A 57,671-nucleotide genomic window follows, 5' to 3' on the forward strand; every position below is an offset into this window, starting at 1 on the left:
CCACGCCGAACGGCCCCCTCTCCCTCCGGGAGAGGGCTGGGGTGAGGGAGCGGAGTCAACCAGGCACACAGCAGCCACCCGTAAGCACCGTTCGCGAGCAAGCTCGCTCCTACGAAGAGCATCTCGGCGCAGCCGGCAAGACAACTGCCTAGGAACCTGGCCTTGGCCGCTCCGTCACACCGCCAATTCCCAATGCGGCATCACCGTCACCCGCACTTCCGGATCGTGGCTGCCGCCGCCGAGGATCACCCCGCGCAGCGGCGAGACGTCGGCGAAGTCGCGGCCCCAGGCCAGGGTGATGTGTTCCAGGGCCGGGAGGATGTTGTTGGTGGGGTCGAAGTCCACCCAACCGTTGGCCGGGCAGTACAGCGAGACCCAGGCGTGGGAGGCGTCGGCGCCGATCAGGCGGGGCTGGCCGGGTGGCGGGCGGGTCAGCAGGTAGCCGCTGACGTAGCGTGCCGCCAGGCCGCGCGAGCGCAGGCAGGCGAGCATCAGGTGAGCGAAGTCCTGGCACACGCCGCGGCGGCGTTCCAGCACTTCGGTCAGCGGCGTCGCCACCTGGGTGGCTTCGGCGTCGAAGGCGAATTCGTCGAAGATCTTCTGCATCAGCGCCGCGGCGCCTTCCAGCAGCGGCCGGCCGGCGGGGAAGCAGTCGGCGGCGAATTCGGCGAACTGGCGCTTGATGCGCACGTAGGGCGATTCCATGCGGAAGCGGCAGGCCTCCAGTTCCTGCGCCGACAAGGCGCGGCCGCTGAAGGCCAGGTCGGCGGCCACTTGTTCCCAGGCCGGCGAGGCGTGCAGCGGCAGGCGCGGCAGCACTTCGATCTGCAGGCGGGCGTTCACCTGCAGTTCGTCGTGGGGCCGTTCGAAGGCCAGGCGCGTCAGCGGGTTGCCGAACACGTCGAAGCCGTCGCTGCGCTGGGTGGGCACAGGCTCGATCTGCAGTTCGCGGCCCAGGCAGCGCTGCCGCGGGCAGTCGCGCGGCCACAGGTGCAGCAGTTGCTGCGACAGCGACACCGGCGCGGCATAGCGGTAGCGGGTGTCGTGGAACACCTGGTAGCGCGCCACCGGCGCGGACGTTGGGGAAAGCTGGGCTTCGGCCATCAGGTGGATACCGTGCGCTGGCTGATGTCGTCGACGTGGGCGAAGTAGCGCAGGCCGAGGCGGTCGGATGCCTGGCCGGCGCCCTGCGCCAGTTCGCGCAGCAGGCGCGCCAGGCCGGCGAGCACTTCGTCCTGCCCGGCGCTGCCGAACAGCGGGTTCTCCAGGGTGGCGAAGTCGAAGGCCAGCAGGCGCGCGGTGAGCAGCGCCAGTTCCTGCTCGCGGGGCATGCCGAATTCCTGGTGCAGGCGCTCCAGGGAACGTTCCAGGGCCTGCAGCTGGAAGTACAGGGCGTGGGGGTTCTGCTCGTGCAGCAACAGCAGGTCGAGCACCGGGATCAGCTGCGGCCCGGCGAGGTAGCGCGAGCGGTAGGTGATGGTGCTGTTGCCCAGTTCCAGCAGCCATTCCAGGGCGCCTGGGTCCCAGGCCGCGCCGCCGTCGAGGAAGCCGGCGATGGCGTCGGCGAAGAACTGGATGCGCTCGATGCGCCGGCCGATCATCAGGAAGCGCCAGCCGTCGTCGCGGGTCATGTCGTCGAGGGCGAAGCCGGACAGCGCGGCCAGGGACATCAGCAGGCGGTTGAGGAAGTCCAGGGCGTCGCCCAGCTCGGTGTCGCGCGCGTCCAGCGCCTGCAGGTCGCGCTGCAGCTCCATCAGCGCCAGCCAGTTCTCCCGCGACAGGCGCCCGCGCACCTGGGCGGCGGCCCAGTGCAGGCGGCGCAGGTTGGCGCAGAGGCTGTTGCTCCAGTGCTCGTCCAGCAGGGCCGCCAGCAGGCGCTGTTCCAGCGGCGCTTCGCCCTGGGGGATCAGGCCCATGGCGCCGGCCAGGTCCAGCGCGCTGCGCAGGGCCTGCTCGTCGCCGTCGGCATCGACGTAGCGCGACAACACCACGCGCAGCAGCCGGGCGTTGTCGTCGCAGCGCTCGGCGTAGCGGCCGAACCAGTAGAGGTTCTCCACTACCCGCGAGGGTAGGTACGGGTCCTGCCGGATCAGGTCGCGCGCACCTATGTTGCGCGGCCGCAGCGGCTCGCCGTGGACCGGGCGGTCGGCCAGCACCCAGGTGTCCTTGCTGGCCCCGCCGCGCTGCATGGAGACCACTTCAGCGTCCGCCGCCGAGGCCACCCGCGTCAGGCCGCCGGGCATCACCCAGTAGCGGCCGTCGCTGGCGGCCACGGCGAACACGCGCATGCCGATGGCGCGCGATTGCAGTTCGCCGCGCGCGCCGGCCTGCTGCCAGACCGGCGCCTGGGACAGCTGCGCCTGGCGCTGCGCCACGTAGGCGTGGGGCTGCGCGCGCAGGCGCTGGCACAGCTCGGTGCGGGCCGCCGGGCCCAGGGTGTGGCCGAACAGCGGCTCGAAGCTCTGCGAGGGGAAGGCCGGCTTGATGACCAGGCGCTCCAGCTCGCCCAGCGCCATGTCCAGGGCGCCCGGTTCGCCGCACCAGCGGGTCTGCACCGCCGGCAGCAGCAGCTCCTCGCCGAACAGCCGGCGACTGGCCGCCGGCAGGAAGCCCAGCAGCCCCGGCGATTCCAGCACGCCACTGCCCAGGGCGTTGGCCACCAGCACGCGGCCGCGGCGCACGGCGTCGAGCAGGCCGGGCACGCCGAGGGCGGAGTCGGTGCGCAGTTCCAGCGGGTCGCAGAAGTCGTCGTCCAGGCGCCGCAGCACCGCGTGGACACGCTTCAGGCCACCGAGGGTCTTGAGGTAGAGGGTCGCGTCGCGCACCGTCAGGTCGTGGCCTTCCACCAGCGGGAAGCCCAGTTGGCGCGCCAGGTACAGGTGCTCGAAGTAGGTTTCGTTGAAGCGCCCCGGGGTCAGCAGCACCACCAGCGGCGTCTCGCCGTCGGCCGGGGCGCAGTGGGCGAGGGTTTCCTGCAGGGTGCGGAAATAGCCGGCCAGGTACTGCACGCGCAGTTCGCGGTACAGCTCCGGCAGGGCGCGGGAGATGATCTGCCGGTTCTCCAGGGCGTAGCCGGCGCCGGAGGGCGCCTGGGTGCGGTCGGCGAGCACGTGCCAGCGGCCGTCGGCGTCGCGCGCCAGGTCCACGGCATAGCTGTGCAGGTAGATGCCGCCGGGCACCGGCAAACCGCCGCAGGGCCAGAGGAAGTTGGGGTGGCCGTAGACCAGTTCGGTCGGCAGCACGCCCTCGGCGAGCAGGCGCTGCTCGCCGTAGAGGTCGGCCAGCACCGCGTTGAGCAGCCGCCCGCGCTGCGCCACGCCGGCGGCGATGCCGGCCCATTCCTCGGCGGACAGCAGGTTGGGCAGCAGGTCCAGCTCCCAGGGGCGGTCGGCGCCCTTGGGGTCGGCGTAGACGTTGTAGGTCACGCCGTTTTCCTGGATCTGCCGCGCCAGCAGGGCCTGGCGCTGCTCCAGCTGCGCAGCGCTGGCGCGCTCCAGGCGCTGGACCAGGCGTTGCCAGTGCGGGCGCACGCCGCCCGCGGCGTCCAGCAGTTCGTGGTACGCCGTGGCGGACAGCGGGTAGTGGGCGAGCAACTCGGACATCAGGGACTCGGCGTGCAAGGCGGCCTGTTCACTTTAGCGGGCGGCGGCGCTCATGTCCGCCGCAGGTCGAGGGTCATCGGCAATTCGGCGTCGGCGCGCGGCGCCTCCACGTTCAGCTTGCCGGGTGTGTGGCCGTGGCGGAAGAAGCGCGCCAGGCGCCGGCTCTCGGCTTCGTAGGCGTTCACCGGGAAGCTGTCGTAGCTGCGCCCGCCGGGGTGGCTGACGTGGTACTGGCAACCGCCGAGGGAGCGCTGCATCCAGGTGTCGACGATGTCGAAGACCAGCGGCGCCTGTACGCCGATGGTCGGCTGCAGGCAGGACGCCGGCTGCCAGGCGCGGTAGCGCACCGCGGCGACGTATTCGCCGACCTGGCCGGTGGGCCGCAGCGGCACCGGGCGGCCGTTGCAGGTGACCACGTAGCGGTCCGGGGCCATGCCGCTCAGCTTCAGCTGCACGCGCTCCAGGGACGAGTCCACGTAGCGCACGGCGCCGCCGGGGGCGCCCTCCTCGCCCAGCACGTGCCAGGGCTCCAGGGCCTGGCGCAGTTCCAGGTCGATGCCCTTCACCGCGTAGTCGCCGTATTTCGGGAAGCGGAATTCGAAATGCGGGGCGAACCAGTCGCTGCGCAGCGGGTAGCCGAAGGCGTTGAGTTCGTGGACCACGTCGGCGAAGTCCTGCTCGACGAAGTGCGGCAGCAGGAAGCGGTCGTGCAGCTCGGTGCCCCAGCGCACCAGCTTCGGCGGCGTGTAGGGTTCGGCCCAGAAACGCGCCACCAGGGCCCGCAGCAGCAGTTGCTGGGCCAGGCTCATGCGCGCGTGGGGCGGCATTTCGAAGGCGCGCAGTTCCAGCAGGCCGAGGCGGCCGCTGGCGCTGTCCGGCGAGTACAGCTTGTCGATGCAGAATTCGGCGCGGTGGGTGTTGCCGGTGATGTCCACCAGCAGGTTGCGCAGCAGGCGGTCGACCAGCCACGGCGGGCAGTCGGCGCCCGGCTCGGGCATCTGCGCGAAGGCGATCTCCAGTTCGTAGAGCGCGTCGTTGCGCGCCTCGTCCACCCGCGGCGCCTGGGAGGTCGGGCCGATGAACAGGCCGGAGAACAGGTAGGACAGCGAGGGGTGGTTGTGCCAGTAGCTGACCAGGCTGCGCAGCAGGTCCGGGCGGCGCAGGAAGGGCGAGTCCGCCGGGGTGGCGCCGCCGAGGACGAAGTGATTGCCGCCGCCGGTGCCGACGTGGCGGCCGTCGACCATGAACTTCTCGCTGGACAGCCGCGACTGGCGCGCCGCCTCGTAGAGGAATTCGGTGCGCTCGACCAGTTCGCCCCAGTTCGCCGAGGGGTGGATGTTCACTTCGATCACGCCCGGGTCGGGGGTGACGCGGAAGTTGGTCAGGCGCGGGTCGGCCGGCGGCTCGTAGCCTTCCAGCAGCACCGGGCAGCCCAGTTCGCCGGCGGTGGCCTCGATGGCGGCGACCAGCTCCAGGTAGGCCTCCAGCTCCGCCAGCGGCGGCATGAACAGGTACAGCCGGCCTTCGCGCGGCTCGGCGCACAGCGCGGTGCGGGTGATCCAGCCGGCGGACTGGTGCATCAGCGGCTGGCGCGTGGCGTCCGGGCCGCCGGGCATGCGCTCGCGTACCTGCTGCAGTTGCGCGGCGCGGCGCAGCGGTGGGCGCGGCTGGCTGGGGTCGGCGGGGTTGACGTAGGGGTAGTCGGCCTCGCTGGCCCAGGGCTGCGAGTCCAGCGGCAGGCGGTAGCCCAGCGCCGAGTCGCCGGGGATCAGCCGGCAGTGCTCGTCGCGCAGGAACCAGCGGCCGCTTTCCCAGGTGTCGCCGGCGGCACTGCGGGCCAGCGGCAGCACGTGGCCGACCACTTCGCCCAGGCCGCGCTCGAACACCTTGCGCAGGCGATCGCGTTCCAGCGGGTCGTCCAGGCGCGCGTCTTCCGGGGTGACGTTGGCCGGCAGGCGACGTTCGCGCCAGAGGTAGTAGAACCAGTCTTCGTAGGCGGCGAACAGGGTGTCGCCGGTCAGCCCCAGGCGCCCGGCCAGGCGGCGCAGGAAGCGCGCGGCCAGGGCGGTGTCGGCGCCATAGCTGCGGCCTTCCTCGGCGTAGAGCATGGGGTTGTTCCACAGCGGCTCGCCGTCGCGCCGCCAGAAGCAGTTCAGCGACCAGCGCGGCAGCTGCTCGCCCGGGTACCACTTGCCCTGGCCGAAGTGCACCAGGCCCTTGGGCGCGTAGTGGCGGCGCAGGCGGTGGAACAGGTCGGCGGCCAGGCGGCGCTTGTTCGGGCCCAGGGCGGCGGTGTTCCACTCGGGGTCGTCGGGGTAGTCGATGGCGATGAAGGTCGGCTCGCCGCCCATGGTCAGGCGCACGTCCTGTTCGGCGAGGTCGGCGTCGATGCGCGAACCCAGCTCGCGGATCGCCTGCCACTGTTCCTCGCTGTAGGGCTTGGTCACCCGCGGCGCTTCCCAGACGCGCTCCACGCGCATCTGGTGGCTGAACTGCACCTCGCATTCCTCCAGCGCGCCGGTGATCGGCGCCGCCGAGGACGGCTCGGGGCTGCAGGCCAGGGGGATGTGGCCCTCGCCGGCGAACAGCCCGGAGGTCGGGTCCAGCCCCACCCAGCCGGCGCCGGGCAGGTAGACCTCGGCCCAGGCGTGCAGGTCGGTGAAGTCCACTTCGGTGCCGCTGGGGCCGTCCAGGGATTTCTGGTCGGCGGTGAGCTGGATCAGGTAGCCGGAGACGAAGCGCGCCGCCAGGCCCAGGTGGCGCGCCAGCTGGACCAACAGCCAGGCCGAATCGCGGCAGGAGCCGGAGGCCAGCTCCAGGGTCTGCTCGGGCGTCTGCACGCCGGGCTCCATGCGGATGAGGTAGCGCACGTCGCCGGCCAGGCGCTGGTTCAGCGCGACCAGGAAGTCCACGGTGGGGCTGGCGTCGCGTGGCACCGCGGCGAGGTATTCGGCGAACCGCGGGCTGGCCGGCTGGCGCGCGAGGTAGGGCGCCAGTTCGCGCTGCTCGTCGGCGCCGTAGGCGAAGGGGAACTGCTCGGCGTAGGGCTCGAGGAAGAAGTCGAAGGGGTTGAACACCGCCATCTCGGCGACCAGGTCCACCTCCACCCGCAGTTCCTCGGTCTTCTCCGGGAACACCAGGCGCGCCAGGTAGTTGCCCTGCGGGTCCTGCTGCCAGTTGATGAAGTGCTTGCCCGGGGCGACCTTCAGCGAATAGCCGAGGATGCGCGTGCGGCTGTGCGGCGCCGGGCGCAGGCGCACCAGTTGCGGGCCGAGGTTCACGGCGCGGTCGTAGCGGTAGTGGGTGACGTGCTGCAAGGCGACATGGATCGACACGGCGGGCCTCCTGCGGGCCTGGGCGACACAGCTTCCGCGCAAGTCCCGTGCCAGCCGCCAGGGGCCGTGGAACGGGCTGCGCACGGGCGCCGGGCACCATCGCGGGGCCCGGGGGTGCATGCCGGGCATGGGGGTGCACGGAAATGGGGCGCCGGCTGGGGATAGCCTAGACGGTGGGGTGTGACAGGGGGGGAGAAGGTTGGGTGGTCTTTCGTTGGGGCGAGGTTGCTCGCGAACGGGGGTTGCCTGGGGTGTGGTGGTCAAATAATTTCGGGGGGGGTTTGGTGTTGGGCTGTAGAGCGCCCTCTCCCTAACCCTCTCCCTGAAGGGAGAGGGGACCGTTCGGCAGAAACACAGACCATGGCGTTAGCCGGAACCGAAGTCGCAGATTGAAACCCTATTTATCCGCAGGCACGGACAAGCCCCCTCTCCCTTCAGGGAGAGGGCTGGGGAGAGGGAACGGAGCCCCTCCCCCACGCACCGAAGTCGAAGGAAAACTCCAGCCTCAAATACACCCCCCCGCCAACCCCGCAATCCACCGCTCCAGCACCTCCAACCCCTCCTTGTGCACCAATGCCCGCCCCAGCTCCGGCATCATCTCCCCAGGCTTGTCACTGCCGACACGGTAGGTCAGCACCGACAGCTCCGGATGCCCCGGATGAATGTCCTCGCGACGCCCGCCGGTACCATTGCCCGCCGCCACCGGCTGCTTGCAGAACCCGTAGTTCACCCCCAACTCGGCACTGGCATCGATATACAGCCCCGACGTGCGCGCCGCCCCCTTCGGGTTGTGGCAATGACCACAGTTGGCGTCCAGATAGCTGCGCGCCTGCTTCTCCAGGCTCTCTCCTTCGCGCGGGTGGCCCCAGAGGGCGTTCTGCGGCACCTGCGCCAGTTCCGGCAAGCCCTGCAGGAAGCCACGCACCTGCCAGTGGCGCAGCTGGTTGTCGCTGCCTTCGGTGTAGGCGAAGTCCTTGTTCAGGTGGCGGGCCTTGGGGCCCAGCGGGGCGATGCCGGCGCCCTTGGTCTCGGCGTGGCACTCGGAGCACTGGTTGGCGTCCGGCACCATGTAGGTGAAGGCCACCTTCTGCCCGATCGCATCCTGCAGTTCCAGGGCCTGGCTGTCGCCGGCCAGTTCCAGGTGCGCTTCCTTCTGCTCGGCGTCCCACACGTAGGGCAGCGCCGTCCAGCCGTCCTTCTGCTTCACCAGCACGCGGGTCTCGACCAGGCGCACCCTGGCCAGGTCCAGGCCCTGCTGCGGGTCGCGGTCATCCTGCGAGTTCTCCAGCAGTTGGCCCTTGCCGTCGGTGGGGTAGTAGAAGGTCTTGGTCAGCACCGTGCCCAGCGGGTAGTCGAAGTGGTCCTCGGCGTACTTCGCCGCCTGCCCTTCAGGCATCCACACCGTGCGCAGCTTGTGCGCGTAGTCGGTGAACAGCGGCGTGTTGAGATCGTAGGGCAGCACCTCGGGCGCGGGCTTCAGGTGGCCGTCGCCCAGGTGCAGCATGCCCCAGCCGCTCAAGGTCTGCGGGTAGTCGTCGCCCTCGGGCTGGTAGCGCGGCTTCGCCTGCTGCCCGCACCCGGCCAGCGCCACGGCCAGGGCGAGCGACAACCAGGCGCAGGCGGCTCGCGTCATGCCTTGCCTCCCTTCTCGCCCAGGCCGGCCTGTTCGATCTTCGGCAGCGGCTTGAGCTTGCAGCGGTGGCCGCTCATGTCGGTGCTGATGTTCTTGTAGCCATTGGGGCCGTCGACGTTGACGATGCCGGCCTCGCCGTTGTCGATGCAGATGGCCAACTCCTCCGGCAGTTTGCCGTCGACCAGTTTCTTCTGGTTCACGTAGCCGTCCCAGAGGATGTCCGGCAGGCGCCCGTTGAGGCCGAACTTGGCGATCTTCAGCGCCTTCAACTCCAGGTGGTCGGGGCTGTCGCCGCCGGGGCCGAAGGTGTTGCCGTGGATGTAGATGCCCTCGGGGTAGGGGTCGAAGTTCGGCTGTGTCGCCTTGTCCGAGTAGTTGGTGCTGTAGTAGCTGCTGATGATGACGTTGGCGGTCTTGTGGTCGCCGATCCTGTTGTCGAAGATTTCCACGTCGTCGTTGGAGTTGACCACCACCCCGGAACCGGCCGGGACGCTGGCCACCGGCGTGCCCTTGTGGCCGAAGTTGTCGTGGTTGTTGCCCTGCACCTCGTTGTTGTAGACGCGGGTGCCGCGCCCCGGCTGCTGCAGGTTGGGCATGTTGAAGACGAGGATGCCGCCGGTGTTGCCGGTGGCCACGTTGTCGTACACGTCGGCGCCGATGGTGTTCTCGATCTCGATGCCGGCGACGTTGCGCTCGGCACGGTTGTTGCGCACCACCACGTTGCGCGACTGGCCGACGTAGATGCCCGCGTCCGAGGCGCCGATGGCCACGTTGCCCTCCAGCAGCACGTTCTCGGTCTGCACCGGGTACAGGCCGTAGGCGCCGTTCTCGGTGGCCGGGCCGTTGGTCCATTCGGTGCGCACGTTGCGGATCACGATGTTCTTGCCGCCCAGCACCTTGAGCGCGTCGCCCTTGCTGTCCTCGATGGCCAGGTTCTCGATGGTGAAGTCCGAGGCGTCCACCAGCAGCCCTTCGGCGCCGGCCTTCTGGTTGCGGAAGCTGAGGATGGTCTTGTCCATGCCGTCGCCGCGGAGGGTCACGCCATCGACCTTGAGGCTGAGGCCGCGGTCGAGGTGGTAGGTGCCGGCGGGGATCGCGATGACGTCACCGGGCTTGGCCTTGATCAGCCGTGCCTGCAGGTCTTTCTGGAAATCCGCGCTGACCGCGGCGGTGGGTTTGTCCTGCTCGCCGCAGGCGGCCAGGAGCACGGCGAGGCTGAGAAGGGACAGGGCGGCGCGGCGCATGGCGGGGTCTCCGGTCTTGTTTTTATGATTTTGGAACTATAGTACCAAAATGTTTCTGTGGATAGACCAGATGCGGTTCCCTTCCTGTAGGAGCGAGCTTGCTCGCGAACAGAGTTTCCCGGATACGCCGGCATCAGACCGACCTCCGCACCCTCTCCCCAGCCCTCGGCTGCGCGCCCCGCCCTGAAGGGAGAGGGGGCTTGTCCGTGCCGAGAGAGGAAATGGTTTCAGCTGGAAACCGCCGGAACCGCCGGCTAACGCCAAAACATCAGCGCACTCCGAACGGTCCCCTCTGGGTTAGGGAGAGGGAGTGGAGTTGAACCAGTGCACAGGTACCACCGGCGGGTTCGCGAGCAAGCTCGCTCCTACGAAAGCAGGCCCGAAAACGAAAACGGGGCCTTGCGGCCCCGTCATCGGTCATACAGCTCAGCGCGGTATGTTCGGCTGGCGCTTGGTGGTGCGCTTCTTGCCCTTGGCGTAGGCCGCGGCCTTGCCCTCCTCGCCCTTGTTCCACGGGCGCGAGCCGTCGCTGGCGCGGGGCGGCAGGCCGGTGTGCTGGGTCAGCAGCGGCTTGCCGGCCTTCTTGCTGCCCACCGGGGTGGAGTTCTTGCGCCGGGCGCTCTGGTAGCTGCCGTCGGCGTCGGGCTGGTGGGTGGGGATCAACTGGTGCTTGCCGTTGCCGATCAGGTCGGCGCGGCCCATGTCCTTGAGCGCCTCGCGCAGCATCGGCCAGTTGTTCGGGTCGTGCCAGCGCAGGAAGGCCTTGTGCAGGCGGCGGTGGCGCTCGCCCTTGACGATGGTCACCGCGTCGCTCTTGTAGGTGACCTTGCGCAGCGGGTTCTTGCCCGAGTGGTACATGGCCGTGGCGGTGGCCATCGGCGAGGGGTAGAAGGCCTGCACCTGGTCGGCGCGGAAACCGTTGCGCTTGAGCCACAGGGCGAGGTTCATCATGTCCTCGTCGGTGGTGCCCGGGTGCGCGGCGATGAAGTACGGGATCAGGTACTGTTCCTTGCCCGCCTCCTTGGTGAACTTCTCGAACATCTGCTTGAAGCGGTCGTAGCTGCCGATGCCCGGCTTCATCATCTTCGACAGCGGGCCCTGCTCGGTGTGCTCCGGGGCGATCTTCAGGTAGCCGCCGACGTGGTGCGTCACCAGCTCGCGCACATACTCCGGCGACTCCACCGCCAGGTCGTAGCGCAGGCCCGAGGCGATGAGGATCTTCTTCACCCCCGGCAGGTCGCGGGCGCGGCGGTACAGCTGGATCAGCGAGGAGTGGTCGGTGTTGAGGTTCTCGCAGATACCGGGGAACACGCACGACGGCTTGCGGCAGTGCTTCTCGATCTCCGGGTCCTTGCAGGCGATGCGGTACATGTTGGCGGTCGGCCCGCCGAGGTCGGAGATCACCCCGGTGAAGCCCGGCACCTTGTCGCGGATTTCCTCGATCTCGCGGATGATCGAGTCTTCCGAACGGTTCTGGATGATCCGCCCTTCGTGCTCGGTGATCGAGCAGAAGGTGCAACCGCCGAAGCAGCCACGCATGATGTTCACCGAGAAGCGGATCATCTCGTAGGCCGGGATCTTCTCGCCGCCGTAGACCGGGTGCGGCACGCGGGCGTACTGCAGGCCGAAGACGTAGTCCATCTCCTCGGTGCTCAGCGGGATGGGCGGCGGGTTGAACCACACGTCGGTCTCGCCGTGGCGCTGGACCATGGCCCGGGCGTTGCCGGGGTTGGTCTCCAGGTGCAACACGCGGTTGGCGTGGGCGTACAGCACCGGGTCGTTCTTCACCTTCTCGAAGGACGGCAGGCGGATGACGGTGCGCTCGCGGGTCAGCTTCGGGCTGGGCAGCAGCTGCACCACCTTGGCTTCGTTGGGGTCTTCCTGCGGGCCCTTGTCCTGCTCGATGGCGCAGGCGGCGGTGTCCTGGGTGTTGACGTAGGGGTTGATGATCTTGTCGATCCTGCCCGGGCGGTCGATGCGCGTGGAGTCCAGCTCGAACCAGCCCTCGGGGGTGTCGCGACGGACGAAGGCGGTGCCGCGCACGTCGGTGATCGACTCGATCGGCTCGCCGGCGGACAGGCGCTGGGCCACTTCCACCACGGCGCGCTCGGCGTTGCCGAACAGCAGGAGGTCGGCCTTGGCGTCCATCAGGATCGAGTGGCGGACCTTGTCCTGCCAGTAGTCGTAGTGGGCGATGCGGCGCAACGAGGCCTCGATGCCGCCTAGCACGATCGGCACGCCCTTGTACGCCTCGCGGCAGCGCTGGCTGTAGACCATGCTGGCGCGGTCCGGGCGCTTGCCGGCGTTGCCGCCGGGGGTGTAGGCGTCGTCGGAGCGGATCTTCCGGTCGGCGGTGTAGCGGTTGATCATCGAGTCCATGTTGCCGGCGGCCACGCCGAAGAACAGGTTCGGCTTGCCCAGCTTCATGAAGTCGTCTTTCGACTGCCAGTCCGGCTGGGCGATGATGCCCACGCGGAAGCCCTGGGCTTCCAGCAGGCGGCCGATGATGGCCATGCCGAAGGACGGATGGTCGACGTAGGCATCGCCGGTGACGATGATGATGTCGCAGGAATCCCAGCCCAGTTGATCCATCTCTTCCCGGCTCATCGGCAGGAACGGCGCCGGGCCGAAACACTCGGCCCAGAACTTGGGATAGTCGAACAGCGGCTTGGCGGCTTGCATCACGGGCACCGGGGGCATCTCTAGGAATAGGGTCGCGAAATCGCGGGCGCGGAATATAGCACAAAAAGTGAACAATTCCGACCGGGACGCTGGGGTTTTTCCCGGCGCGGGGCGACCGCCGGACGGGGACGATTGGCGGCGCCGCCGCAGTGGCAACTGGCTATACTCGCTCCACCGTCTCAACAGGCTTGGCCACAGCGGCCGGGAACAGGGAGTGTCAACCGTGCGTCATCTGTGGTGTCTGTTGTTCCTCCTGCTCGGTTGCGCCAGCGCCGTGGCCCAGCCCCTGGTGCTCGACGAACGGGCCAGCGGACGCTGGCTGAACGACGGCCTGATGCTGCTGGAAGACCCGGGCGCACGCCTGGACCTGCAACAGGCACGCGAGCAGGACGCCGCCTTCGTGCCCGCCAAGGGCCGCACCAGCGTCGGCCAGAGCCCCAACCCCTGGTGGCTGCGCCTGGACCTCGAGCGCCAGGCCACCCCGCCCGGCGGCTGGTGGCTGGAGGTGGACGCAGTGAACCTGCTCGACCTGCGCCTGTACCTGCCCGACGGCCAGGGCGGCTACCGCGAGCTGCGTTCGGGCGAGGCGGTGCCCTTCGCCGAGGGCCGCGACCGCAGCTACCGCCGCCCGGTGTTCCACCTGCCCGCCGGCGAGGGCCCGCTGCGCCTGTACCTGCGCAGCCTGGACCCGGCCGGCAACTCCTTCCCGCTGCGCATCTGGTCGCAGGACGACCTGCAGGACCATCGCGCCGAGACCAACCTGTTCCTCGGCGGCGTCTACGGGCTGATCGCCGCGCTGCTGCTGTACAACCTGTTCATCCTGGTCAGCCTGCGCGACCGCGCCTACTTCTGGTACGTGCTCACCACCGGCTTCGCCCTGCTGTTCAGCATGGGCATGACCGGCCACGCCTTCGAACTGCTCTGGCCCGGCGACGCGGTGCCCTGGTGGCTGAACCGCATCACCCTGCCCTCGCTGTGGGGCCTGTGCGTCACCCGCTTCACCCAGACGCTGCTGCAGACCCGCCGCAACGTGCCCTGGGCACACCACATGCTGACACTGAACTGCCTGCTGTACGTCGCCTCGGTGCTGCTCAACGTCTTCGTCGGCCGCTCCGAGGCCGGCTGGGTACTGGCCACCACCACCTTCGTCGGCATCCCGGCGGCACTCGGCGCGGCCATCACCCGCTCGCTGCAGGGCTCGCTGCCGGCGCGCCTGTACCTGGTGGGCTTCGGCCTGGTGCTGTCCAGCGTGAGCATCTCGGTGATGCGCGCCCTGGGCGTGGTGCAGCCGTCGCCGACCACCGCCTACCTGTTCCCGGTATCGGTGGCCATGGAGTCCATCCTGTTCTCCTTCGCCCTGACCTCGCGCATCCAGGAACTCAAGCGCGAGAAGGCCCAGGCCCTGGAGCAGGCCAACCGCGAGAAGAGCGCGCGCATGACCCTGCTGCAGAGCGCGCAGAACGACCTGGCGCAGGCCGTGGCGGCGCGCACCGCCGAGCTGACGCAGAGCAACCGCCTGCTGCTCGAACGCGAGGCCCAGCTGCGCCATGCCGCGCACAACGATCCCCTCACCGGGCTGCCCAACCGCCGCTACCTGGTGGAGCACGCCGAGCAGGCGTTGCAGCAGGCCCAGCAGAACAGCGAGAGCCTGGCGCTGATGCTGATCGACCTCGACCACTTCAAGCCGATCAACGACACCCACGGCCACGACGCCGGCGACTTCATGCTCCAGCACGTCGGCCACCGCCTGCGCCAGTGCGTACGCTCCAGCGACTGCGTGGCGCGCCTGGGCGGCGACGAATTCGCCGCGCTGGTATCCGGCCCCGACGCCGAAGGCCACGCCCGGGAGATCGCCGTGCGCCTGCTCAGCGAGCTGTCGCGGCCGGTGCAGTTCGACCGCCTGGAACTGAGCATCACCCCAAGCATCGGCGTAGCCATCTACCCGCGCCACGCGCTGCAGTTCGCCAAGCTGTACAAGGCCGCCGACCAGGCGCTGTACCAGGTCAAGGGCAGCGGCAGGGCCAGCTATGCGCTGGCCGGGGAGGACGGCAACGGTGACTTCTGGCTGGAAACGCTGAAGACTTCGGACCGGCTGGTCTAGGCGCTGTACTTGCGCGGCACCCGCGCGGTGACCTTGGTCAGCAGCTCGTAGCCGATGGTGCCGGCGTGGGCGGCCACTTCGTCCACCGCCAGCTGCGTGCCCCAGAGTTCCACCGGGGCGCCAACGGTGGCTTCGGGCAGGTCGGTGAGGTCCACCGCCAGCATGTCCATGGAGACCCGGCCGGCCAGCGGCGCGCGCTGGCCGGCGACCAACACTGGAGTGCCGCTGGGCGCGTGGCGTGGGTAGCCGTCGGCGTAGCCACAACTCACGGTGCCGATGCGCGACGGCCGTTCGGCCACCCAGGTGGCGCCGTAGCCGACGCTCTCGCCTACTGCCACCTCGCGGATGGACATCACCTGCGCGTGCAGGCCCATGGCCGGGCGCAGGCCCATCTCGGCCGCGCCCAGGTCGGCGAAGGGCGAGGCGCCGTAGAGCATGATGCCGGGGCGGATCCAGTCCATGTGCGCCGCCGGGATGCTCAGCACGGCGGCGGAATTGGCCAGCGAGCGCTGGTCGAAGTCCAGGTCGAGCAGGCCGAGGAAGCATTCCAGCTGGTCCTCGGTGAGCGTGTGGCCGCGCTCGTCGGCGCAGGCGAAGTGGCTCATCAGGTTCAGCTCGGCGACCTGCGGGGCGCCGCGCAGGCTCGGGAAGACCGCGCGCAGGGCCTCGGCGGAGAAGCCCAGGCGGTGCATGCCCGAATCCAGCTTGAGCCAGACGTTGAGCGGGTGCGGCAGGTTGCTGGCCAGCAGCGTCGCCAGTTGCTCCGGGCCCTGTATGGCGATGTCCAGGCGCAGTTGCGAGGCCACCAGGAACTCGCTCGGCTCGAAGCAGCCCTCCAGCAGCAGGATGCGCGTGGTGCCGTGCAGCGCGCGGACCTCGGCGGCCTCTTCCAGGCAGGCCACGGCGAAGCCATCGGCCTCGTCACGCAGCGCGGTCACCACCTCGCGCACGCCATGCCCGTAGGCATTGGCCTTGACCACGGCGAACGCCTCGCGGCCCGGCGCGCAGCGCTTGGCCAGGGCGTAGTTGTGCTGGATGGCGGAGAGGTCGATATGGGCGATAAGGGGGCGCATGGGGGTCCAGGCTGAAGGCTGAAGGCTGAAGGCTGAAGGCTGAAGGCTGAAGGCAAACAGCATAACCCCCGGCCACTCCGCATCAAGCTCTTACGTACAGCCTCCAGCCTTGCTCGTCTTTATTCGTCTTCGAAGTTGTACATGCCCGGGGCGAGGTTCTCGAAGCGGGTGAAGCGGCCGAGGAAGGCCAGGCGCACGGTGCCGATGGGGCCGTTACGCTGTTTGCCGATGATGATTTCGGCCACGCCCTTGAACTCGGTTTCCGGGTGGTACACCTCGTCGCGGTAGACGAACATGATCACGTCGGCGTCCTGCTCGATCGCCCCGGATTCGCGAAGGTCGGAGTTCACCGGGCGCTTGTTCGGGCGCTGTTCCAGGGAGCGGTTGAGCTGCGACAGCGCTACCACCGGGCAGTTGAATTCCTTGGCCAGGGCCTTGAGCGAGCGGGAGATCTCGGAGATCTCGTTGGTGCGGTTGTCGCCGGAGGAACCGGGGATCTGCATCAGTTGCAGGTAGTCCACCATGATCAAGGCGATCTCGCCGTGCTCGCGGGCCAGGCGCCGGGTGCGCGCGCGCATTTCCGAGGGCGAGATGCCGGCGGTGTCGTCGATGAACAGCTTGCGCTCGTTGAGCAGGTTGACCGCCGAGGTCAGGCGCGGCCAGTCGTCGTCCTCCAGCTTCCCCGAACGCACCTTGGTCTGGTCGATGCGGCCCAGGGACGAAAGCATACGCATCACGATCGAGTCCGAAGGCATCTCCAGGGAGTACACCAGCACCACCTTGTCGGTGCGCAGCACGGCGTTCTCCACCAGGTTCATGGCGAAGGTGGTCTTGCCCATGGACGGACGGCCGGCGACGATGACCAGGTCGGCCGGCTGCAGGCCGCTGGTCTTCTCGTCGAGATCGGTGAAGCCGGTGGAGATGCCGGTGAAGGCGTCGTTGGTGTTGAACAGGTGGTCGATCCGGTCGATCGTCTTCACCAGGATGTCGCCGATGCCCACCGGGCCGCCGGTCTTCGGCCGCGCCTCGGCGATCTCGAAGATGCGCCGCTCGGCTTCGTCGAGCACCTCGTTGGCGCTGCGGCCCTCGGGGTTGAAGGCGCTGTCGGCGATGTCGCTGCTGATGCCGATCAGTTGGCGCAGGGTGGCGCGCTCGCGGATGATCTGCGCGTAGGCCTTGATGTTCGCCACCGAGGGGGTGTTCTTCGCCAGCTCGGCCAGGTAGGCCAGGCCGCCGACCTGCGACAGCTGGCCTTCGCGCTCCAGCAGCTCGGAGAGGGTCACCACGTCGATCGGCTGGTTGCCTTCGGCGAGCTTGTACACCGCGCGGAAGATCAGGCGGTGGTCATGGCGGTAGAAGTCGCCATCGGACACCGCGTCCGACACCCGCTCCCAGGCGTTGTTATCGAGCATCAGGCCACCCAGCACCGCCTGTTCGGCTTCGATCGAATGCGGCGGCACCTTGAGGGTGGCCGTTTGCAGGTCGTATTGCTCGGGGACGGTGATGTCGTTCATGGGGCTCGGCGCAGGAAACTCGGATGGATGCAGAAAAACAAAGGGCACGGACCGCTAGGCGGTACCGTGCCCGATGTTAGCGAACTGCCGCGTCCACGCAAGGTGTCCACGGCGTCGCAGCGACGGATCGCTTACTCGGCGACGACGACCACGTGCAGGGTCGCTTCGACGTCGGTGTGCAGTTGCACTTCGATGTCGTATTCGCCGACGGTGCGCAGGGCACCGTTGGGCAGGCGCACTTCGGCCTTTTCCAGCGGGTAGCCGGCAGCGGAGACCGCTTCGGCGATATCGCGGGTGCCGATCGAGCCGAACAGCTTGCCTTCGTCGCCGGCGTGGGCGCCGATGGTGACGATCAGCTCGGCCAGTTGGGCGGCACGGGCTTCAGCGTCGGCCTTCTTGGCGGCAGCGGCCTTTTCCAGCTCGGCGCGGCGCTCTTCGAAAGCAGCGACGTTGGCCGGGGTAGCGGCGGTGGCCTTGCCCTGCGGCAGCAGGTAGTTACGGGCGTAGCCGCCCTTGACGTTCAGTTTGTCGCCCAGGTTGCCCAGTTTGGCGATCTTTTCCAGCAGGATGACTTCCATTTGAGTCTTACCTCTTAACTTTTAACCTTCACCGTTCGTGGAGCCCTGGCGACGTACCAGGCGACCACGAAAATCAAACAGACTATCGACGACAGCAACCAGACAGATCACATTCCCCAGCATCAGCGCCAGGCCGTACAACAGCACCAGCCAGAACCCCGGCAGGCGTTTCAGCGCGACCAGCCCGTGACCGAGCGCGAGCCCGGCGAACAGCAGCGGCACGGCGCACAACGGCGCCACCACGGCGAACTGCGGGCCCAGCAGCGGCACCACCAGCACGCCCAGCAGCAGCGCGATGGCCACCGCCGGCGCCAGGCGCAGCGCGCGAAACTCGCGGCCGAACCCTTGCGGGTTGTACAACGCCGCTTGCCAGTAGCGCGCCAGCATCAGGCACAACAGGCTGATGACCTGCAGCGAGGCGGCCAGCAGGCCGGTAACGGCCGGCACCAGCCCCGCTTGCAGCTCGGCCTGCTGGTCCGCCGAAAGCTTCGCTTCCGACAGCACCTGCGGCAGCACCTTGCCAAACGCCTCCGCCAGACCTTGAACCAGCCCGGCGGATACCGTGCTCAACAGCAGCACGTAGAACACGCCCAACACCACGCTGGCCAGCATGACCCGATTCCAGGACATGCTGGAGCGCAACACCTGCGCCAGGACCGCCGAACCCAGCATCACCAGGGTGACCGTGGGGTCGCCCAGGTACCACCAGGCCAGGGCCGGGAGCAGCGCCCAGGCCAGGATGCCAATGGCATCTCCGGTTCCCCGGCGCAGCAGCACCAGGCTGCCGGCGGCGGCACCGAGCCAGAAGAACGGCTGCAGTACCGCGGCTGCGACGACCACCAGGGTCGCCTGCATGCGGCCTCGCATGACGAATTCAGCCAATGCGCGCATGCGATCTATCCATCAAGGCTACGTCGACTGCCCGATCAACGGCCGTGGCTGTCGGTGTAGGGAAGCAGGGCCAGGTAGCGAGCGCGCTTGATGGCGGTCGACAGCTGACGCTGGTACTTGGCCTTGGTGCCGGTGATGCGGCTCGGAACGATCTTGCCGGTTTCGGAAACGTAGGCCTTCAGGGTGTTGAGATCTTTGTAATCGATCTCCTTGACGCCTTCAGCGGTGAAACGGCAGAACTTACGACGACGGAAGAAACGTGCCATGTTATCGGCTCCTCAATACTGGTCCGGGATTACTCGTCGGCGCTGTCGCGGCTGTCTTCGCCGTCAGCGGACTCGTTTTCGTTGGCGTCGGGACGCTCACGGCGCTCACGGCGCTCGTTGCGGCTCTCTTCGGCCTTCAGCATTTCGGACTGGCCGGTAACGGCTTCGTCGCGACGGATCACCAGGTTACGGATGACGGCGTCGTTGTAGCGGAAGTTGTCTTCCAGCTCGGCCAGGGCCTTGGCGCTGCACTCGACGTTCAGCAGAACGTAGTGAGCCTTGTGCACGTTGTTGATGGCGTAAGCCAGCTGACGACGGCCCCAGTCTTCCAGGCGGTGAACCTTGCCACCGTCTTCTTCGATGACCTTGGTGTAACGCTCGACCATGCCACCGACTTGCTCGCTCTGGTCCGGGTGAACCAGGAACACGATTTCGTAATGACGCATAAATGCTCCTTACGGGTTGCAGCCTGCCGACGATGCGGTCAGGCAAGGAGTGAATGTCTTTTTGACTTGCCGACAGGTGGACGCGTAAGCGCCTGCCCGGACGGCAAGGGGCGACATTCTAGAGAAGGGGGGAAGGCGGCGCAAGGCAATTGATGAATATTTGAGCAGCTACAGGCTACAGGCGAAGAGCATGTGCGGGGCTCTTCGTAGGAGCGAGCTTGCTCGCGAACCGGGCGGGCACGGTGCCGAGGTTGGTTCGCGAGCAAGCTCGCTCCTACAGGGAGGACGGGACTGGCTCTTCGCTCTTGCCTGCAGCTTGCAGCTTGCAGCCGCTCTTAGGCCTTTTTCGCCTGGCGCTGCCGGACGATCTCGAACAGGCACACACCGGTGGCCACCGACACGTTCAGACTGCTGACGCTGCCGCCCATGGGCAGCTTGGCCAGGTAGTCGCAGTGCTCGCGGGTCAGGCGGCGCATGCCCTTGCCTTCGGCGCCCATGACCAGCACGGTGGGGCCGGTGAGGTCCAGTTCGTAGAGGGTCTGGGTCGCCTCGCCGGCCGTGCCGACCACCCACAGGCCGCGCTGCTGGAGCTTTTCCAGGGTGCGCGCGAGGTTGGTCACGGCCACCAGCGGGATCACTTCGGCGGCGCCGCAGGCGACCTTGCGCACGGTGGCGTTGAGGGTCGCCGACTTGTCCTTCGGCACTATCACCGCCAGCGCGCCGGCAGCATCGGCGGTGCGCAGGCAGGCGCCGAGGTTGTGCGGGTCGGTGACGCCGTCCAGGGCCAGCAGCAAGGCCGGCCCCGGAGTGCGCTCGAGCAGCTCCTCGAGCATGTTCTCGCCCCACACCTGGCTAGGGCTGACCTCGGCGACCACGCCCTGGTGCACGCCCTCGGCCCACTCGTCGAGCTCCTTGCGGTCACGGGTGCCCACCGGCACCCGCGTCTGCCCGGCCAGTTCCACCAGCGCCTGGACCCGCGGGTCGTGCCGCCCCTCGGCCAGCCACAGCTGCTTGACGCGCTTGGGGTGATGACGCAGCAGCGCCTCTACGGCGTGCACGCCGTAGACCCTTTCCCACTGGCTCATGGCTTGGCCTTAGGCTTGCCTGCCGGGGCGCCCTCCGCCTTGGGCTTGGACGGCCCCTTGCGGTGCTTGCTCGGCTTGGCGGTCTTGGCCTTCTGTTTCGACGGCTTGCGCGGTTTCTCCGCAGCGGCCTTGGTGTTCTTCGCCGGCTTGCCCTGGGCCTTGGCCGCAGGGCGCTTGCCGCCCACCTTGGCTTCGTCGAGCAGCGCCTGCTTCAGCGCGCGGCTTCTGTTCACATCGGTGTTGCCGAGCATTTCCTCGGCCTTGGCGAGCATCTCCGGCGCCACCGAGGGCAACGCCTGGACCACGCCGACCTTGCGCTTGCGCGGCGGCGCCACGGGCAGCGGCGGCTCCGGCACTTCCGGCTGCAGCTCGCGCGGCTGGCCCTTGGCCCTGGCCGGCTTGGCGGCCTTGGCAGGCTTGCCGGGCTTGGCCGCCTCGGCCTTGTCGCCGCGCTTCTTGCGGCCGATGGGCGCGCTGAGCGCGTTTTCGGCCAGTTCGAAGTCGATCTTGCGCTCGTCCAGGTCAACCCTCGCCACAACCACCTGGGTGGTGTCGCCGAGGCGGAAGCTGCGCCCGGTGCGCTCGCCGGCCAGGCGGTGGTGCACGGCGTCGAAGTGGTAGTAGTCGCCGGGCAGCGCGGTGACGTGCACCAGGCCCTCGACATAGATGTCGGTCAGCTCGACGAAGATGCCGAAGCCGGTGACCGCGGTGATCACGCCGTCGAAGGTCTCGCCGACGCGGTCGCGCATGTATTCGCACTTCAGCCAGTTGGTGACGTCACGGGTGGCCTCGTCGGCGCGCCGCTCGGTCATCGAGCACTGCTCGCCGAGCTGTTCAAGGCGCGGCTCGTCGTACGGGTAGATGCGCGCCTTGGGCATGCTGGCGGCGCCGGCGCGCTGCACCAGGTCGGTCTCGCGCTTGGAGCGGACCACGCTGCGGATGGCGCGGTGCACCAGCAGGTCCGGATAGCGGCGTATCGGCGAGGTGAAGTGGGTGTAGGCCTCGTAGTTGAGGCCGAAGTGGCCGTTGTTGTCCGGGCTGTACACCGCCTGGCTCAACGAGCGCAGCATCACCGTCTGGATCAGCTGGAAGTCCGGGCGGCCCTGGATGGATTCGAGCAGCGCCTGGTAGTCGCCGGGAGTCGGCTCGCCCTTGCCGCGGTAGAGGGTCAGGCCCAGTTCGCCGAGGAACTGCCGCAGGTTGTTCAGCTTCTCCTGCGGCGGGCCGTCGTGGACGCGGTACAGCGCGGGGATTTCCAGCTTCTCGAGGAACTTGGCGGTGGCCACGTTGGCCGCCAGCATGCACTCCTCGATCAGCTTGTGCGCGTCGTTGCGCTGGGTCGGGCGGATCTCCGAGATCTTGCGGTCGGCGCCGAAGACGATGCGCGTCTCCTGGGTCTCGAAGTCGATGGCGCCGCGCACGTGGCGGGCGGCGACCAGCACCTTATAGAGGTCATAGAGGGTGCGCAGGTGCGGCACCACGTTCGGCAGTTGCTCGGCCAGGCGCGCGGCCTCGGGGCTGTCCGGGGTCTCCAGGTACTGGCTGACCTTGGTGTAGGTGAGCCGCGCGTGGGAGTGGATGACCGCCTCGTAGAACTGGTAGCCGGTCATCTTGCCGGCCTTGGACAGGTTCATCTCGCAGACCATGGCCAGGCGGTCGACCAGCGGGTTCAGCGAGCACAGGCCGTTGGAGAGGATTTCCGGCAGCATGGGGATGACGCGCTCGGGGAAGTACACCGAGTTGCCGCGCTTGGCCGCCTCCTCGTCCAGCGCCGAGCCCACCTTTACATAGTGGGAGACGTCGGCGATGGCGACGTACAGCTTCCAGCCGCCGCCCTTGCGCTTCTCGGCGTAGACGGCGTCGTCGAAGTCGCGGGCGTCCTCGCCGTCGATGGTCACGAACGGCAGGGTGCGCAGGTCGACGCGCTTCTCCTTGTCCTTGTCCGCCACCTCGGGCTTGAGCTTGGCCGCTTCCTTCTCCACGCCCTGGGGCCAGACGTGGGGAATATCGTAGCTGCGCAGGGCGACTTCGATCTCCATGCCCGGCGCCATGTAGTCGCCGAGCACTTCCACCACTTCGCCCTGGGCCTGGCGGTGCACGCTGGGCCACTGGTCGATGCGCACCTGGACGAACTGGTTGTGCTTGGCCGCGCCGTGCTTGCCCGGCGGGATCAGCACTTCCTGCTGGATCTTCGGGTTGTCGGCGACCACGGTGCCGATGCCGCTCTCCTCGAAGTAGCGGCCGACCAGTGTCTCGTGGGCGCGCTCGATGACTTCGACGATGGCGCCTTCGCGGCGGCCGCGGCGGTCGAAGCCGGAGACGCGCGCCAGGGCGCGGTCGCCGTCGAACACCAGGCGCATCTGCGTCGGGCTGAGGAACAGGTCGTCGCTGCCGTCGTCGGGGATCAGGAAGCCGAAGCCGTCGCGGTGACCGGCGATGCGGCCGCGGATCAGGTCCAGCTTGTCCACCGGGGCGTAGGCGCCGCGACGGGTATAGATGAGCTGGCCGTCACGCTCCATGGCGCGCAGGCGACGGCGCAGGGCCTCCTCCGACTCCTCGTCGGCGAGCTTGAATTCTTCCAGCAGTTGCGCGCGGGTCGCCGGCGCGCCGCGTTCGGCGAGGTGCGCCAGGATGAGTTCGCGGCTGGGAATGGGGTTTTCGTATTTTTCCGCTTCGCGGGCGGCCTCGGGATCGAGGGTTTGCCAATCGGCCATCAGGGCGAGATCACCTTGTCGTCTATAGATGTAAGTGCCATGTGCTTATTGAAGCGCGAAATCCGCTCGTCGGTCAGCTTTGGCCACGAATAAATTTTTTATCGCATCAGGGGTTTACAAGCCAAAGTGGGCTCCGTATAGTTCGCGCCCACAGCGTCGCTGAGACGTTGTAACACGGAAACGATGAGCAATCATCGCATCCAGTGCCCAGGTGGCGGAATTGGTAGACGCACTAGGTTCAGGTCCTAGCGGTGGCAACACCGTGGAAGTTCGAGTCTTCTCCTGGGCACCACTTATTTCACGATAGAGCCCCTGGCTGTATCGCGGCGGTTCGGAACCCTGATAACCGGACATTGAGACGCCGAAGCGACCGAAAGGTTGCAATACCGCAAGACGATGAGCGATCATCGCACCCCATGCTGAAAAGCATGCCCAGGTGGCGGAATTGGTAGACGCACTAGGTTCAGGTCCTAGCGGTGGCAACACCGTGGAAGTTCGAGTCTTCTCCTGGGCACCATCTTCAAGCGAAAAAGCCGAGCACTGCTCGGCTTTTTCGTTTCCGCCGTTCGCAGGAACGGGCCGGACGAAACGCCCGCCCCCTCCCCTCATGCCTTGAACTGCCCCAGGCTGGCGCGCAGCTGCGCCGCCAGGTCGTCCAGCACGCGCCCGCTGCTGGCGGTGGCGGCGACGGCTTCCGCGGCGCGCCCCGCCTCGGCGTGGATCACCTCGACGCGCCCACGCACCGCGACAGCACCCGCCGCCTGCTGCTCGGCAGCATGGGCCGCCGACTCGATGGCGCCATGCACTTCCTCCACGGCCCGCTGCACTTCGCGTTGCAGACGCTCGCTGTCATGCAGCGCAGCCAACCCCTGCACCGCCTGCTCGCGGGCCTGGCCGATGGCTTCCACCGCCTCGCGCGCGCCACGCTGCAAGGCATCGATATGCGTCTGGATGTCGCCGGTGGATTGCTGCGTCTTGCTCGCCAGCGCCCGCACCTCGTCGGCCACCACGGCGAAACCGCGGCCGCTCTCTCCGGCACGGGCCGCCTCGATGGCGGCATTGAGCGCCAGCAGGTTGGTCTGCTCGGCAATGCCGTGGATCACCGAGAGCACCACTTCGATCTGCTCGCTCTGCTGCGCCAGCTTCTCGATCACCCCGGCGCCGCTCTGCACGCGGGACTCCAGGGTTTCGATGAGGCCGCCGACGCGCCGGGCGATGGCCGCGTTGTCGTCAGCCGCCTTGCGGATGGACGCCACGCGCTCCAGCGCCTCCTGCATGGCCTGGCTTTCCAGCTGGGCTTCGGCGGCCATGCCGGCGAGCGCCTCCAGGCTGCCCGCCACTTCGTTGCGCTGGCGATCGGCAGCCGCCTCAGCGCTGGCGCTGCGCGAGGCCAGGGCGGCGATCTCGCTGCCGGTGCGCTGCGCCACCTGCCCCGCCTCGCGGACGATGGGCTGCAGCTTGTCGACGAAGCGGTTCACCGCGGTCGCCATCTCGCCCACTTCATCATTGCTGTCCAGGCGCACGCGGCGGGTCAGGTCGCCCTCCCCGGCCGCCAGGTCGTTGAGCGCATCGATCAACAGGCGCAGGCGATTCACCACTCGCCGCCCGAGCACCAAAGCCAGCACCAGCAGTACGCCCAGGCCGACCAGCACCAACCCCAGACCGATGTGCCAACGCAGGCTACCGGCGGAAGCCTCCACCGCGCCTTGCGCACCCTGACTCATCTCGGCGGCCGCCTGCCGCGCCGCCTGCAGACGGGCGGTCAGCGCCTTGTTGCTGTCGGCGGCGGCGCCGGCCAGGCTGTCGGCCACCAGTTGGTCGCCACTGGCGATCAGGGCAGAGAAGCGCTTGTCCAGGGCTTCCACCTGCTTTTCCACCTCGGCGGTGGAAATGCCCAGGCGCACGGTACCGATCACCACGCCGTTGGGGCTGATGGGCACGCTGGAAAGGATCACAGAATCGTCGTGGGCGGCCGCTTCCAGCACCTTGTCCAGGGCGCGCTCGCCCTGGCCCTTGGCGAGCAGCGCCTGGATGCGCGGGTCCTCGCGGTTGAGGTAACGCGTCAGGTGCTGCCCCTGGGCATCGTCGTAGACCACGAAGAGCACATTGGGGTTGGCCTGGGCGCGCCGGGCGTACTCGGAGAGCGTTGGCACGTCGTTGTCCCACATGGCCTTGGGTGCCACCGCAGCAAGCAGTTGGGCAAGCTGGTCGGCGGACTGCCGCAGGCTCTGCTCGAGGCTTTGACGCGTTTCGCCGCGCTCCTCCTCCAGCCGCGCCGACAAGGCGGCGCCGAGGCGTTCGCGGGTTCGCGCGGACAGCTCGGTGAGTCCTGAACTGAGCTCGCCACCGGCACGCTCCAGTTCGCCGGCCAGGCGCTGCGACTGGCCGCCCAGGCGATCGCCCAGGTCGGCTACCAGTTGGTCCACGGTACTGCGGGTGAGCCACAGGGCGATCAGCAACTGCACCAGCAGCGCCAGGCCCAGGGCGATGAACACGGGGCGCAGCAGGCGGCTGCGCAAAAGCGAAAGGACGGCGGACACGGAGTGCCTCCTCGGGTAACGGAATACTGGCGCGGGATGCGCCGATGCCATTTGCCAGCAAGGGGCGTGCCGTTGGAGTGGCCATTGGCCGGAGATGTCTCCAAGAGCACCCTCTCCCCAGCCCTCTCCCTGAAGGGAGAGGGCTGGGGAGAGGGAAAGGAATTCAGCTTCGCACCGAAGCAATCGGCAGACGCCCGTTCGCGAGCAAGCTCGCTCCTAAGAAGAGCCCCAGCCCCAAACGAAAAAGCCGCTTCCCCATCAGGAGAAGCGGCTTTTCACACCCTTCGCAGCGGCTAGCGCAGCGACGGATCAGCCGAACGGGTGGCGCAGGACAATGGTCTCGTTGCGGTCCGGGCCGGTGGAGATGATGTCGATGGGCGCACCGACCAGCTCCTCGATGCGCTTGATGTAGGCGCGGGCGTTGGCCGGCAGGGCTTCCAGGGTCTTCGCGCCGACGGTGGATTCGCTCCAGCCCGGCAGGTCCTCGTACACCGGCTGCAGGCCGATGTAGCTGTCGGCGTCGGTCGGCGCGTCGGTCAGCAGTTCGCCGGCGGCGTTCTTGTAGCCGGTGCAGATGCGCACGGTCTGCAGGCCGTCGAGGACGTCCAGCTTGGTCAGGCACAGGCCGGACAGGCTGTTGATCTCGATAGCGCGACGCAGGATCACGGCGTCGAACCAGCCGCAGCGACGGGCACGGCCGGTGGTGGCGCCGAACTCGTGGCCGACCTTGGCCAGGTGCGCGCCGACGTCGTCGAACAGCTCGGTCGGGAACGGGCCCGAGCCCACGCGGGTGGTGTAGGCCTTGGTGATGCCCAGGATGTAGTCCAGGTACAGCGGACCGAAGCCCGAACCGGTGGCGGTGCCGCCAGCGGTGGTGTTGGAGCTGGTGACGAACGGGTAGGTGCCGTGGTCGATGTCCAGCAGCGAGCCCTGGGCGCCTTCGAACATGATGTTCTCTTCGGCGCGGCGCAGGTCGTGCAGGGTGCCGGTGACGTCGGCCAGCAGCGGCTTCAGTTGCTCGGCGTAGTCCATGCACTCGTCCAGGGTCTTCTGGAAGTCGACCGCCGGCTCCTTGTAGTAGTTCTGCAGGACGAAGTTGTGGTAGTCCAGCAGCTCGCCCAGCTTGGCAGCGAAGCGCTCGCGGTGGAACAGGTCGGCCACGCGCAGGCCGCGGCGGGCGACCTTGTCTTCGTAGGCCGGGCCGATGCCGCGGCCGGTGGTGCCGATCTTGGCGTCGCCACGGGCGCGCTCGCGCGCCTGGTCGAGGGCGACGTGGAAGGACAGGATCAGCGGGCAGGACGGGCTGATGCGCAGACGCTCGCGCACCGGTACGCCCTTCTCCTCCAGCTTGGCGATCTCGCGCAGCAGCGCGTCGGGCGCCAGCACCACGCCGTTGCCGATCAGGCACTGCACGCCTTCGCGCAGGATGCCCGACGGAATCAGGTGCAGCACGGTCTTCTCGCCGTCGATCACCAGGGTGTGGCCAGCGTTGTGGCCGCCCTGGTAACGAACCACGGCAGCAGCCTGGTCGGTGAGCAAGTCGACGATCTTGCCTTTGCCCTCATCACCCCACTGGGTGCCCAGGACTACGACATTCTTACCCATAACACTTGTCCCCATCGTGGATATTCGGTGCCGGCCTCGGCCGGCGGAAACTCGCGGTGCCCGTCGATCACGGGTCAGAAGGGCACCACCTGCCAATTGCCTTCGCGCAGCTGCAGTTGCGCATCGCAACCCGCCTCGCGCGCCGAAGCCGCATCCTGCCCGGGCAGCGCCTGAACCACGCGCCGCCCGTCGCGGCGCAGCTGCTGCACCGCCTGCCAGAGCCCGGCCCCTTCGGCCGGCGCCCAGATGCCTTGCACCGGCGCGTCCAGCCGCACCTGGCCCAGGGTCACCAGGGTTTTCAGGTCGGTGGAGAAGCCGGTGGCCGGCCGCGCACGGCCGAAGTCGGCGCCGATGTGGTCGTAGCGACCACCCTGGGCGATGGACTCGCCGACGCCGGGCACGAAGGCGGCGAACACCACCCCCGTGTGATAGTGGTAGCCACGCAGCTCGCCGAGGTCGAAATACAACGGCAGCTGCGGGAAGCGTTGCGCCAGGGAGTCGGCGATGACGACCAGGTCGGCCAGGGCGGCCTTGACCACCGCCGGCGCATCGGCCAGCACTTCGGCGGCCTGCTCCAGCACTTCGCGGCTGCCGCACAGCTCGGCCAGAGCGCGGAGCATGCCGGCGAGCTGGGCCGGCAGACCGTCGGTGAGCGCGGCGACTTCATCCACCGCCTTGCGCTGCAAGGCGTCGAACAGAGCCTGCTCGGCTTCGCCGGACAGGTCAGCGGCGCGGGCCAAGCCACGATAGATACCGACGTGGCCGAGGTCCATGTGCACATCCGGAACCTCGGCCATGGCCAGCATGTCGAGCATCAGGCTGATGACTTCGACGTCGCTCGCCGGGCTGGCGTCGCCATAGAGTTCGGCGCCCAGCTGGATCGGGCTGCGCGAGGTGGCCAGGGCGCGCGGGCGGGCATGCAGCACGCTGCCGGCGTAGCACAGGCGGTTCGGGCCCTCGCGGCGCAGGCTGTGGGCGTCCATGCGCGCCACTTGCGGCGTGATGTCCGCACGGAAGCCCATGAGCCGGCCAGAGGCCGGGTCGGTGACCTTGAAGGTGCGCAGGTCCAGGTCCTGGCCGGCACCGGTCAGCAGGGACTCCAGGTATTCGATATGCGGGGTGACGACGAACTCGTAACCCCAGCGCTGGAACAGGTCCAGCACCTGACGGCGGGCTGCTTCCACACGCGCCGCCTCAGGTGGCAGCACTTCTTCGATCCCATCTGGCAGCAGCCAGCGGTCTACCGTTGCCATGTCGCCTCTCCCCTTTCAGCCGGGCGGCAATTCATCTAGTGAATCCAGTAAAGAACGCCGGTGCCGAGCAGCATGCTGCCCAGCCCGATGAGCCGCAGGCGCCGGTCGTCGAGGCGACCGAGCCCGCTGACGGCCTCACGCCAGCCACGCGGATACAGGAAAGGGAGGATGCCCTCCAGCACCAGCAATAGACAGAATGCTTTGCCGAATTCCTGCCACATGACCCTTGTACACAAATCTCGCGGACGCAAAAAAGCCGGGATTTCCCGGCTGACCCATGATAACACGTTTTCTCCGGCGGGCGCTGCCGCCCGCCGGAGAACCCACTCAGGGCTTGGACTTCTCCAGGTAACGGAAGAACTCGTTGTCCGGGCTCAGCACCAGGACGTCCTTCTTGTCGGCGAAGCTGTCGCGGTAGGCCTTGAGGCTACGGGTGAAGGCGTAGAACTCCGGCTCCTGGTTGTAGGCCTTGGCATAGATGGCAGCCGCCTTGGCGTCGCCCTCACCGCGGGTTTCCTCGGACTGCCGATAGGCCTCGGCCAGCAGCACGCGGCGCTGGCGGTCGGCATCGGCGCGGATACCCTCGGCCAGTTCGCGGCCCTTGGCGCGGTGCTCGCGGGCCTCGCGCTCGCGCTCGGTGCTCATCCGCTCGAACACGCTGCGGTTGACTTCCTTCGGCAGGTCGATGGCCTTGACGCGCACGTCGATGACCTCGATGCCCAGCTCCTTCTGCGCCATGCGGTTGAGCGACGCGGTGATGTCGCCCATCAGGGCGTCGCGCTCGCCGGACACCACCTCGTGCAGGGTGCGCTTGCCGAACTGGTCGCGCAGGCCGGCTTCCAGGCGCCGCGACAGGCGTTCGTCGGCGATCTGCTTGAGGCCCGAGGTCGCGGTATAGAAGCGCTCGGCGTCGGCCACACGCCACTTGGCGTAGGCGTCGACCATCACTGCCTTCTTCTCCAGGGTGAGGAAGCGCTGGGTCGGCGAGTCCAGGGTCAGCAGGCGGCCGTCGAACTTGCGCACCTGGTTGACGTACGGAATCTTGAAGTGCAGGCCGGGCTGCACGTCCGACTCGACCACGCGGCCGAAGCGCAGCAGCACCGCGCGCTCGGTCTGCTGCACCACGTAGATGCTGCTCCACAGCGCCACGGCAGCCACCACGGCGGCGATCAGGGCGATCAGGGATTTGTTACTCATCAGCGGCTCTCCCTGGTGCGCAGGTCACGTTGCTGCAGGTCGCTGGCGACCCGCGAGCCGATGTCCGGCGTGCTGCTCGTCGTACCCGCCGCGCCACTGCCCGGGGTCGCCGAGCCACGGCCGTCGATCATCTTGTCCAGCGGCAGGTAGATCAGGTTGTTCTGCCCCTGCTGACCGGTGACCAGCACCTTGCTGCTCTGCGACAGCACGTCCTGCATGGCATCCAGGTACAGGCGCTCGCGGGTGACTTCCGGCGCCTTGCGGTATTCGCCGGCCAGCTTGCTGAAGCGGTCGGCCTCACCCTCGGCGCGGGCCACCACCTCGTCGCGGTAGCCGTTGGCTTCCTCGATGATGCGCTGAGCCTGGCCACGGGCTTCGGGCACCACGCCGTTAGCGTAGGCTTCGGCCTGGTTCTTCTCGCGCTGCTCGTCTTCGCGGGCGCGGATCACGTCGTCGAAGGCTTCCTGCACCTCGCGCGGGGCGGCGGCGCTCTGGATGTTCACCTGGGTCACGGTGATACCGGTCTTGTAGGTGTCCAGGAAACGCTGCAGGCGATCGCGCACCTCGGTGGCCATCTGTTCGCGGCCCTCGGTGAGGATCTGGTCCATGGTGGTGGAGCCGGCCACGTGGCGCAGGGCGCTCTCGGTGGCGTGCTGCAGGCTGACCTCGGGCTGGTCGACGTTGAGCACGAAGTCCTTCAGGTTGCTGACCTTGTACTGCACGGTCAGCGGGACCTCGACGATGTTCTCGTCCTCGGTGAGCATCTGCCCCTGCTTGCTGTAGGCACGCTCGCGGGTGACGTTCTCCTGGAACTTCTTGTCGATCGGCGGGAAGTAGAAGTTCAGGCCCGGGCCTACGGTGTCGTAGTACTTGCCCATGCGCAGGATGACCGCCTGCTCCTGCTCGTCCACCACATAGATGGCGTTGTACAGCCAGAGCACGGCGAGCACGGCCAGGCCGATGCCGAACAGGCCCAGGCCACCGCCCTTGCCGCCGACGGGGCTGCCGCCGCGCGGTTTCTTGCCGCCGAAGATGCGATTGAGGCTGTCCTGCAGCTTGCGGAAGGCCTCATCGAGATCCGGAGGGCCCTGTCGGCCGCCACCACGGCGCCCGCCCCAGGGGTCCTGATCGTTCTTGTTCGAGTTGTCACCCGGCTCGTTCCAAGCCATAGCGCTCTCCATCTAATAACGCGAAACGCGCCTGCGGCGCGACCACCCATGCTACCGAATGCCCCGCCCGGTGCCAAAAGCACCGTTCCAGGCTTTATTGCAAAGTGTGTTGCGCAATGAACTCCGCCGGCTGCCATCCCTCGCGGCTGATCAGGCGGTTCAACTCGACACGCGGCAGGCGAACCTGCAAAACGGCGCGTCCCTGCTCGTCGTGGTCCTCGGATTGCACCGCGCCCAGCTCGAAGAACTGTGCGCGCAGGCGCCCCAGGCGCTGCGGCAGGCAGAGCGTGCCGACGAACAGGTCGTCGCCCAGCAGCTCGGCCACCGCCTTTTCCAACAGTTCCAGCCCGCGCCCGTCACGGGCGGAGAGCCAGACCCGCACCGGCTTGCCGGTCTCGTCGCGCTGGATTCGCGCGTCCATGTCCGGCAGCAGGTCGATCTTGTTGTACACCTCGAGCATCGGCAGCTCGTTGGCGCCGATCTCGGTCAGCACCGCGTGCACCTGTTCCACCTGCGCGTCGCGCTCCGGCTCGTGGGCATCGATCACGTGCAGCAGCAGGTCGGCGTTGCTCGACTCTTCCAGCGTAGCGCGGAAGGCCTCGACCAGCTTGTGCGGCAGGTGGCGGATGAAACCCACGGTATCGGCCAGCACGACCGGGCCGACGTCCTCCAGCTCGAGCCGGCGCAGGGTCGGATCGAGGGTGGCGAACAGCTGGTTGGCCGCGTAGACCTCGGAAGTGGTCAAGGCGTTGAACAGCGTGGACTTGCCGGCGTTGGTGTAGCCGACCAGGGAAACCGAGGGGATTTCCGCCCGGCGCCGGCCACGACGGGCCTGCTCACGCTGGCTGCGGACCTTCTCCAGGCGCTGCTTGATCTGGCGGATGCGTGCGCGCAGCAGGCGGCGGTCGGTTTCCAGCTGGGTTTCACCTGGGCCACGCAGGCCGATACCGCCCTTCTGCCTTTCCAGGTGGGTCCAGCCGCGCACCAGGCGCGTGCTCATGTGTTCGAGCTGCGCCAGCTCCACCTGCAGCTTGCCCTCATGGGTGCGGGCGCGCTGGGCGAAGATGTCGAGAATCAGACCGGTACGGTCGAGCACCCGGCATTCGAGGACGCGCTCGAGGTTGCGTTCCTGGCTGGGCGTCAGGGTGTGGTTGAAGATGATCAGCTCGACGTCCTGGACTTGCACCAGGTCGCGCAGCTCATCGACCTTGCCACTGCCGATCAGGAACTTGGCCGACGGCTGATGGCGCGAAACGTTGACGAATGCCACCGACTCCGCGCCCGCCGAACGGGCCAGCTCCTGGAATTCCTGCGGGTCTTCGCGCGCCTCGGGGTCCTGACCTTCCAGATGGACCAGAATGGCCCGTTCCCCACCACCCGGGCGCTCAAAGAACAAGGCGGGCTACCGTCAAGCGTTGCCCGGCTCGGCCGGTTGATCGCCGCTGGGCAGACGCACCGGACGGCTGGGCACGACGGTGGAAATGGCGTGCTTGTAGACCATCTGGCTGACAGTGTTCTTCAGCAAAATCACGAACTGGTCGAAGGATTCGATCTGACCTTGCAGCTTGATACCGTTCACCAGGTAGATGGAGACCGGTACGCGTTCTTTTCGCAGGGTATTCAGGTAAGGGTCTTGTAGCGAATGCCCTTTTGACATATGCCGCACTCCTTTAGGGAATCAATAGATTTAGTAGTAGTCGAATGGCTTGTTGCCGTCGGTAACCCCAAGGATAGACGGCTGAATTATGGTCTCGAACCTATATGGAGACCGCCTCAAGATATTTCAAGGCACGCGGCAGATTGTCGCCTGCCAGACTGTCCAACCAGTGTAGATGGCCCCAGCTGCGCAGCCAGGTGAACTGGCGCTTGGCTAGTTGCCGGGTGGCAATCACGCCGCGCTCCTCCATCTCAGCGTAGGACAGTTTGCCCTCGAGGTATTCCCATACCTGTCGGTAGCCCACGGCACGAATGGATGGCAGCCCGGCGTGCAAGTCGTCTCTCGCGCGAAGTGCTTCGACCTCGGCGATGAAGCCCTGTTCCAGCATCTGACGAAAACGTTGCGCGATTCGCGCGTGCAGTACCTGGCGCTGCTGAGGTGCAATCGCCAGTTGCGCCACAGTATACGGTAATTGCGCCGCGCCTGGCGCGCTGGAACCGGCATTTTCAGCCGCCTGGCGGCGGCGGTGGTCGCTCATCGACAAGCCGCTGACGCGTTGCACTTCCAGCGCCCTGACCAGGCGTTGCGGGTCGTTGGGGTGGATGCGCGCCGCCGACTCCGGGTCGACCCGCTGCAATTCGGCATGCAGCGCCGCCCAGCCCTCGGCCGCGGCCCAGGCTTCCAGCTCGGCGCGCACCGCCGGATCGGCGCTGGGCATGTCCGCCATACCTTCCAGCAATGCCTTGAAATACAACATGGTGCCGCCGACCAGCAGGGGGATGCGCCCCGCCGCGGTGATCTCGGCCATGGCCGCCAGGGCGTCGGCGCGGAATTCCGCCGCCGAATAGCTTTCGGCCGGGTCACGGATGTCGATCAGTCGGTGCGGGAGTTCGGCCAGGACTTCCTTCGAGGGCTTGGCCGTGCCGATGTCCATGCCACGGTAGACCAGCGCCGAGTCGACGCTGACCAGTTCGATGGGCAGCAGCCGCGCCAGTTCCAGCGCCAGGTCGGTCTTGCCGGCGGCGGTCGGGCCCATGAGGAAGATGGCGGGAGGCAGGGAGGACATCGGCAACTCTTCGGCAGAACGGGCGCGTGCATACCGCGCGCTGAATCGATTGGCGCGCAGTTTACTGCACTTGGCTTAACGCTGGCTTTATTTCAGCGCCCGCGCAGGAAGAGTTTGTCCAGCTCGTCCAGGCCCAGCTGTGTCCAGGTGGGCCGGCCATGGTTGCACTGGCCGCTGCGCTCGGTGATTTCCATGTCGCGCAGCAGGGCGTTCATCTCCGGCAGCGTCAGGCGCCGGTTGGCGCGCACCGCGCCGTGGCAGGCCATGGTCCCGAGCAGTTCGTTGAGATGCGCCTGGATGCGGTCGCTGGTGCCGTATTCCAGCAGGTCGGCAAGCACGTCGCGCACCAGCTGGGTCGCCTCGGCCTGCTTGAGCAGCGCGGGAACCTGGCGGATCGCCAGGCTTTCCGGGCCCAGGCGCTGCAGTTCGAAGCCGAGCCGGCTGAACCAGCCGCCGTGTTCCTCGGCGCAGTCGGCCTCGCGCTCGCTCACCGCCAGGGATTCGGGCACCAGCAGCGGTTGGCCGCGCAGGCCTTCGCTGTCCATGGCGATCTTCAGGCGCTCGTAGGTGATGCGCTCATGGGCCGCATGCATGTCCACCAGCACCAGGCCGTGGGCATTCTCGGCGAGGATATAGATGCCCTTGAGCTGGGCCAGGGCGTAGCCCAGCGGCGGGACGTCCTGGGCGCTCTCGGGGAGCGGCTGGGGCGTGGATTGCTCCGGCAGCGGCGCGAAATAGGTGCGGTAGGCGCCCTGGGCCTCGGCGGCGGGCGGCATGTCCTGGCGCGGCGGCTGGTAGGAATAGCCGCCGCCGGAACCGGAGGAACCGCCCGAGCCGCTCCAGCTACGCGCCGCGGCCGGGGCCTCCAGCACCTTGTCCGACAGGCTCATCTCGCCCTGCGGACCGAACTCCCCGGCGGCCTGCCCGGTGGGGCGCGGCACGGTCAGGGTGGTGGCCCCCGGCGGCGCCAGCTGGTCGTCCGGACGCACCTCGGCGAGCGCCCGGTGCAGGGTGCCGTAGAGAAAGTCGTGGACCATGCGGCTGTCGCGGAAGCGCACTTCGTGCTTGGTCGGGTGCACGTTGACGTCCACCGTCGCCGGGTCGACCTCCAGGAACAGCACGAAGGTCGGGTGGCGGCCGTTGTAGAGTACGTCGCGGTAGGCCTGGCGCACCGCGTGGGCGACCAGCTTGTCGCGCACCATGCGGCCGTTGACGTAGAAGTACTGCAGGTCCGGCTGGCTGCGGGAGAAGGTCGGCAAGCCGACCCAGCCCCACAGGTGCAGGCCGTTGCGCTCGATCTCGATGGGCAGCGCCTGTTCGAGGAAGGCCGGGCCGCACACGGCGCCGACGCGGCGCGCGCGGGCGGTCTCGTCCGCGGCCTCGTGCAGGCTGAAGATGGTCTTGCCGTTGTGGCGCAGGTGGAAGGCCACGTCGAAGCGGGCCAGGGCCAGGCGCTTGATGACTTCCTGCAGGTGGTCGAACTCGGTCTTCTCGGCACGCAGGAACTTGCGCCGTGCCGGGGTGTTGAAGAACAGGTCGCGGACTTCCACGCTGGTGCCCACCGGGTGCGCCGCCGGCTGCACCCGCGGCTGCATGTCGCGGCCCTCGGTCTCCACCTGCCAGGCCTGCTCGGCGTCGGCGGTGCGCGAGGTCATGGTCAGCCGCGACACCGAGCTGATCGAGGCCAGGGCCTCGCCGCGGAAGCCCAGGCTCATCACCGCCTCGAGGTCTTCCAGCTCGCGGATCTTGCTGGTGGCGTGGCGCGCCAGGGCCAGCGGCAGGTCGTCGGCGGGGATGCCGCCGCCGTCGTCGCGCACCCGCAGCAGCTTGATGCCGCCCTGCTCCACCTCGATGTCGACGCGCCGGGCGCCGGCGTCCAGGCAGTTCTCCAGCAGTTCCTTGATCACCGAGGCCGGGCGCTCGACCACCTCGCCGGCGGCGATCTGGTTGGCCAGCCGCGGGCTGAGCAGCTGGATGCGGCGTGCTTCGCTCATTGCTGCGCCGCCAGGGAAGTCGCGGGGATGTTCAGCACCTGGCCGATGCGCACGCTATCGGTCTTCAGGTTGTTGGTGCTGCGCAGGGTGGCCATGCTCACGTCGTAGCGCGCGGAGATCATCGACAGGCTCTCGCCGGCGCGCACCACGTGCTGGCGCGGCCCGCTGGAAATCTGCCCGCCGTCGCGCAGCGAGGCGATGTAGGTGCCCGGCGGCGGCGTCTGCACGAAGTACTGGCGCACGCCCGCGGCGATCGAACGCGCCAGGGCCTGCTGGTGCGAGGTGCTGTTGAGCTTCTGCGACTCGTTGGGGTTGGAGATGAAGCCGGTCTCCACCAGGATCGACGGGATGTCCGGCGACTTCAGCACCATGAAGCCGGCCTGCTCGACGCGGTTCTTGTGCAGCGAGGTGACGCGGCCGACGTTGGTCAGCACCTTGTGCCCGACGTCCAGGCTGGAGGACATGGTGGCGGTCATCGACAGATCGAGCAGCACGCCGGCGAGCATGTGGTCCTTGTCGTCGAGGCTGACGCTGCCGTCGCCGCCGATCAGGTCGGAGCGGTTTTCGCTGTCGGCCAGCCAGCGCGCGGTCTCGGAGGTGGCGCCGCGGTCGGAGAGGGCGAACACCGAGGCGCCGAAGGCGCTGCGGCTGGGCGCGGCGTCGGCATGGATGGAGACGAACAGGTCGGCGCCCTTCTTGCGCGCGATGGCGGTGCGTCCGCGCAGCGGGATGAAGTAGTCGCCGGTACGCGTCAGCTCGGCGCGGAAGCCCTTCATCTGGTTGATCTGCCGCTGCAGTTCGCGGGCGATCGACAGGGTGATGTTCTTCTCGTGCAGGCCGTTCGGGCCGGAGGCGCCCGGGTCCTCGCCGCCGTGGCCGGCGTCGATGGCGATGATGATGTCGCGCTTGCCGCCGGCCGGCACCGGCGCCTTGGCCACCGGCTGCGTCGGCGTCACCGGGGTGGCCGGCTGGTTCGGCGTGGGCGTGGCGGGCACGTCGGGGGTGATGTCCGCGCCCTGGTCGTAGAGGTCCACCACCAGGCGGTTGCCGTACTGCTGATTGGGCGGCAGGACGAAACTCTTGGGCGTCACCTGGGCGGAGAGGTCCAGCACCAGGCGCAAGTCGGTGGGCGAGCGCTGCGCCGAACGCACCGAGGTGATCGGGGTGTTCTTCAGCTTGAGCTGGTTCAGCGCGGTGCTCAGCTGCGCGCCGCTGAGGTCGATGACGATGCGGTTGGGCGCGCTGAGGGTGAACAGGCTGTGCTGCACCGGGCCGGACAGGTCGAACACCAGGCGCGTGTTGTCCGGCGCGCGCCACAGGCGCACGCTCTTGATCTGCGTGATTTGCGCGGCGGCAAGAACCTCGCCGGCGCCCAGCGCCAGCAGGATGAACAACCCGGCCAACAGCGCCCGAAGGCGCAACCCCCAACCCATGTTTTTTCTCATGCTCCCGTAGCCAGGACGGCGCACCAGGCTTCGCCCCGCACTCCGTGCGGTTCCAGGCGCAGCATGCGGCCGCCCGCTTGCGGAGTAATGGTAATGTCCAGGTCGGCCTTTGGCAAAATGCCTGCGCCCCTTTCGGCCCACTCGATCAGGCACAGGGCGTCGCCTTCGAAGTAATCGCGGATGCCCAGATATTCCAGTTCCTCGGGGTCGGCCAGGCGGTACAGATCGAAATGGAAGGCGCGCACCTCGCCCAGCTCGTAGGGCTCGACCAGGGTGAAGGTCGGGCTCTTCACCGCCCCGGCATGGCCCAGGCCGCGCAGAATGCCGCGCGAGAGCGTGGTCTTGCCGGCGCCGAGGTCACCGTGCAGGTAGATCACCCCGCGCCCGCCGGTAGCCTGGGCGATCCTCGCGCCCAGCGCGTACATGGCCTCCTCGCCATCGGCGAACAGCTTCAGTTCAGGCATGGGGCGAACTCCTCGAGCAACTGACGAACGGCAGGGATCAGGTCGCTGGCCGCGAGCCCCCGTCCCTGTGCGCCAAGCAGCTCGCCGGCGCGGGCGTGCAGCCAGACGGCCAGGCAGGCGGCGTCGAAGGGTTCCAGTTTCTGAGCCAGCAGCGCACCGACGATCCCGGACAGCACGTCACCCAGGCCGGCGGTGGCCATGGCCGGATGACCATGGGAGCACAGCGCCAGGCGACCGTCCGGCGCGGCGACCAGGCTGCCGACGCCCTTGAGCACGGCCACCGCCTGGTAGCGGCTGGCCAGCTCGCGCGCGGCGGCGGCCCGGTCGGCCTGCACCTCGGCGGTGGAGCGGCCCAGCAGGCGGGCCGCCTCGGCGGGGTGCGGGGTGATCACCAGGCTGCCCACCGGGCGCTGCACCCGGCCTTCAGCCAGCAGGTTGAGCGCATCGGCGTCCCACACCTGGGGCAGCTCCAGGCTGGCCGCGGCGCTGGCCAGGCAGCGGCCCCAGGCGTTGCGGCCGATGCCGGGGCCGACCACCAGCACGCTGGCGCGCTCGGCGGCGCGCAGCACTTCGGCGGACGAGGACACGCCGCGGGTCATCAGTTCCGGGCAGCGCGCCAGCGCCGCCGGCACGTGGGCGGCACGGGTGGCGACCGAGACCAACCCGGCGCCGCTGCGCAGGGCCGCTTCGCCGGCCAGCAGGGTGGCGCCACCCATGCCGTGGTCGCCGCCGATCAGCAGCAGGTGGCCGAACAGGCCCTTGTGCGCCGCCTTCGGCCGCGGCGCCAGGTGCGCCAGGCTGGTGGGCGCCAGGCGCGTGGCCTGGGCCTCCTCGGGCAGTTGCGCGGGGTCGGCGTCGAGGTTGTCGAAGGCCAGCTCGCCGCACTGGTCCGGGCCTTCGCCGGTGAACAGGCCGAACTTGAGGCCGATGAAGGTCACCGTCAGGTCGGCGCGCACCGCGCAGCCCAGCACCTGGCCGGTATCGGCGCTGAGGCCGGAGGGGATGTCGATGGCCAGGACCGGCAGGCCGCTGGCGTTGATCCGTTCGATGGCCGCCGCATACGGGTCCCGCACCGCGCCACCGAGGCCGGTGCCGAGCAGCGCATCCACCAGCACGCCATGCAGTTCGGCGTGTTCGTGCCAGGGCAGGATGGTCACGCCGGCGGCCAGGGCCTCGGCGTGCGCGGATGCGGCGCCGCCGGCCAGCCGCGCGGTGTCGCCCACCGCCAGCACGCGCACGTTCCAGCCGGCGCGCCGGGCCAGGGCGGCGACCAGGTAGCCATCGCCGGCGTTGTTGCCGTGCCCGGCCAGCACCGTCAGGCGCCCGGCGTCCGGCCAGCGCCGGCGCAGGGCGCGCCAGGCGGCGTGGGCGGCGCGCTGCATGAGTTCGAAGCCGGGGGTGCCGGCGGCGATCAGGCGCGCGTCGAGGTCGCGCACCTGCCGAGCGCTGTACAGCGCGGTCGGCAGACTGTCGTGAGGGTGCGAATTCATCGGGTTTCCGCGGGGAATCGGGCGCCGGTCGGCGCGGTCTGGCAGAATTATACCTACCCCGGTCCCGCTTTCCCGCCCCCGCATGCACGATTCCACATCCGATTACAGCGCCATCGCCGAGCGCATCAAGGCCTGGGGCCGCGAGCTGGGCTTCCAGCAGGTCGGCATCGGCGGGCTGGACCTGGCCAGCCACGGCGAGCACCTGCAGCGCTGGCTGGCCGCCGGCTACCACGGCGAGATGGACTACATGGGCGCCCACGGCAGCAAGCGCTGGCGCCCGGACGAGCTGGTGCCCGGCACCCTGCGGGTGGTCTCGCTGCGCATGGACTACCTGCCCGGCGACACGCGCATGGCCCAGCGCCTGGCCGAGCCGGAGAAAGCCTACGTATCGCGCTACGCCCTGGGCCGCGACTACCACAAGCTGGTGCGCAAGCGCCTGCAGCAGTTGGCCGAGCGCATCCAGCAGGAGGTCGGCCCGTTCGGCTACCGCGCCTTCGTCGACAGCGCGCCGGTGCTGGAGAAGGCCATCGGCGAACAGGCCGGGCTCGGCTGGATCGGCAAGAACACCCTGCTGCTCAATCGCAAGGCCGGCAGCTACTTCTTCCTCGGCGAACTCTTCACCGACCTGCCGCTGCCCCTGGACGACCCCCACGGCAGCGAACACTGCGGGCGCTGCAGCGCCTGCCTGGACATCTGCCCGACCAACGCCTTCGTCGGCCCCTACGTGCTGGACGCGCGGCGTTGCATCTCCTACCTGACCATCGAACTGAAGGGCCCGATCCCCGAGGAACTGCGCGCGCCCATGGGCAACCGGGTATTCGGCTGCGACGACTGCCAGATCGTCTGCCCGTGGAACCGTTTCGCCCGGCCCAGCGAGCAGGGCGACTTCCAGCCGCGTCACGGACTGGACAATGCCGAGTTGGCCGAGCTGTTCCTGTGGAGCGAGGAAGAGTTCCTCAGCCGCACCGAGGGCTCACCGCTACGCCGGGCGGGCTATGAAAGGTGGCTGCGCAACCTGGCGGTGGGGCTGGGGAATGCGCCGTCGAGCATTCCGGTGATAGAGGCGTTGAAGGCGCGGCGGGAGTTTCCGTCGGAGTTGGTGCGCGAGCACGTCGCGTGGGCGCTGCGGCGGCATGGGGTGGAGCGGTAGAGGTTCTGCTGGCTGGGTTGGGAGCGCGTCCTGAAGAGCCCCTCTCCCCAGCCCTCTCCCTGAAGGGAGAGGGGGCTTGTCCGTGCCGGCTGAAAGCAAGGTTTCAGCCGGACACCACAGCGGAATATCCGGCTGACTGCAAAACATCCAACCCTGCCCAACGATCCCCTCTCCCTGAAGGGAAAGAGGGCTTGTCCGTGCCGAGAGAAGGAAGGCTTCAAATGGAGACCTTCGGCGTTGCCGGCTAACTCCAGAGCATCCAAGCACTCCGAACGGTCCCCTCTCCCTTCAGGGCGGGGCGCGCAGCCGAGGGTTAGGGAGAGGGAGCGGAGCCGAACCGAAACACCTCAGCCACCTGGAGACCCCGTTCGCGAGCAAGCTCGCTCCTACGAAAAAGCGGGGGTTCAGACCTTGATGAAAGTCTCGCGGTAATAGCGCAGCTCGGCGATGGATTCGCGGATGTCGTCCAGCGCCAGGTGGGTATTGCCCTTCTTGAAGCCATCCCGCACCTGCGGAGCCCAGCGCGCCGCCAGTTCCTTCAGGGTGGAGACGTCCAGGTTGCGGTAGTGGAACCAGGCTTCCAGCTTCGGCATGTACCTATAGAGGAAGCGGCGGTCCTGGCAGATGCTGTTGCCGCAGATCGGCGAGGCGCGCTTGGGCACCCATTTTTCCAGGAAGGCCAGGGTCATGGCCTCGGCCTGGGCGGCGTCGATGTCGCTTTCGCGCACGCGCTGGGTCAGCCCCGACTGGCCATGCTGGCGGGTGTTCCACTCGTCCATGCCGGCGAGGGTCTCCTCGCTCTGGTGCACGGCGATCACCGGGCCTTCCGCGAGAATGTTCAGCTCGCTGTCGGTGACGATGGTGGCCATTTCGATGATCACGTCCCGGTCCGGGTCCAGGCCGGTCATCTCCAGGTCGATCCAGATCAGGTTCTGTGGGTTCTGCATGCTGCGCTCCTCGGCTCAAGCCCCCTAGTTTAGCGGGAAGCGCGCCGGGGCATGCTAAACTCGCCGGCGATTTTTCACTCGGGTTCCCTATGGCCAAGCGTCATCTCACCCGCCGGCAGAGCTGGCGCATCGAAAAGATCCAGGAAGAGCGCGCCGCGCGCGCCGCCAAGCGCGAGTCGCGGGCCCTGGAGGAGCTGGAAGGCGGCGACCTGGGGCCGGAGCAGAACGGCCTGGTGATCGCCCACTTCGGCGTCCAGGTGGAAGTCGAGGCGCTGGAGGGCGAGCACGCCGGCGACGTGCTGCGCTGCCACCTGCGCGCCAACCTGCCGCCGCTGGTGACCGGCGACCGCGTGGTCTGGCGCCCGGGCAACCAGGGCATCGGCGTGATAGTCGCGCAGCTGCCGCGCACCTCCGAACTGTGCCGCCCGGACATGCGCGGCCTGCTCAAGCCGGTGGCGGCCAACGTCGACCGCATCGTCATCGTCTTCGCCCCGCGCCCGGAACCCCACGCCAACCTGATCGACCGCTACCTGATCGCCGCCGAGCACGCCGGCATCCAGCCGCTGCTGCTGCTGAACAAGGCCGACCTGATCGACGAGCAGAACGCCGAGCAGATCGACGCGCTGCTGGGCACCTACCGCGACCTGGGCTACCCGTTGCTGGAGGTCTCGGCCTTCAACGGCCTGGCCATGGACGCCCTGCGCGCGGCGCTGAACGATCACGTCAGCGTGTTCGTCGGCCAGTCCGGGGTGGGCAAGTCGTCGCTGGTCAACGCCCTGCTGCCGGGGGTGGACACCCGCGTCGGCGACCTCTCGGAGATCACCGGCAAGGGCACCCACACCACCACCACGGCGCGGTTGTTCCACTTCCCCGCCGGCGGCGACCTGATCGACTCCCCCGGCATCCGCGAATTCGGCCTGGGCCACGTCACCCGCGACGACGTCGAGGCCGGCTTCATCGAGTTCCGCGATCTGCTCGGGCACTGCCGCTTCCGCGACTGCAAGCACGACCGCGAACCGGGCTGCGCGCTGCTCAAGGCGCTGGAGGAAGGCCGCATCAGCCCGCAGCGCATGGCCAGTTATCGGCACATTCTCGCCAGCCTGCCGGAAACGGACTACTGATCAGCGCCCGCACTCCGACAGCTTTGTCGGAGCGCCAGGGCCGTTCTCACTGTTTCTTCAGCTCGTCCAGCTTCAGCTTGCCGTCATCGAACAGGTTGAGCTTCTCGCGCACCTGCCCGGCAGGCAGCGACGGGGACGCAGGCGCGGGCGCGCTGCCCTGGGCTGGCGCCGCGGTACCGGCAGGCGGCGTGGCCGGCTGGCTGGCCGACGGCTCCTCGGCGGTGCCGTCCTGGCCCTCGATGGCGCGTTGCGCGCGCTTGGTCAGGACGATGATGTCGATGCGCCGGTTCACCGGGTTCAGCGGGTTCTTGCGGTCGAACAGCTGCGACGAGGCATAGCCCACCACCCGGGCGATCTGCCCTTCCGGGTAGCCGCCGGCCACCAGGGCGCGGCGCGCGGCGTTGGCGCGGTTGGCCGACAGCTCCCAGTTGCCGAACTCGTCGCCAGAGTAGGGCTTGGCGTCGGTGTGGCCGCTGATGCTGATCTTGTTCGGCACCTGCTTGATGGTCTCGGCCATGGCCAGCAGGATGTCCTCGAAGTACGGCTGCAGGCGCGCGCTGCCCAGGTCGAACATCGGCCGGTTCTCGGCGTCGACGATCTGGATGCGCAGGCCGTCGCGGGTGATCTCGAACAGGATCTGGTCCTTGAAGCGGCGCAGCGTGGGGTTCTCGTCGACCTTGTTCTGCAGTTCCTGGAGCAGCAGTTCCAGGCGCTCGTGCTCGATCTGCTCGGCCTGGCGCTCGGCTTCGGCGGGGTTGACCTCCTTCTCCGACTCCGGACTGATGCGCGTCTCGTCCGCCTCCGGCTGGGCCTGGATCTGCGGGTTGAGGGTCTTGTCCGGGGCCGGCGTCGGCGTGCCTCCGAGGTCGATCACGTAGGGGCTGGCGCTCTCGGTGAAGCCGATGGGGTCCTGGAAGTAGCCGGAAATCGCCTTCTTCTGCTCGGGGGTGGCCGAGGACAGCAGCCACAACACCAGGAAGAACGCCATCATCGCCGTGGCGAAGTCGGCGAAGGCGATCTTCCAGGAGCCGCCGTGGTGACCGGCGGCGTAGCGCTTGACGCGCTTGACGATGATCGGCTGGTTGTTATCCATCGCTTAGCGCCCGCGCACCGCCTGTTCCAGCTCGCTGAAGCTCGGACGGTGCGCCGGCAGCAGCACCTTGCGGCCGAACTCCACCGCCAGCGACGGCGGCATGCCCGAAGCCGAGGCCACCAGGCAGGCCTTGATCGCCTCGTAGAGGTTCAGCTCTTCCTTGGCGTCGTGCTCCAGGGCGTTGGACAGCGGGCCGACAAAGCCGTAGGCGGCGAGGATACCGAGGAAGGTGCCGACCAGCGCCGCGGCGACGTGGTGGCCGATCTCCGCCTGGCTGCCCTGGCCGAGCAGGGCCATGGTGATCACGATGCCGAGCACCGCGGCGACGATACCGAAGCCGGGCAGCGCGTCGGCGACGCGGGTCACGGCGTGGGACGGGTGCTCGAAGTCTTCCTTGAGGCTGCCCAGTTCCATGTCGAACAGGCCTTCCAGCTCGTGGGGCGCCATGTTGCCGGAGGACATGATGCGCAGGTAGTCGCAGATGTAGGCGGTCATGCGCTCGTCCTTCAGCACCGCCGGGTACTTGCTGAAAATGGGGCTGGAAGCGGGTTCCTCGAGGTCGGCCTCGATGGCCATCATGCCTTCGCGGCGGCTCTTGTTGAGGATTTCGTAGAGCATCCCCAGCACTTCCAGGTAGAAGACGTGGGTGAAGCGGTTGCTGAACATCTTCGGCGCCTTCTTCAGCACCGTCATGAAGGTGCTGCCGGGGTTCGCCTGGAGGAAGGCGCCCAGCGCGGCGCCACCGATGATCAGCACTTCGAAGGGCTGCACGATGGCCATGATCTTGCCGCCGGAGAGCAGGTAGCCGCCGAGGACGCTGCCCAGCAGGACAATGATGCCGATGATTTTTGCCATTGAAGAGTCGACTGGAACGGTGGACGGGACGGGAGCGCCAATATGCGCCACCCTCTTGTTATCGGAGAAACCGCGCAAGACTATAGGCTGCAAATTGTAAAAACCAGTTCGGCGGCCCAAGCATGCCCATCCAGACACCCGACCCGCAGCGCCTCGCCTCCTGGCTCCAGTTGCTGGAGGAGTTGCCGCTGCCGGTACCCGCCGAACAGCACGAGCGCGTGCGCCGCGCCCTGGCGGACAACCGCCGGTCCCTGCGCGACATCGTCGACCTGCTGCAGGACAGCCCGACCCTGGCCCTGGCCATCCTGCGCGAGGCCAACCGCGCGCGCATGGCCCAGGACAACCCGGCGGAAAGCCTGGAAGTGGCGCTCAGCCGCCTCGGCCTGGTGCGCGCCGCGGCCCTGCTGGAGGGCCTGCCCAGCGTGCCCGCCGCGCAGATGCCGCCGGCCCTGGGGCAGATGCTGCTGATCAGCCGCCACGCCATGCAGCAGGCCAGCGGCCTGTTCGCCAGCCGCCTGGCGCGCCTGTGGCAGGAAATCCACTGGGGCAGCCTGTTCATCCTGGCGCCGGTCTGGGCCCTGGCCACGGCGCGCCCGGACCTGCTCGAAGAATGGCAGCAGCAGGTGCTCGGCGAAGGCCGCGCCAGCGCCGAGGTGGAGCAGGAATTGCTGGGCATGCGCCTGCTGCCGCTGTGCGCGGCCCTGGCCGAGCGCTGGCGCCTGCCGGAATGGATCGGCCAGGGCCTGCGCCTGCTCGGCGAGGACCACGAGCTGCTGGTCCGCGCCCTGCACCTGGCCCACGCCGAAAGCGAGCCGCTGGCCCAGCAGCAGCGCCTGGACGCCGACCCCGACCTGGCGCGCTGGCTGACGCGCCCGGCCAACACCATCCTCCTGGCCAACAGCCTGGCGATGGCCGCGCACCAGTCCTGGGGCGGGCCGCACATGCTGCGCTGGCAGCGGCTCACCGCGCTCTACCTGCAGGAGCCGCTGGAGGCGCTGCAGCAGCAGGTTCACGCCCTGGCCGTGGAGAGCGCCCGCAAGGACGCCGACGCCCGCTACTGGCACCCGGCCCAGGCGCTGCTCTGGCCCTGGGACAGCCAACGCTGGCTGCCGCGCCACGCGCCCACATCCGAGCCTACGGCGGCTAACGCTCCCGCCCCCGCCGCCGGCAACCCAGAACAATGGCGCCGGCTGTGCGCCGAACTGCTGCGCACGCCCAGCCCGTTCGGCAACCTGGTGCCGCTGCTGGAATGCGCCAGCGAAGCCCTGCACGCCTGCGGCCTGGGCCGCGCCGTGTTGTTGCTCGCCGACCGCCAGCAAAACCTGCTGCAGGCCCGCCGCAGCTTCGGCCTGGCCCCCGCGGAGCAGAACCTGCAACTGCCGGTGGCCAGCGGCCAGCTGCTGCGCCGCCTGCTGGAACGCCCGGCGCGCCTGCACCTCACCCCGGCCAACATGGCCGAGTACTCCGCGCTGCTGCCCGGCCGCCTGAAGGCGGCGCTGCCCGGCGACCACCTGCTGCTGCGTTCCCTGGCCCGCGGCCAGCGCGTGGTGATGCTGGTGGTCGCCGACCGCAACGGCCACCCCATCGGCGAGGTCCAGGGCCAGGCCTTCGACAAGACCTGCCAGTGCATCGAACGCGCCCTGCAGCAATTCGGCGCACCTGCGGCCCAGTGACACGCCCTGAAGCGATTGCCCGCCAGCGCCCCGCGCTTTTTCGTTAAACTGCGGGGTTTCGCGGGTAGCCCAGGGCGCCAGCTCACGCCATCCCGTCCCCCGCCCCCGCCCTCAGGGAGATGCCGACATGTCCGCCTTTTCCGACCTGCCCCTGGTGATAGAACCGGCCGAGCTGGCCACCCGCCTCGACGCCCCCGAGCTGATCCTGGTCGACCTGACCAGCCCGGCGCGCTACGCCGAGGGCCACCTGCCCGGTGCCCGCTTCGTCGCCCCCGCGCGCACCCAGTGGGGCCAGCCGCCGGCGCCCGGCCTGCTGCCGGCCAAGGCCGACCTGGAAGCGCTGTTCGGCGAACTGGGGCACAACCCGGACGCCGTCTACGTGGTGTACGACGACGAAGGCGGCGGCTGGGCCGGGCGCTTCATCTGGCTGCTCGACGTCATCGGCCACCAGCGCTACCATTACCTGGACGGCGGCCTGCACGCCTGGCTGGCCGAGGGCCGCGAGCTGAGCCAGGCGGTTCCGGCGCCGGCCGGCGGCTCGCTGCCGCTGACGCTGCACGACGAACCCACCGCCACCCGCGAATACCTGCAGAGCCGCCTGGGCGCCGCCGACCTGGCCGTCTGGGACGCGCGCAACCCCAGCGAATACAACGGCCAGAAGGTGCTGGCGGCCAAGGGCGGGCACATCCCCGGCGCGGTCAACTTCGAGTGGACCGCCGGCATGGACGCGGCCCGCGCCCTGCGCATCCGCACCGACATGGCGCAGATCCTCCAAAGCCTGGGCATCACCCCGGACAAGGAAGTGATCACCCACTGCCAGACCCACCACCGTTCCGGCTTCACCTACCTGGTGGCCAAGGCCCTCGGCTACCCGCGGGTCAAGGGCTACGCCGGCTCCTGGTCGGAATGGGGCAACCACCCCGACACCCCCGTAGAGGTTTAAGGAATGTCGTTCAAAGATCGTCTGTTCATCCTCGGCCAGTACCTGCTGCCGCATCATCTGCTGTCGCGCCTGATCGGCTGCGCGGCCGAATGCCGCGCCGCCTGGTTCAAGAACCGCCTGATCGGCTGGTTCGCCCGCCGCTACCAGGTCGACATGCGCGAGGCCCTGGTGGAAGACCTGCAGGCCTACGAGCACTTCAACGCCTTCTTCACCCGCGCCCTGAAGGACGGCGCGCGGCCGCTGGACGAAACGCCCGGCGGCGTGCTCTGCCCGGCCGACGGCGCCATCAGCCAGCTCGGCCCGATCGAGCACGGGCGCATCTTCCAGGCCAAGGGCCACAGCTTCAGCCTGACCGCGCTGCTGGGCGGCGACGCCGAGCGCGCCTCGCCCTTCATGGGCGGCAGCTTCGCCACCGTCTACCTCTCGCCCAAGGACTACCACCGCGTGCACATGCCGCTGGCCGGCACCCTGCGCGAGATGGTCTACGTGCCCGGCCGGCTGTTCTCGGTGAACCAGCTCACCGCCGAGCAGGTGCCGGAACTCTTCGCCCGCAACGAGCGCGTGGTCTGCCTGTTCGACACCGAACGCGGGCCCATGGCCGTGGTCCTGGTGGGCGCGATGATCGTCGCCTCGGTGGAAACCGTGTGGGCCGGCCTGGTCACGCCGCCGAAGCGCGAGCTGAAGGCCTTCGCCTACGACGAAGCGGCCCGCCAGCCCATCCACCTGGAAAAAGGCGCGGAACTGGGGCGCTTCAAACTGGGCTCCACCGCCATCGTGCTGTTCGGCCCCGAGCAGGTCGCCTGGGCCGAGCAACTGGCCGCCGGCAGCCCGGTGCGCATGGGCCAGTTGCTGGGCAACGCCCACCAAGTGTGAGTCGGCGCAGGCCGGGTAGCCTGTATCCGGCCTGTTACCCGAAAGCCAACGGCAGGCCCGCTTCCCAACCTGGGAACGGGCTGCCTTCTCAGGTGGATACTGCTAGAGTTTGGAAAAAACCGGCGCCCAAGACCGGCACAACGGTCCAGCGAACGGCCCAGATCGTGGAGCACCTCATCCGACCATGGACAATACGAGTCCCCAGCAATTGCTGCGCGTTCCCACTCCGACGCAGGAAAGCCTGAGCTTCTGCAACGTCACCGCGCGCGACATCAAATACTGGCTGGACCACCTGCCCAAGGCCAACCTCGGCGAGACCGCGCGCCAGCTCTACCAGGGCCTGATCGAGCTGAACCAACTGAAGCTCCCGGTGGAAGCCCGCCTGCAGCTGCTGGAGCTGTTCCGCCCGGAAGTCCAGTCGGTCTGCCACAACCTCGAACGCCATTTCCTCAACCAGTCCATCGTCCTCGACGAGCGTCCGCGCAAGGTCGCCAACCTCTGCCAGGCCCTGCAGAACCACCTGGCCGTCGGCTACAAGCTGGTGGTGGTGCGCGAGGCGCCGCGCTTCACCCGCGAACGCGCACAGATCCTCACCCTCGCCCTGCAGCGGGCGATCCGCAGCCTCTGCGGCCCGCTGATCCGCGCCCAGCAGCTCTACTGCCCGGTGCCGGAAAGCCTGTGGCTGGAGCTGCACCAGCTCTACCAACTGGCGCGCAGCAAGGGCGTGCAGGCCCTGGCGGTCCGCGACGACCTGGCCAAGCACGGCAACACCCTGACCATCGAACAGGCCTACCTGGTGGCCCTGCTGCTGGGCTGCGCCCGCTGCAACCAGATGCGCCAGGCCGGCATCGCCCAACTGGCCGAAGCCCTGGAGGGTTGGGGCGCGCTGGTGCGCCTGCAGGAGGCCGACCTGCCGTCCAGCCTGTTCGTGGTCGCCCCGCAGGTGGACGGCCCGCCGCGCTACCGCTCGCTGTACAAGGCCGGCGACCTGCACAACGGCCTGGGCATGGACCCGCAGCGCCTGGTGGCGGCGATCAAGGAATACATGGACGCCCCCGCCGAGCAACGCGCCAAGCTGCCGCTCAAGGGCGCCGAGCGCATCAGCATCGACCTGCTGCAGCACCTGGCCAGCGCCTGGGGCGACATCGCCGAGCGCAGCTTCCAGCGCACCTCCGGCCAGGGCCAGCTGACCCTCTGCATCGGCATGAGCGCGCTGCACTACTACCTGTCCGGCCGGCGCCCGTTCGCCGACCTGCTCAAGCTGCCCGAACCGGTGCAGGCGACCTTCCAGGCGGAAGTGAACGACGCCTGGGCCAATGCCTTCGATGCGCAAAAGGTCACCGACTGGCAACCGGGCATGCCACTGGAGGAAATCGAATACCAGCCGCTGCGGACGGCGGAGCAAGGCTCGGCCGACGCCGCCGAGTCGGCGACCAGCGACGAGTACCCGGTCTTCGCCCTGCCCATCGTCAACCACAGCCCCGGCGGCTACTGCCTGACCTGGCCGAAGGAAATCCCCAGCCAGTTGCAGGCCGGCGAACTGCTCGGCATCCAGGACGTTCCCGGCCAGGGCTGGAGCATCGCGGTGGTGCGCTGGATCCGCCAGGTCCGCGGCGGCGGCACGCAGATGGGCATCGAGCTGATCGCCCCCATCGCCCAGCCCTGCGGCCTGCAGCTGCTGCGCAAGTCGGAGCAGAGCAGCCACTACCTGCGCGCCCTGCTGCTGCCGGAGATCGCCGCCATCTCGCGGCCGGCGACGCTGATCTCGCCGCGGCTGCCGTTCCAGGAAGGCAGCCGCGTGCAGATCAACCTGCATGGCGAGGAACGCCGCGCCACCCTGACACGCAAGCTCACCGCCACCGGCAGTTTCAGCCAGTTCGAATACAGTACCCAGGAGCGTCCGAAGGGCGCCGACGATAAGCCCGTCACAGGAGCGAACGGCCACACGGGGCACGGGGAGGAAGACTTTGACTCACTCTGGAAGTCGCTGTAGATTCGGCCGCACTCCATTCGTCGCCTCCTGGCTGCCGTCCGGCGCGCCATAAGCAGCTCTTCATGGCCAATGAAAAGAAAACCGTCCGCCTGCTGATCCTGGAAGACTCGCAGAACGAGGCCGAACGTCTGGTCAGCCTGTTCCGCAACGCCGGGCGTGCGACCCGCGTCCACCGCGTGACCTCCAGCGAAGACCTCGGCGAGGCCCTGCAACAGACCTGGGACCTGCTGATCGCCGCCCCGCACAGCGCTGCCCTGGCGCCGGAGGAGGCCCTGGCCAGCCTGCGCCGCCAGGCCAAGGACATCCCCTTCATCCAACTGGTCGAAGGCAACGACTCCGACAGCATCACCGAGGCCCTGGCCCTGGGCGCCCAGGACGCCCTGCCCCAGGGCGAGGACGAGCGCCTGGTGCTGGTGGCCAACCGCGAACTCGCCGCCCTGGAGGAACGCCGCGCCCGGCGCACCGCCGAGGTCGCCCTGCGCGAGGCGGAAAAGCGCTGCCAGCTGCTGCTGGACAGCTCGGTGGACGCCATCACCTACGTCCACGACGGCATGCACATCTACGCCAACCGCGCCTACGTCGCGATGTTCGGCTACGAGGACGCCGAGGAACTGGAAGGCCTGCCGATGATCGACCTGATCGCCGCCGCCGACCAGGCCACCTTCAAGGATTTCCTCAAGGGCTACCAGCACGGCGAGGGCGACAACGAACTGCTGTGCGACGGCGTGCGCGTCGATGGCCAGACCTTCCGCGCGCGCATGGGCTTCTCGCCGGCCACCTATGACGGCGAGCCGTGCATCCAGGTGGTGATCCGCGCCGAGCAGGACAACAGCGAGCTGCAGGAGAAGCTGCGCGAGGTCAGCAGCCAGGACCTGGTCACCGGCCTGTTCAACCGCGCCCACTTCCTCGACCTGATGGATGCCGCCGTGGAGCGCGCCGTCACCGCCGGCCAGCCGGCCACTCTCGCCTACCTGCTGCTCGACCGCGCGCAGCACCTGCAGCTGAGCCTGGGCATCGCCAGCATCGACCTGCTGCTGGCCGACCTCGCCCATCTGCTGCGCGAGCACTTCCCCGAAAGCGCGCAACTGGCGCGCTTCAGCGACGACGCCTTCAGCGTGCTGCTCGACGGCCAGACGCCGGAACAGAGCAAGGCCCTGTTCGCCAGCCTGCTGAAGAAGGTCGAGGGCCACCTGTTCGACATCCACGGGCGCACCGCCCAGGTCACCCTGTCGATCGGCTGCGCCGGGCTCGACGAAAAGACCAGCCGCGCCCAGGACGTCATCGACCGCGCCCATCGCTGCGCCGACGAAATCGCCCAGGCCGAGGGCAACGGCATCAAGCTCTACGACCCGGCCGACGAACTGGCCGCCGCCGCCAGCCGCGGCGACCTGCTGGCGATCATCCAGCAGGCGCTGGAGAAGAATGCCTTCCGCCTGCTGTTCCAGCCGATCATCAGCCTGCGCGGCGACAGCCACGAGCTGTACGAAGTGCTGCTGCGCCTGCTCAACCCGCAGGGCGAGGAAGTGCCCGCCGCCGACTTCTTCGGCGCGGCCAAGGCCGGCGGCCTGGCCGAGCGCATCGACCGCTGGGTGCTGCTCAACTCCATCAAGCTGCTCGCCGAGCACCGCGCCAAGGGCCACAACACCAAGCTCTTCGTGCACCTGTCCGGCCCCAGCCTGCAGGACGCCGGGCTGCTGCCCTGGCTGGCGGTGGCGCTGAAGGCCGCGCGCTTGCCGGCCGACTCGCTGATCCTGCAGGTCAGCGAAACCGACGCCGTGGCCCACCTCAAGCAGGCCAAGGCGCTGAGCCAGGGCCTCGCCGAGCTGCACTGCCAGGTCGCCCTCGGCCAGTTCGGCTGCGCGCTGAACCCGTTCAACACGCTCAAGCACATGAACGTCGACTTCGTGAAGATCGACGGCTCCTACGTGCAGGACCTCAGCCGCCCGGAGAACCAGGAGAACCTGCGCACCCTGATGGCCAGCCTGCACGCCCAGGCCAAGCTGACCATAGTGCCCATGGTGGAAAGCGCCACGGCCCTGGCCACCCTCTGGCAGGCCGGCGCCAACTACATCCAGGGCCGCTACCTGCAGGGTCCGAGCCAGGCGATGGATTACGACTTCTCTTCGGAGGAGTGATCCGCTCAAACACGGCACCCCGTAGGATGGGTTGAGCGAAGCGATACCCATCACCACGGCCGCATGGGTTTCGTAAACTCAACCCATCCTACGAAAGGCGCCTCGGCGCACGGATTCATTTGTAGGAGCGGGCCCTGCCCGCGAATCGCGCGCAGGGCGCACTCCTACAGGTCGACATCGAACCCCGCGGCGGAGCCTCGGTAGGGCGTATAACCGTTCGCGGTTATACGCCGATACTCCTGTGCCTTCCGGCAAACGTAGGATGGGTTGAGCGAAGCGATACCCATCATCACGGCCGCATGGGTTTCGTAAACTCAACCCATCCTACGAAAGGCGCCTCGGCGCACGGATTCATTTGTAGGAGCGGGCCCTGCCCGCGAATCGCGCGCAGGGCGCACTCCTACAGGTCGACATCGAACCCCGTGGCGGAGCCTCGGTAGGGCGTATAACCGTTCGCGGTTATACGCCGCTACACCCATGCCCTCGCCGGCTCCGCATTCCAACCAGGCGTTTTTCCAGCTCAACCCCGAGCGGCCTGGTGCCAAGGTCAAGCGGCGTATAACGCGGAGCGTTATACGCCCTACGGTTCGGCATCCCCGTATTCCTGCCGCCTCAGCGCCCGTCCACGCCCTCGCGGTCGCGGAAGCCCAGCAGGTAGAGGATGCCGTCCAGGCCCAGGGTGGAGATGGCCTGCTTGGCCGACTGCTTGACCAGCGGCTTGGCGCGGAAGGCCACGCCCAGGCCGGCCAGGCCGAGCATCGGCAGGTCGTTGGCGCCGTCGCCCACGGCGATGGTCTGCTCCAGCTGCAGGCCTTCCTTCGCCGCCAGTTCGCGCAGCAGGTCGGCCTTGCGCTGGGCGTCGACGATCGGCTCGATGGCCACGCCGGTGACCTTGCCGTCGACGATCTCCAGCTCGTTGGCGAAGACGTAGTCGATGCCCAGCTTCGCCTGCAGCTGGCGGGCGAAATAGGTGAAGCCGCCGGAGAGGATCGCGGTCTTGTAGCCCAGGCGCTTGAGCTCGGCGAACAGCGTCTCGGCGCCCTCGGTCAGGCGCAGCGAGGCGCCGATTTCCTCGAGCACGTCCTCGGACAGGCCCTTGAGCAGCGCCAGGCGCTCCTTGAAGCTGGCGCGGAAGTCCAGCTCGCCGCGCATCGCCCGCTCGGTGATTTCCGACACCTGCTCGCCGACGCCGGCGGCCTTGGCCAGCTCGTCGATGACCTCGGCCTCGATCAGCGTCGAGTCCATGTCGAACACCGCCAGGCGGCGGTTGCGGCGGTACAGCGAGTCGCGCTGGAAGGCGATGTCGACGTTCAGCTCCTGGGCCACGCTGAGGAACTCGGCGCGCAGGGCCACCGGGTCGGCCGGCTCGCCGCGCACGGAGAACTCGATGCAGCCCTTGCCGCGCTCGGCCGGCATGTCCAGCGGCATGCGCCCGGACAGGCGGTCGATGTGGTCGATGTTCAGCCCGTACTTGGCTGTGATCGAGCTGACCCGCTGCAACTGCTCGGCGGTCACCCGGCGCGTCAGCAGGGTGACGATCTGGCGCGGCTTGCCCTGGCCGCCGACCCATTGCTGGTAGTCGGCCTCGGAGACGGGGGTGAAGCGCACCTGCTGGTCGAGCTCGTAGGCGGTGAAGAGCACGTCCTTGAGGACCGCGGAGGCCCGCTCGGTGTCGGGAATCTCCACCAGGATGCCGAAGGACAGGGTGTCGTGGATCACCGCCTGGCCGATGTCGAGGATGTTCACCCCGCCCTGGGCCAGCACGCCGGTGATGGCGGCGGTGAGGCCGGGGCGGTCTTCCCCGGTGATGTTGATCAGGACGATTTCGCGCAAGGCGCAGTCTCCGCCATGGAAAAAGCGCACATTCTAGCGCCTTTCTCGGCCGCCGCCTCGCCCGCCGGCGGCACAACCGCCGATCGGATCGTCCGTGCCGGCCGGATCACGGACGGACCGGCGCTTTGCCCGTTTCCGGGGCGCCGTTATACTGCCGGGACTGTCCTTCATAGAAGACCGAGCCCGCTGTGACCCGGCCCACGTCCGTCAAGCCCGACAATTTCTTCCTGTTGCTGTACCACGCCCTGCGCCAGCGCCGGGTGCCCATCGCCCTGCGCATCGCCATCCACAGCCTGTTGCTGGTGGCGGCGGCGCTGCTGATCTACGCCTGGGTGATGGGCATGCAGTTCAAGCAGGCCATGCACCAGCAGGCCGACGCCGTGGGCCAGAGCCTGACCACCCAGACCGCGGCCTCGGCCACCGAGCTGCTGGTGTCCAATGACATCCTCAGCCTCAACGTGCTGCTGGGCAACCTGACCAAGAACCCGCTGGTGGCCCACGCCGCCATCTACAGCGCCGACGGCCGCACCCTGGCCGAGGCCGGCTCGCGGCCCAAGCAGGGCCTGCTGGGCGATAGCGAGGGCGTCTACTCGACGCAGATCACCTTCCAGGAGGTCATGGCCGGCCAGCTGCGCATCAGCCTGGACATGGAGCAGTTCCAGCAGCCGATGATGGTCAGCCTGCAGAGCATGGGCCTGATCAGCCTGATCCTGCTGCTGCTCACCCTGACCCTCAGCCTGCGCCTGGGCCGCCACATCTCCACCCCGCTGCTGCAGTTGCGCGTGTGGCTGCGCGACCCGGACGACCCCGCCCCCGGCGCCGGCCTGCAGAACGAGATCGGCGACCTGGCCCGCCAGCTCCAGGCACGCCTGGTGCCGGAGAAGCCGCCGGCCCCCGAGCCCGCTCCCGTGCCGCGCAAGCCCGCGCCCAAGGCGGCCGCGCCAAGCCTGGCGAAAGCCGCGGAGAAACCCGCCGGGAAGGCCGTCGACGACGACATCGCCAGCGAGCCGGACGACGAACGCGAACCCCGCCTCGACCTGCCGCGCGACGAGCACGAATTCGACGAGAACATCTTCGCCGAGGACGAACTGCACGACGAAACGCCCGCGGCCACTGAGGCGTTCGCCGAGGACTTCTCCGAAGAAGCCGCCGAAATCGCCGAAGAGCCCGAGGAAGAACCCGAGCCGGTGCTGCCCAACCCCTGCGCCGTGCTGGCCGTGCAACTGGGCAACCAGGAACAGCTGCGGCGCCTGCCGCGCAGCCGCCTGGTGGACCTGCTGGAGCGCTACCGCGACTGCCTGGAACAGGCCGCACGGCTGTACAAGGGCCAGCTGTTCACCCTCAGCGACGGCGGCAGCCTGATCCTCTTCCACGCCCGCGACGACGACGACTACCTCACCCATGCCCTGTGCTGCGGCGAGCTGATGCGCGCCCTCGGCCACGCCCTGCAGATCGAGGTAGTGGACAGCGGCATCACCCTACAGTTGCAACTGGGCCTGACCCAGGGCGACGAACTGGCGGAACTGGCCCAGGCCGAGCTGCTGCAGGAAGGCGCCGTGCAGAACGCCCTGAACCTCAGCCAGCACAGCCGCAACCTGCTGCTGATCGAGCGCGCCATCGCCGAGGACGAGCAGGTGCGCCAGCGCGCCCGCGTCCGCGCCATCGCCAACCCGGCCGAGGCCAGTTGCGTGGAATGGCTGAAGGAACCCTACCCGTCGATGCTGGAACGCCAGCTCACCCGCATGCGCGCCCTGCGCACCTCCTGACCGCGCTGCCGGCCGCCCGATGGGCGGCCGGCCTCCCATCTGCAACCCGCTGTCGAGCAACCTCAGGGCAGATACAGCAGCACATGGGGCTCATGGTCGAAGTCGGCAGCCACCAGCGGCTTCAGGCCAGCCAGGGCCGGTGGCTGCAGGGCCCGCAAGCGCGCCGCCGACATCACCAGGTAGAGCGGGCCACGCAGGCCCTGCAGTTGGTTGTCCTGATCGACGAAGCGCGGCACCAGATCGTGGTCGAGGTTGACCAGGTACTTGATCGCCTTGGCGTCCTTGCCCAGGCCAACGAAAACCACCGGCGCCGGTTTGGCGGCCATGGCGGCATCAGCGGCCAGGGTGAAGGCGCGCGTGCCGTACAGCGCTCGTTCCATGGGCTCGAAGGCGAGGATATAGGCAGCCCATAGCGCCAGCACGGCGCAGCCGGCCAGCCCCGGCGCCCGCAGCCGCGGGTGGCGCAGCACCCACAGGGCCGAGCCCTGCAGGAGCAGCAACAGCGCCAGGATGGCGTACAGGGCGAGCTGATAGCCCTGCAAGGCTCCGGCCAGACGCCGCCAGGCGAATGCCAGTGCCAGCGCCAACAGCCCGGGCAGGAGCAACCAGACACCCTGCATCACCCAGCGCAACGCCGAAGCCAGGCGGCTGCCAGCCACCTGGAAGGGGTAAGCGGCGATTATCGCCATGTAGGGCGCCGCCGCCAGGATGTAGCGGGCCTTCTTCGCCTGCGGCACGGAAAGCCCGAGCATCACCAGCAGCGCCGCCAGGGCGCAGGCCCCAAGCAGTATCCGCGTGCCCTCGGCCTCTCCCCGCCCACGCGCGCCGGGCAGCAGCAACAGCGCCGGCAGCGCCAAAGGGAACGCCAGGGCGTAATTGCCGGGCGCACTGAGGAAGTAATAGAACGGCGAGCTGGCCCCGGCGCTGCCGTCGAAACGGCCGATGACCTGCATCTGCAGCACCTCCCGGACGAAACCGGGGCCGCCGCTCAGCTCGGCGGCGCCCAGCAGGGCCAGGCAGCAGATCACCAGCAGGACCGCAGCGAACGGCCCGAAGACCAGCAGCCGGCGCCAGTCCCGCGCCGCCAGCCAGCAGGCGCAGACCGTTGCGGCGGGAATCACCAGGCCCAGCGGGCCACGGACCAGGAAACCGCCCAGCAGCAGCGCCCCCAGCTTTGCCAGCAGGGGCGGTAGCGGACGTTCACGATCGCGATAGGCGAGGTAGAAGGCGCCCAGGGCCAGCGCCGCGACCATCTGGTCCAGCGAGACCGCGCGGGTCTCGCTGACGAAGGTCGCGGTGAGCATCAACAGCGCCACGGCGAGCAGCGCCCAACGCTGCGAGATCGGCTCCAGCAGGCGGTACACCAGGGCCACCAGCGCCGCCGCGGCCAGTGCCGAGGGCAACCAGGCGGCCAGGCTGTCGACCTGGCCGAACGGCAGCGACAGCAGGTAGATGAGCAGCGTCGAGGTGCCCGGGTAGTCCGGGTAGGGTTCGCCATAGGTGCTGGGAAACAGGCTCGGCCCGTGGCGCAGCATTTCCTGGGCGAACAGCACGAAGCGCGAGTCGAAGCCGATGATCGCCCGCCCCTTGGCCTGGGCGCAGAACAGCAGCAGGGCGAGCGCGCCCAGCAGCCAGGCGCGGGCGGCCGGGCCCAGGCTGGCCAGCCTGGAGGGCGACAGGGAGAGGGACACGGGCAAGGGCTTACCCCCGCCGGGGGCCGATCGAAGGGATTCCGATCAACGGTGCCGGCAGAACCGCTGCCTTGTTAGCACCGTCGCGGTCAAGAAATCGTCAATGAAGACGGCCCGCGGAGGAGAACCCTCGCGGGCCGCAGCCGATCAGAAGCGGAAGACTTCGACGTTGTTGTGGATGGGCACCACCAGCGGCATCTTCGGCCCTTCTTCCTTGGGCTTGGCGGCCTGCTCGGTGCTCGCCGCCGGCTTGCGCGGAGCGGCCGGCTGCTCGGTGGCCACCGCCACCGGGCGCACGTCCTGGGCCAGTTGCCCGGCGAGGCGGCGCAGCAGTTCGCTCTGCGCACGGACCTGGTCCTGCAGGCTGCCGTCGTGCTTTTCCTCTTCATGGAACACACGGCTATCGCGCAGCGTGCCCTTCTGGTCGAGCAGGCGCCAGCGCGCATCCAGCACCGCCGGCTCCTTCGGGCCGGAATCCAGGCGGGTGATGGTCAGCATCACCTGCACCTGCGGAGTGAACCCCGGCTGTTCCGGGAACAGCGCCAGGCGGGTGG

42 protein-coding genes and 2 tRNA genes (1 of these 44 running past the window's edge) are annotated in these 57,671 nt (G+C 68.5%); 11 read left to right on the plus strand and 33 right to left on the minus strand.

The genetic code is table 11. From position 1 onward, the window contains the following. Positions 1–174: 174 nt before the first annotated feature. The 6 genes from BM060_RS23020 to BM060_RS23045 form a co-directional block, all read right to left on the minus strand. Complete coding sequence (locus BM060_RS23020; RefSeq protein ID WP_135499812.1) at positions 175–1,104, minus strand: transglutaminase family protein; 930 nt, start codon at positions 1,102–1,104, stop codon at positions 175–177. After that, positions 1,104–3,602, minus strand: a complete 2,499-nt coding sequence (locus BM060_RS23025) for a circularly permuted type 2 ATP-grasp protein (protein ID WP_074983474.1) — start codon at positions 3,600–3,602, stop codon at positions 1,104–1,106. Before BM060_RS23025 ends, BM060_RS23020 begins: the two co-directional genes overlap by 1 nt. 50 nt (positions 3,603–3,652) lie before the next feature. Then, positions 3,653–6,937, minus strand: coding sequence for a transglutaminase family protein (locus BM060_RS23030; RefSeq protein WP_074983319.1), 3,285 nt, complete (start codon positions 6,935–6,937; stop codon positions 3,653–3,655). A gap of 505 nt (positions 6,938–7,442) precedes the next feature. Further along, positions 7,443–8,570 (minus strand): SO2930 family diheme c-type cytochrome, encoded by a 1,128-nt coding sequence (locus tag BM060_RS23035; RefSeq protein ID WP_074983321.1) that lies wholly within the window; start codon positions 8,568–8,570, stop codon positions 7,443–7,445. Next, positions 8,567–9,814: a parallel beta-helix domain-containing protein gene (locus BM060_RS23040; RefSeq protein ID WP_074983324.1), complete on the minus strand. Its 1,248-nt coding sequence runs from the start codon at positions 9,812–9,814 to the stop codon at positions 8,567–8,569. The genes BM060_RS23035 and BM060_RS23040 overlap by 4 nt, the downstream gene beginning before the upstream one ends. A gap of 426 nt (positions 9,815–10,240) precedes the next feature. Further along, positions 10,241–12,496, minus strand: coding sequence for a YgiQ family radical SAM protein (locus BM060_RS23045; protein ID WP_074983326.1), 2,256 nt, complete (start codon positions 12,494–12,496; stop codon positions 10,241–10,243). A gap of 223 nt (positions 12,497–12,719) precedes the next feature. On the opposite strand from BM060_RS23045, the gene BM060_RS23050 reads away from it, so the two are divergent. Continuing rightward, positions 12,720–14,597, plus strand: coding sequence for a diguanylate cyclase (locus BM060_RS23050; RefSeq protein ID WP_074983328.1), 1,878 nt, complete (start codon positions 12,720–12,722; stop codon positions 14,595–14,597). Here the strand turns inward: BM060_RS23050 and alr are convergent. The 8 genes from alr to rnr form a co-directional block, all read right to left on the minus strand. After that, positions 14,594–15,670, minus strand: a complete 1,077-nt coding sequence (gene alr, locus BM060_RS23055) for an alanine racemase (RefSeq protein ID WP_074983330.1) — start codon at positions 15,668–15,670, stop codon at positions 14,594–14,596. The two genes, BM060_RS23050 and alr, sit on opposite strands and share 4 nt — an antisense overlap. Before the next feature lie 119 nt (positions 15,671–15,789). Beyond that, positions 15,790–17,184: a replicative DNA helicase gene (gene dnaB / locus BM060_RS23060; protein WP_074983332.1), complete on the minus strand. Its 1,395-nt coding sequence runs from the start codon at positions 17,182–17,184 to the stop codon at positions 15,790–15,792. Positions 17,185–17,315: 131 nt separating this feature from the next. Next, positions 17,316–17,762 carry a 50S ribosomal protein L9 gene (gene rplI, locus BM060_RS23065; protein WP_009613455.1) on the minus strand — a complete coding sequence of 149 codons (447 nt, stop codon included), beginning with the start codon at positions 17,760–17,762 and terminating at the stop codon, positions 17,316–17,318. Between the two features lie 21 nt (positions 17,763–17,783). After that, positions 17,784–18,653 carry a hypothetical protein gene (locus BM060_RS23070; protein WP_058072195.1) on the minus strand — a complete coding sequence of 290 codons (870 nt, stop codon included), beginning with the start codon at positions 18,651–18,653 and terminating at the stop codon, positions 17,784–17,786. Between the two features lie 35 nt (positions 18,654–18,688). Next, entirely contained in the window at positions 18,689–18,919 is a 231-nt protein-coding gene (gene rpsR / locus BM060_RS23075) for a 30S ribosomal protein S18 (RefSeq protein WP_009613459.1), read from the minus strand. Positions 18,920–18,948: 29 nt separating this feature from the next. Beyond that, entirely contained in the window at positions 18,949–19,365 is a 417-nt protein-coding gene (gene rpsF / locus BM060_RS23080; RefSeq protein WP_074983333.1) for a 30S ribosomal protein S6, read from the minus strand. A 335-nt stretch (positions 19,366–19,700) separates the two neighbouring features. After that, entirely contained in the window at positions 19,701–20,450 is a 750-nt protein-coding gene (gene rlmB / locus BM060_RS23085) for a 23S rRNA (guanosine(2251)-2'-O)-methyltransferase RlmB (protein WP_074983335.1), read from the minus strand. Further along, complete coding sequence (gene rnr / locus BM060_RS23090) at positions 20,447–23,164, minus strand: ribonuclease R (protein ID WP_074983337.1); 2,718 nt, start codon at positions 23,162–23,164, stop codon at positions 20,447–20,449. Before rnr ends, rlmB begins: the two co-directional genes overlap by 4 nt. A 205-nt stretch (positions 23,165–23,369) precedes the next feature. Between rnr and BM060_RS23095 the strand changes: the two genes are divergently transcribed. Then, a tRNA-Leu gene (locus BM060_RS23095) sits at positions 23,370–23,456 on the plus strand. Positions 23,457–23,594: 138 nt separating this feature from the next. After that, positions 23,595–23,681, plus strand: a tRNA-Leu gene (locus BM060_RS23100). A gap of 88 nt (positions 23,682–23,769) precedes the next feature. Here BM060_RS23100 and BM060_RS23105 read toward each other — a convergent pair. The 13 genes from BM060_RS23105 to BM060_RS23165 form a co-directional block, all read right to left on the minus strand. Next, positions 23,770–25,704, minus strand: coding sequence for a methyl-accepting chemotaxis protein (locus BM060_RS23105; RefSeq protein ID WP_074983339.1), 1,935 nt, complete (start codon positions 25,702–25,704; stop codon positions 23,770–23,772). A gap of 309 nt (positions 25,705–26,013) precedes the next feature. Next, a complete protein-coding gene (locus tag BM060_RS23110; protein ID WP_074983342.1) occupies positions 26,014–27,309 on the minus strand; it encodes an adenylosuccinate synthase in 1,296 nt (431 codons plus the stop codon). 74 nt (positions 27,310–27,383) lie between these two features. Continuing rightward, on the minus strand, positions 27,384–28,562 hold the full coding sequence (locus BM060_RS23115; protein ID WP_074983345.1) for an ATP phosphoribosyltransferase regulatory subunit: 1,179 nt from the start codon (positions 28,560–28,562) through the stop codon (positions 27,384–27,386). A 35-nt stretch (positions 28,563–28,597) separates the two neighbouring features. Next, on the minus strand, positions 28,598–28,783 hold the full coding sequence (locus BM060_RS23120; RefSeq protein ID WP_074983348.1) for a DUF2065 domain-containing protein: 186 nt from the start codon (positions 28,781–28,783) through the stop codon (positions 28,598–28,600). Positions 28,784–28,889: 106 nt separating this feature from the next. Further along, positions 28,890–29,759, minus strand: a complete 870-nt coding sequence (gene hflC, locus BM060_RS23125) for a protease modulator HflC (RefSeq protein ID WP_074983351.1) — start codon at positions 29,757–29,759, stop codon at positions 28,890–28,892. After that, positions 29,759–30,928, minus strand: a complete 1,170-nt coding sequence (gene hflK, locus BM060_RS23130) for an FtsH protease activity modulator HflK (RefSeq protein ID WP_074983354.1) — start codon at positions 30,926–30,928, stop codon at positions 29,759–29,761. The genes hflC and hflK overlap by 1 nt, the downstream gene beginning before the upstream one ends. Before the next feature lie 94 nt (positions 30,929–31,022). Further along, positions 31,023–32,324 (minus strand): ribosome rescue GTPase HflX, encoded by a 1,302-nt coding sequence (gene hflX, locus BM060_RS23135; RefSeq protein ID WP_074983357.1) that lies wholly within the window; start codon positions 32,322–32,324, stop codon positions 31,023–31,025. Positions 32,325–32,336: 12 nt separating this feature from the next. After that, positions 32,337–32,585, minus strand: a complete 249-nt coding sequence (gene hfq / locus BM060_RS23140) for an RNA chaperone Hfq (protein ID WP_003095657.1) — start codon at positions 32,583–32,585, stop codon at positions 32,337–32,339. A 100-nt stretch (positions 32,586–32,685) separates the two neighbouring features. Further along, complete coding sequence (miaA, locus tag BM060_RS23145) at positions 32,686–33,651, minus strand: tRNA (adenosine(37)-N6)-dimethylallyltransferase MiaA (RefSeq protein ID WP_074983359.1); 966 nt, start codon at positions 33,649–33,651, stop codon at positions 32,686–32,688. 92 nt (positions 33,652–33,743) lie between these two features. Continuing rightward, positions 33,744–35,645 carry a DNA mismatch repair endonuclease MutL gene (gene mutL, locus BM060_RS23150; protein WP_074983361.1) on the minus strand — a complete coding sequence of 634 codons (1,902 nt, stop codon included), beginning with the start codon at positions 35,643–35,645 and terminating at the stop codon, positions 33,744–33,746. Then, positions 35,642–37,078: an N-acetylmuramoyl-L-alanine amidase AmiB gene (gene amiB, locus BM060_RS23155; RefSeq protein ID WP_074983364.1), complete on the minus strand. Its 1,437-nt coding sequence runs from the start codon at positions 37,076–37,078 to the stop codon at positions 35,642–35,644. Before amiB ends, mutL begins: the two co-directional genes overlap by 4 nt. 8 nt (positions 37,079–37,086) lie before the next feature. Continuing rightward, the gene (tsaE, locus tag BM060_RS23160; protein WP_069863176.1) at positions 37,087–37,554 is read right to left on the minus strand and encodes a tRNA (adenosine(37)-N6)-threonylcarbamoyltransferase complex ATPase subunit type 1 TsaE; all 468 of its coding nucleotides are present in this window, start codon (positions 37,552–37,554) and stop codon (positions 37,087–37,089) included. Further along, positions 37,542–39,044 carry a bifunctional ADP-dependent NAD(P)H-hydrate dehydratase/NAD(P)H-hydrate epimerase gene (locus BM060_RS23165; protein ID WP_074983366.1) on the minus strand — a complete coding sequence of 501 codons (1,503 nt, stop codon included), beginning with the start codon at positions 39,042–39,044 and terminating at the stop codon, positions 37,542–37,544. The genes tsaE and BM060_RS23165 overlap by 13 nt, the downstream gene beginning before the upstream one ends. An 82-nt stretch (positions 39,045–39,126) precedes the next feature. Here BM060_RS23165 and queG point away from each other — a divergent pair, with 82 nt between their 5' ends. After that, entirely contained in the window at positions 39,127–40,194 is a 1,068-nt protein-coding gene (gene queG / locus BM060_RS23170) for a tRNA epoxyqueuosine(34) reductase QueG (protein WP_074983368.1), read from the plus strand. A 404-nt stretch (positions 40,195–40,598) separates the two neighbouring features. Here queG and orn read toward each other — a convergent pair whose 3' ends face one another. Then, entirely contained in the window at positions 40,599–41,141 is a 543-nt protein-coding gene (gene orn, locus BM060_RS23175) for an oligoribonuclease (RefSeq protein ID WP_074983370.1), read from the minus strand. Between the two features lie 89 nt (positions 41,142–41,230). On the opposite strand from orn, the gene rsgA reads away from it, so the two are divergent. After that, the gene (gene rsgA / locus BM060_RS23180) at positions 41,231–42,262 is read left to right on the plus strand and encodes a small ribosomal subunit biogenesis GTPase RsgA (RefSeq protein WP_074983372.1); all 1,032 of its coding nucleotides are present in this window, start codon (positions 41,231–41,233) and stop codon (positions 42,260–42,262) included. Between the two features lie 46 nt (positions 42,263–42,308). Here the strand turns inward: rsgA and motB are convergent, their stop codons facing one another. Then, the gene (gene motB, locus BM060_RS23185; RefSeq protein WP_074983375.1) at positions 42,309–43,355 is read right to left on the minus strand and encodes a flagellar motor protein MotB; all 1,047 of its coding nucleotides are present in this window, start codon (positions 43,353–43,355) and stop codon (positions 42,309–42,311) included. A gap of 3 nt (positions 43,356–43,358) precedes the next feature. Beyond that, positions 43,359–44,210 carry a flagellar motor stator protein MotA gene (motA, locus tag BM060_RS23190; RefSeq protein ID WP_043268576.1) on the minus strand — a complete coding sequence of 284 codons (852 nt, stop codon included), beginning with the start codon at positions 44,208–44,210 and terminating at the stop codon, positions 43,359–43,361. 122 nt (positions 44,211–44,332) lie between these two features. Here motA and BM060_RS23195 point away from each other — a divergent pair, with 122 nt between their 5' ends. From BM060_RS23195 to BM060_RS23215, 5 genes are all read left to right on the plus strand, one after another. Then, the gene (locus BM060_RS23195) at positions 44,333–45,883 is read left to right on the plus strand and encodes an HDOD domain-containing protein (RefSeq protein WP_074983378.1); all 1,551 of its coding nucleotides are present in this window, start codon (positions 44,333–44,335) and stop codon (positions 45,881–45,883) included. Positions 45,884–46,010: 127 nt separating this feature from the next. Beyond that, positions 46,011–46,826: a thiosulfate sulfurtransferase gene (rhdA, locus tag BM060_RS23200; RefSeq protein ID WP_074983381.1), complete on the plus strand. Its 816-nt coding sequence runs from the start codon at positions 46,011–46,013 to the stop codon at positions 46,824–46,826. A gap of 3 nt (positions 46,827–46,829) precedes the next feature. Further along, positions 46,830–47,699, plus strand: coding sequence for an archaetidylserine decarboxylase (asd, locus tag BM060_RS23205; protein ID WP_074983384.1), 870 nt, complete (start codon positions 46,830–46,832; stop codon positions 47,697–47,699). A 184-nt stretch (positions 47,700–47,883) separates the two neighbouring features. Then, positions 47,884–49,692, plus strand: coding sequence for a cyclic-di-GMP receptor FimW-related protein (locus tag BM060_RS23210; RefSeq protein ID WP_074983385.1), 1,809 nt, complete (start codon positions 47,884–47,886; stop codon positions 49,690–49,692). Between the two features lie 62 nt (positions 49,693–49,754). Continuing rightward, positions 49,755–51,827, plus strand: coding sequence for an EAL domain-containing response regulator (locus BM060_RS23215; protein ID WP_074983387.1), 2,073 nt, complete (start codon positions 49,755–49,757; stop codon positions 51,825–51,827). A 612-nt stretch (positions 51,828–52,439) separates the two neighbouring features. On the opposite strand, the gene serB is transcribed toward BM060_RS23215, so the two are convergent. Further along, positions 52,440–53,660 (minus strand): phosphoserine phosphatase SerB, encoded by a 1,221-nt coding sequence (gene serB, locus BM060_RS23220; protein ID WP_009613510.1) that lies wholly within the window; start codon positions 53,658–53,660, stop codon positions 52,440–52,442. 188 nt (positions 53,661–53,848) lie between these two features. Between serB and BM060_RS23225 the strand changes: the two genes are divergently transcribed. Continuing rightward, entirely contained in the window at positions 53,849–55,426 is a 1,578-nt protein-coding gene (locus tag BM060_RS23225; RefSeq protein ID WP_074983389.1) for an AhpA/YtjB family protein, read from the plus strand. A 62-nt stretch (positions 55,427–55,488) separates the two neighbouring features. Here the strand turns inward: BM060_RS23225 and BM060_RS23230 are convergent, their stop codons facing one another. Then, positions 55,489–57,123: a glycosyltransferase family 39 protein gene (locus tag BM060_RS23230; RefSeq protein ID WP_083426821.1), complete on the minus strand. Its 1,635-nt coding sequence runs from the start codon at positions 57,121–57,123 to the stop codon at positions 55,489–55,491. 141 nt (positions 57,124–57,264) lie between these two features. Then, on the minus strand, positions 57,265–57,671 hold the 3' portion of the coding sequence (locus tag BM060_RS23235; RefSeq protein WP_074983391.1) for a PqiC family protein. The gene runs 307 nt beyond the window's last position; only the last 407 of its 714 coding nucleotides appear in the window; its start codon lies beyond the right edge, outside the window; its stop codon occupies positions 57,265–57,267.

This window comes from Pseudomonas citronellolis (genome assembly GCF_900112375.1).
In the GTDB taxonomy this organism is placed as follows: domain Bacteria; phylum Pseudomonadota; class Gammaproteobacteria; order Pseudomonadales; family Pseudomonadaceae; genus Pseudomonas; species Pseudomonas citronellolis.

Bases quoted from the DNA above. Each gene is read 5' to 3' on its own strand.
- asd (WP_074983384.1), top strand. From the start codon at position 46,830: ATGTCGTTCAAAGATCGTCTGTTCATCCTCGGCCAGTACCTGCTGCCG.
- alr (WP_074983330.1), bottom strand. From the start codon at position 15,670: ATGCGCCCCCTTATCGCCCATATCGACCTCTCCGCCATCCAGCACAAC.
- dnaB (WP_074983332.1), bottom strand. From the start codon at position 17,184: ATGAACGACATCACCGTCCCCGAGCAATACGACCTGCAAACGGCCACC.
- BM060_RS23165 (WP_074983366.1), bottom strand. From the start codon at position 39,044: ATGAATTCGCACCCTCACGACAGTCTGCCGACCGCGCTGTACAGCGCT.
- rplI (WP_009613455.1), bottom strand. From the start codon at position 17,762: ATGGAAGTCATCCTGCTGGAAAAGATCGCCAAACTGGGCAACCTGGGC.
- rpsF (WP_074983333.1), bottom strand. From the start codon at position 19,365: ATGCGTCATTACGAAATCGTGTTCCTGGTTCACCCGGACCAGAGCGAG.
- rnr (WP_074983337.1), bottom strand. From the start codon at position 23,164: ATGGCCGATTGGCAAACCCTCGATCCCGAGGCCGCCCGCGAAGCGGAA.
- motA (WP_043268576.1), bottom strand. From the start codon at position 44,210: ATGGCAAAAATCATCGGCATCATTGTCCTGCTGGGCAGCGTCCTCGGC.
- motB (WP_074983375.1), bottom strand. From the start codon at position 43,355: ATGGATAACAACCAGCCGATCATCGTCAAGCGCGTCAAGCGCTACGCC.
- rpsR (WP_009613459.1), bottom strand. From the start codon at position 18,919: ATGGCACGTTTCTTCCGTCGTCGTAAGTTCTGCCGTTTCACCGCTGAA.
- amiB (WP_074983364.1), bottom strand. From the start codon at position 37,078: ATGGGTTGGGGGTTGCGCCTTCGGGCGCTGTTGGCCGGGTTGTTCATC.
- hfq (WP_003095657.1), bottom strand. From the start codon at position 32,585: ATGTCAAAAGGGCATTCGCTACAAGACCCTTACCTGAATACCCTGCGA.
- BM060_RS23210 (WP_074983385.1), top strand. From the start codon at position 47,884: ATGGACAATACGAGTCCCCAGCAATTGCTGCGCGTTCCCACTCCGACG.
- hflK (WP_074983354.1), bottom strand. From the start codon at position 30,928: ATGGCTTGGAACGAGCCGGGTGACAACTCGAACAAGAACGATCAGGAC.
- BM060_RS23035 (WP_074983321.1), bottom strand. From the start codon at position 8,570: ATGACGCGAGCCGCCTGCGCCTGGTTGTCGCTCGCCCTGGCCGTGGCG.
- queG (WP_074983368.1), top strand. From the start codon at position 39,127: ATGCACGATTCCACATCCGATTACAGCGCCATCGCCGAGCGCATCAAG.
- hflC (WP_074983351.1), bottom strand. From the start codon at position 29,759: ATGAGTAACAAATCCCTGATCGCCCTGATCGCCGCCGTGGTGGCTGCC.
- BM060_RS23115 (WP_074983345.1), bottom strand. From the start codon at position 28,562: ATGGCAACGGTAGACCGCTGGCTGCTGCCAGATGGGATCGAAGAAGTG.
- BM060_RS23020 (WP_135499812.1), bottom strand. From the start codon at position 1,104: ATGGCCGAAGCCCAGCTTTCCCCAACGTCCGCGCCGGTGGCGCGCTAC.
- BM060_RS23120 (WP_074983348.1), bottom strand. From the start codon at position 28,783: ATGTGGCAGGAATTCGGCAAAGCATTCTGTCTATTGCTGGTGCTGGAG.
- BM060_RS23025 (WP_074983474.1), bottom strand. From the start codon at position 3,602: ATGTCCGAGTTGCTCGCCCACTACCCGCTGTCCGCCACGGCGTACCAC.
- BM060_RS23195 (WP_074983378.1), top strand. From the start codon at position 44,333: ATGCCCATCCAGACACCCGACCCGCAGCGCCTCGCCTCCTGGCTCCAG.
- tsaE (WP_069863176.1), bottom strand. From the start codon at position 37,554: ATGCCTGAACTGAAGCTGTTCGCCGATGGCGAGGAGGCCATGTACGCG.
- miaA (WP_074983359.1), bottom strand. From the start codon at position 33,651: ATGTCCTCCCTGCCTCCCGCCATCTTCCTCATGGGCCCGACCGCCGCC.
- BM060_RS23040 (WP_074983324.1), bottom strand. From the start codon at position 9,814: ATGCGCCGCGCCGCCCTGTCCCTTCTCAGCCTCGCCGTGCTCCTGGCC.
- BM060_RS23045 (WP_074983326.1), bottom strand. From the start codon at position 12,496: ATGCAAGCCGCCAAGCCGCTGTTCGACTATCCCAAGTTCTGGGCCGAG.
- BM060_RS23070 (WP_058072195.1), bottom strand. From the start codon at position 18,653: ATGCGCGCATTGGCTGAATTCGTCATGCGAGGCCGCATGCAGGCGACC.
- rhdA (WP_074983381.1), top strand. From the start codon at position 46,011: ATGTCCGCCTTTTCCGACCTGCCCCTGGTGATAGAACCGGCCGAGCTG.
- BM060_RS23110 (WP_074983342.1), bottom strand. From the start codon at position 27,309: ATGGGTAAGAATGTCGTAGTCCTGGGCACCCAGTGGGGTGATGAGGGC.
- rlmB (WP_074983335.1), bottom strand. From the start codon at position 20,450: ATGAGCCAGTGGGAAAGGGTCTACGGCGTGCACGCCGTAGAGGCGCTG.
- mutL (WP_074983361.1), bottom strand. From the start codon at position 35,645: ATGAGCGAAGCACGCCGCATCCAGCTGCTCAGCCCGCGGCTGGCCAAC.
- orn (WP_074983370.1), bottom strand. From the start codon at position 41,141: ATGCAGAACCCACAGAACCTGATCTGGATCGACCTGGAGATGACCGGC.
- rsgA (WP_074983372.1), top strand. From the start codon at position 41,231: ATGGCCAAGCGTCATCTCACCCGCCGGCAGAGCTGGCGCATCGAAAAG.
- BM060_RS23215 (WP_074983387.1), top strand. From the start codon at position 49,755: ATGGCCAATGAAAAGAAAACCGTCCGCCTGCTGATCCTGGAAGACTCG.